Raw genomic sequence first — 57,671 nt, forward strand, 5'->3', positions numbered from 1 at the left:
CTGCAACCAAAGTACTAAAATCCATCTTGGCATCTCGTAACCTTGCTAAACCAAAATCGACTAAATAAGCATTTAATTGCTCATCTACCAAAATATTATCAGGTTTTATATCCCGATGAATAATAGGAGGAACTTGCTGTTGTAGATAAACCAAAATTTCTAAAATCGACAAAGAAATTTCCTTGATTTCTTGCGGATTAAATCTACGTCTTAAGCCTAAAGATGGAGCATCTTTATATTCTAGTATCAGACAAAAGAAACCCGGTTTTTCAAAACAATCTATATAACGGGGGATGCGGGGATGATTCAGTTGTTGAAGTATTTGAATTTCCCGTTCATAAGCTTTCACTCCCGACCAGTCAGCAGTCGTATTTGCACAACAAAATTCTTTAATTACTACTTTTTTTTGAGAGTTAATTTCCTTTGCTAAGTAAGTAATGCGTCCTCCTTCTAGGTTACGTCCCAATTCTCTAATTACTTGATAGCCTGCTGCGGAAAAATCTGGATGATAATTACAGGGAATTGTCCCTTCATATTCATGACTTATATCAAGGTCAATCATACAATTCACATCAGGGGAATATTGTCAATATATAAATTGAAAAAAATATCATCCCCATAGGTAATGGATAATTTTTTTCTCTAATTACCAATTACCTATTACCCATCACCAATTCCAGAAGGTTTTTGTGTTTTACCCTACCTACACCAAGACGCAAATATTTGCAATGGGTCTTGGTGAGAAATAAATTATCTTTTTTGTGCTAACCAATCAATAATCTCAACATTGACAACACCTGGAACTTCATCATGGGGACAATGACCGGCACCGGGAATAGGAACAATTTTGATGTCTTTGCCATTTTCACGCGCCTCTTCGTAAATCTTAGCCCCTGTAATTGGTGTCCAGGGATCATTTGCACCCCAAATTACTAGTAAAGGACATTCTAACTTAGGCAATAGCTCTTCTGGGGAAGGACCGGGAGGTGCTGTGAGGATAGAAGCAAAAACTTGTTGTGCGCCTGGGTCACAGGATGGAGTATAAAGTAAATCAACAAGTTCATCGGTTACAGCATTGCGATCGCTATACACTTGATACAATGTGCGGCGAATCTGTGATTTTTGGCGAATGCGGTTAAAGACGAATTTACCAGTTATGGGGTTAGCTACCAACTTGTTAAAAGTCCCCATCACCACTCGTAGAACTGGGTTCAATTCATGGGGACGGTGACTCAAACCCCCCGCAGAGTTAATTAACACACCCCCAGTCGCAATTTCCGGGTATTTGGTGAGAACCATTAAACTCAAAAGTGCGCCAATAGAATTTCCTATCAATACCGTTGGTTCTTGAATATGTGCATTCCAGAAATCTTTTAATAGTTCTGTCCAGAGTTCCATGCTATAATTTATGGCTGCTTTATCAGAACCACCAAAACCCAATAAATCCACAGCAAAAACCCGATAACCAGCATCAGCTAAAACCGGGATATTTTTGCGCCAGTGACCAATGGAAGCACCAAAACCGTGAATTAGCACCAGCGGCTGTCCTACACCCATGACAGTGTACTGAATTTTGTAATCTCGCCAAATCCAAACTTGTTTTTCAAATGTTGGTGACTGCTGGGTTGATATCGACATTAGTTAAGATTCCTAAAGTATTATTTCTTTATGGTAATCCTCCTGGCATTCTTGACAAAAAATTATGGAAAAAGCTATATATGGCGTACACTATCACCTGTAAGTTTCACCTAGCATCAAAACATTAATCAGTTAAGTAAGCTTATTACCTACTGAACATTCTAGGTGAATAAACACGGCGTGAAATAAATACTATGATTCTAAGTAGATTAACCCATTTTAGGAAAGCAGCTATTGCCTCAGTCGCTGTAATAGCATTGTCGCCAACACATCCTACTTTGGCAGCCTCAAGTTTATTTGCTACAGTCGCATCACAACATAGCAATTATATTCAGCCGCTTTTAGTTCAAAAAACTCCTTCTGAAGATGTAGAAACAGAAAGCACAACCCGCATCAAACAGGAAACTGTTCCTACTAGTTCTGTAAAAAGGGAAAAATCAGGATTTACCCTGGCTATTTGGCAACCAGGTGCTAACATTTCGGAAGTAATCGCCCGTGTTTCTATTAAGGGTAAACATGGCAATAAGTATTATCAAGAAAGGTTTCTAGGAGATTATCGCTACAAAATCAAGCAGAAAGCCAAGTTTGTGAAGGGATTTAAATTAGGCGATCGCATCGTCGTCAGATTATATGATACCACAAACCGCTTTATTGGCTACACCGAATTTGCGTGTTTACCTGGTCATACAGCAGTCAACTTGATTTTATCTGCCAATCCGAGAGAATATCAAGTAGTTCGTGCCTTTTATGGTGTTGATGACAATGAAGATAGCATTGTTGACACCGATACTACCGCTTACGACTACTTCACCCAAGTTAGTAACCAAAAAGTTACTTTCCTGGAAAGTTCCGACAATATCAATATTACTCAGTACCAAGCCGCCGGCTTTTCCAAAGTTGCCACAACCGGCATTTATCCCCTATCCTTCAGCGAAGGTGATTTTGCTTTAGTCGGTAAATCCATTAGCGTCTCTAGTTCTAACTTAGCAAAAGCCTTAACAGTTGCGCCTGGCAGTTTGGTACAGTTGACTGCAATTGGGCAAAACTCCAACTTTGAACTCAGTCAATTATTAAGCAAGTATCGTCCAGTAGGTGTAGCTAAGGATATCCCAGTATCATTTTCAGATATCTCCAAAGACTACTGGGCTAAAGATTATATTGCCGAATTGGCAGCAATGGAAATTATCGGCGGCTTCCCCGATGGTTCTTTTCGTCCTAATGCACCGGTAACACGCGCCGAATTTGCTGCCCTGTTGCAAAAAGTCTTTATCAAAAGTAAAGTCCGGCAAGCGATCGCATTTCGAGATGTTCCTAGCCGATATTGGGCTTATGATGCCATCCGCGAAACTTACGAAATGGGCTTTTTCACCATCCTAGGCAGCAGAAACTTTAACCCCACACAAAAACTTTCGCGTCTAGATGTTTTGATCACATTGGCAAAAGGATTAAATTATAAATCTACCGGTTCTACAGCAAAGATTCTCTCAATTTACAAAGATGCTTCTAGCATTAGAAACGAACATCGTGATTTCATCGCTGCCATGACAGAAAATGGTGTAGTTGTCAACTATCCGAATATAAAATTGCTCAATAGTAAAAAAGTTGCCACCAGAGCAGAAGTTTGTGCTTTACTTTACAGAGCTATGGTTAGCGCTGGTGAAGTAGCAGATTTTGCTTCAAAATACACCATTAAACCAAACCTCAAAAAAGATAACGAGGAATAATACTTTAGTAATTCCAAAAAATAAATTATCCAATTTCATCGCATCGAAACGACTTTTTCTCCCCCTGCACCCCTACCCCTGCCCATGACTTACGTCAAGCTACGCTATCAAAACGATGGGATATGTTTTTAATTGGAAGTACCTTATGGCATATAAATATCTCTGACAGGAAAAGGAATTTGAATTCCTTCTTTTTGATAACGTTTGTGTAATTTTTTGACAAACAGATGTTTTCCAATTCGTTGATCGAAGAATTCACTAACACGCATATAAAGAGTAAAATCAATACTAAAATCATTAAAAGTATGAAATCTCAGATATGGCTCATTTTCAATTAACTTTGGGGCAATTTCTTGCATCACTTCTTTAGCAACTTCAACAGTCACTCTTTCCACCAGTTCCAAATCGCTATCATAACTGACACCCACATTCATTGTTAAAGTGATTTCTTTCGCTGGTAAATGATAATTAGTAAAAATTGCCGAAGCCAGCTTAGAATTAGGAACAATGATCACATTATTAGACATTTCTTTGATCGTCGTATTCCGCCATGTAATATCCGTGACATACCCTTGATTCCCATCATCCAATTTCACATAATCTCCAGTTCTTACCTGCTTAGAGATAAGTAGATAAAAACCAGAAAATAAATTAGTCAGAGTATCTTGTAGTGCTAAACCAACCGCTAAACCACCAATTCCTAAAGTTGTAATAATGGGTGTAATTTCAATCCCCACAGTTTGCAATAAAATTAATGTTCCCAAAATCAAAACGCCAACTTTAGCCAAGTTAGAAATTAGTGATGTAGAAACTCCTTCCGTGCGACGAATAAATAAATTGACAAAACCAGCAGTCAATCTAGCCAAAACTAAAGTGACTGAATACAAAACAATAATGGTCAGAATTTTTTGCAGAACATTAATAATATCCGGCTTGAGTGGAGAACTAATAATTGCCCAAAAAAAGCCTGCAACGACAAACCAAATAAAGGTCATTCTATGCAGGGATTGAAATATAATCTGATTTCCAGGAACTTGTTTATTAGCGACAAATATTTTCAGTTTTTGGAAAACATATTTTTCACCAATTAGACCACCTAGTAAACCAGTCAGAACAAATACAATTGGTATAATCCATTGTGTCATAATTATTCGAGAATTAAGAACTTTAAATGTGCCTATTTAGAATTAGTCAATGATGCTGGCTAAATTTTACCTTGTTATTAGGCGTAGAATTTGATGGAGACAATTTTTTAGACATTGTATCAAATCATCTGAAGAAAATTAAAATTTTCAACTTGAATCTATATATACTAGTAATGTATGAAAAATTTGTGACGCATTTGCGTTAGTAAGATTACTTATCAGATTAGGTTATGTTACTGACTGAAAAAATATAACAAGTAAATTCCACTTGATATCAATCTAGCGCAAGACAGATTTTTCTCACTTATCTTGAGTAATAGTTAACTTGAAAATTCGCCTATAAACAATGGATTTGCCAATTATTTATCATACAGATTATATTGCTCCTCTACCCCTAGGGCATCGCTTCCCGATGTCAAAATTTCGACAGTTGTATGAATTGCTGTTAGCAGACGAGGTAACACACCCAGAACAGATTCACATTCCTGAACGTCCACCGCAAGAATTAATTGAATTAATTCACACCCCCAACTACGTCCAAAGTTACTGTGACGGAACCTTAGAACCCAAAGCACAGCGACGCATTGGTTTACCTTGGAGTCCAGCTTTAGCAAATCGTACCTGTGTCGCAGTAGGTGGAACCATCCTCACAGCCCAATTAGCAATAAGTCATGGTTTAGCTTGCAATACTGCTGGTGGAACTCATCATGCTTTTCCGAGTTATGGATCAGGTTTTTGTATTTTCAATGATTTAGCAGTTGCATCTCGCGTTGTGCAAAAATTAGGACTTGCTCAAAAAATCTTGATTGTAGATTTAGATGTACATCAAGGAGATGGAACAGCATTTATTTTTGAAAATGACGATAGCGTTTTCACATTTTCCATGCACTGCGAAGTCAACTTTCCGAATACAAAACAAAAAAGTGATTTAGATATTCCTTTACCAGTAGGAATAGAAGATGATATTTATTTGCAAGTATTAGCTCACTACTTACCAGACGTATTATCACAAGTCAAGCCAGATTTAGTATTTTATGATGCAGGAGTGGACACCCATATAGCTGATAAACTTGGTAAATTAGCTTTAACTGACACAGGCATTTTCCGTAGAGAAATGCAGGTTTTAACTACCTGTGTAAATGCAGGCTATCCAGTTGCTTGCGTTATCGGTGGAGGTTATGCAGATGATATGAAATCCCTTGTTTGGAGACACTCTCTATTACATCGAGCCGCAAGTCAAGTTTATCAACAATTTCGACTTTAACTCAATAATACTTTCATGTGTTGCTCTGCGCGCCTTTTCGATCAAAAAATCAGGAGTATCTATGCCAAAGTTAGCAAATAAAAACAAATCAGAAACTTGGGGTTACACTTTCATAAATTCAACAATTGATAGTTTAATCAAGAATTTTGAAGGTCAATCAGCCGCAGAATTATATCCAGAATTTCGAGAGCGAAGAGAACGCGCTCATGAGTTAATATTTGAATGTTTTGGTCAAAAACCTTGCTGGTTTTATATTCGTCGTCATGGTAATGGAAAAGAAGCAGGAGAAGAAATTTGGGATTTGACAATAGCTACAGATAAAAGTGATTTTTTATTACCTAAAAGACTTAAAGAACTCAAGAAAACTTTAGGATTTAGAGCAGCAGTACAAAAAAATGGCTCTAGCGGTTTAAAGCTTCTCTCAGCTTATTTATTACAACCTTCACGGGGACAATCTGATGCTTATGCTGCACCTTATTGTTTATGTTTACTGCCTAATCATGAACACCGTATTGGTATTCCTCCAAAGGCATTAGCACAGATAGCAACTATGCCAGTTTGTGGTAATCATGTACCTACAGAAGATCAACTGCAAGCATGGAAAGCCTTTTTAAAAGTTGAGGAACGTATAGCTAAAGCACGTCAGTTTTGTGTAATTTTTATAAATTATAAATATAGTCTTAATCATAAACAAATTATTTTTGAAATTAATATCAATTCAGCTACACTTGATGGTTCTGATGAAAATAACTTAAATGTAGAAAACTTTTGGGAACGGGTAAAACAGGCAAAAAACCAAGATATTAAGTTGTCTGATACTGTACCTACAGAAAAAAATCGTCGCAGCAGTCGTCAATTAGGAACTATTGATAAAATCGATCCAAAATCTAATATTATTCAAATTAGATTAGAACGCGATTTAGTTGAATATATAGCAGCAGGAAATTATCAACTTCCCGCGACTGGATATTTATTTTTTGATGCTGCTGGGGATATTAAACAAATTGAACGTAAAGAAAAAGCCTTAGAACAATTAAAACAAGGACGCACTCAAAATCCCTATTTAGGTAACTTTTTATTTGATGCTTCCCAAGCAAGACCTATAAAAAAAACAATCAAACTGCAAGCAAAAGATTTATTATTATCTTCTGCAAATGCAGGTCAAAAAGCATCCGTAGAAATGGTACTTGCAGCCGAAGATTTAGTTTTAATTCAAGGGCCACCAGGTACTGGTAAAACTACCGTAATTGCGGAAATTTGCTATCAAGTTGCTTTGCGAGGTGGACGTACATTAATTACCTCTCAAGCCAATTTAGCAGTTGATAACGCTCTAAGTCGATTAGTTCATAACCCAGTAATTCGGGCTGTGAGAAAGGGCAGATCCGAAAAAGTTGGAGAAGAGGGACAGCCATTTTTAGAAGATCAAGTAATTGGCACATGGTTAGAAAATACCGCCAACGACTGCGAAAATAATCTTGATCAACGTCAGGAAAATATCACGATTATTAATCAATTATTAGCATTATTACCACGTTTTGTAGCTTATCTCAAATCTGAGGAAGAATTTAATCAAAAACAAAATCAATCAAAAGCAGAAATAGATGAATTAAAGGAAATATGTAAAAATCAAGAAATATATTATCATCAAACCTTAGCCAATCAAAATAAAATAGAAAATCTACTTTCTGGATTGAATAATCTCCTCAAAAATGTACCAATAAATTGGGATTTAGCAGAAGTAAAAGATTTTTTACCCTGTCTTCAACCATATACAAAAGATAATGATCAAGTAGAAAATTTTCGTGAAACTGTTCGTCAAGCTATAGCTTATACAGATGAACTGGGCTTAGTTCGTCCTGTGCGTGGTGCATTTGGGTTAGCGGTTTGGTTACGTGAAACTGTAGCAACTGAAATTTCTGAATTTAGAACAGGATTAAATTATGCTAATGATGTGAATATAGCCATGTCAGAATTATCTACATTGGTACAGGCTTTCAAACAGAGTTCTACATATTTACATCAGTTACAAGCAGAGTATGAGCAATTTCTAAATAAAGATCAAAGTCTACAACCAACAATTCAAATATGGGAAAACCGTAAACGCGAAATAGATTATATTATTGAAGCAGTTATAGAATGGAAATCTACAGCTTATAACAATCTATATCAAGTATTAAAAAATTGTCAGCAATCAGATTTACCATTAACAGATAATATGGTAGATTTACCACTAGGTTTATTGATGTTTGCCAAAAATTTAAAATTACCACTTGTACCCAAAAATTATAAAATAAGCTTACCAGATTGGAAGTTATTGACAAAAGCAATATCTTATGAAATCCAAGGCAAATTTACTGACAGACGGGGGAAAGAACATAATTTTAGTTATTTTTTGCAGGAACATTTTAGTCAAATTCCCATAGTACTATCAAAAAGCGATCGCACTCAATGGCAGGTAACTTATCAAGAATTAAATGATTATCAACTCCTGAACCCTAAACAGCGTAAAACACTGGTTGAAAATACCCAATCTTTTTTAATTAGACTCCAAAAAACATACAGCACATCTTATGAATTGGATAACATCAACTCTACTCTTAGCCGCATTACCCAAGAATTACTAGATATAATTCTTGCAAATGCCCGTCAATGTGTTGTGAAAATTAAAACAGAAGCTGAACAACAGCTTACTATTTTACAAAAACAGCAAAAGCAATTAAATGAACTGCCCAATAATGGAATTACCAAAGAACAAATATCGGAAGTTCAATTTCAGGTAGAAAAATATAGCCAAGATGCTAATGTGAAACTTGTACAAGTTGTAAATAGCTTGGAAGAAATTAGCAAAAAAATAAATATACCTAATTCATTACGGATTTTAGCAGAAAAATATTTAGCTAAACAATCAAATATTTGGGAACAAACCCAAGAATTTACAACGCAAGTAAGTTTTTGTGAAAGTCGCATAATTCAACTTGAGACTTTAATTCCATCATTAGAACCTCTGGTGATACTAGAAATAATTAAAAATTCTTTAGATGAAAAATTTTCAACATTACAAACAGAAACTGCAATTTCTCTACAAAAACTGGAAACTTTCCAAGCTAATCTACACCAATTAGAACAAAAACAAGAATTAAAAATATCAGAAGAGTTAATCAAATATCGCTATTGGTGGACACAAGAATGGCAAAATATACCTGATAAATTTAAACTAGAAATTCCTGAAAATGAATTATTTGATTTAGACTTTTTACGCAACATCAGAAAGAAGTTTAAAAATTGGACAAAACAACGACAAAATGAAGAAAATTATCTCCATAAATATCAAAACTTTGTTCAAGATTGGATTACAAAATTACGTCAACCTTCAGAAAGAGATAGTAATGATTTAAGAAAAATTTATTTAGATAATGCTAACGTTGTTGGTATTACCTGTGTGCAAGCGGCAAATTACAATTTTTCTGAAGAATTTCAATCTTTTGATGTTGTGATTATTGATGAAGTTAGTAAATGTACTCCACCAGAATTACTAATCCCCGCATTAAAAGGTAAAAAATTAGTCATGGTAGGAGATCATCGACAATTACCACCAATGCTTGACACTAGCACTGTTGAAGAAGTTGCTAAAAAAATTGGCAATACCAGAGAAGAATTGCAATTTTTAGAAGAATCATTATTTAAAATTCAATTTGAAACTGCGGATAAAAGTATCAAAGAAATGCTAAATACCCAATATCGAATGCACCCAAACATTATGGGAGCAATTAATCAATTTTATGATGGTAAATTAGAATGTGGTATTTTAGAACCTGATACAAAACGCGCTCATAATTTAGCAGGGGAAATAATTCAAGAACATCAGCATTTAATTTGGGTGAAAATGCCCAGAGAAAACGAGTTTCAAGAAGAACGTCAGGGAACTTCATTTTTGAATATTCCCGAAATTGATGTCATAGAAAATATATGCCAGCAATTTGAGCATACTTGGGCTGAGAAAGTTGCTAATGGTGAATCCAAAAAAGAAATAGCTGTAATTACATTTTATGGCGCTCAATTGAGAAAAATTGATGAACGTTTACAATCTGAGCTTTTCCCTTCTTTGCAAATTAGAACAGGTACAGTTGATAGATTTCAAGGAATGGAAAGAGCAGTTGTAATTGTGAGTATGGTTCGTAATAATAGTCAAGGAGATGTGGGATTTGCAAAAAAACCAGAACGGGTTAATGTCGCTTTTTCCCGCGCTCAAGAATTACTAGTAATTGTTGGTTGTCACGATTTATTTACCAGTAAATCAGGTACAGTCGGCGGTATGTATTCTGAAGTTGCCAATATTGTCAATTATCATAGAGGTTTTATTGATGTTTCCAGCTTCCACGTCTAAACCTATTGATGAAATTCTTAAAAATGCGGTAGAAAAAATTGAAGCACAAAATGCTAACTTAGCAGTTTTCGCAGCCCGTCAATTCCGCTATAGTTTGCGTCAAAGTACTGTGGAATTGACTATCAAAGAACCACGACAATTTAATGTCCTAGAAGAATTTATTATCCGTGCGGCTATTGAATTTGAACCACCACCTACCGCAGATGAATTAGCATCAGTACTTGGGCTTGATGCTGTATTTGTAAAAAGTACAATTTCAACTCTTCAGACATTACAAACTTTAGCTACTACAAAACAAATTACAGTCACACCTGAAGGGCATTTATTCTATGAAAAAGGAACTGTATCAAAACCGCCTTATACCATCCAAATTTATGCTATTAGCGACTCTTTAGCTGAAACAATTACCTTTCAATCTGAATCTTTAGATGATGTCACAGTTAATTTACCTGATTTAGGAAAATTTGTAAATATTGATCATAAGATTCACCAAATTTCTACATTCTCACTTGAAGAAATACAGCAAATGCTTCAGGATTCAGGTTTAGCAATTCATGTACCAGAAGAGGGAAAAATGATTACTGATTTTCGGGTACTAGCTGCAAGTAAAATAATTTGGAAACCAATATCACTATTTGTTATATTCAATGTTTTAGAAGATGAATTAAATATTCAAATCAGTAGTGATAAGCAAATTTTAGAAGTAGCTACAAAGCGAATAAATTCATTACTAAAAGAAAGTAAAATATCATTACTAACCTTATGTGAATTATCAGATGAAGCTATCAAAATACAACGTGAAGAAATTCTCAAAAAGTCCCAAAACATAGATTTATCCAAAACAACGATATTGCCACAGACAATACCTCAAAAGCCAGAAAATTAAATAACCCAAAATCAAAAAACAGACACAAAACTAATAACCAAACTCCATCACCTTTTATCTGCGTTTGTCTGCGTATTCTCCGAGAAGTCACTCAATGGGAGTCTACCATCTGCGGTGAATAAATCTATCTCATCCTCAACCGCACAAAACCACCGTCATGCAGAGAATCGTCAAATTTGATACAATTTATGCACAATTTAGGAGAGCCGAGGAAAAAAATGGTCTTAACAAAAGGCTTTGAGATTGAGATATACACTGGCACACCTCAAGGTAAAATAGTCGGACTCTCCGACCAAATTATCAGAGACTTGGATGGATTTATGCGGGAGCCAGATAGCCGCAACGTAGAATACATAACCCAACCATCCAGTAATTACGAAAATCAATTGTGTGGCTTGCTGCGTCCCCGACGAGATTTGCGTAACTATCTACAACAGTTAGGCGACTATACCTTAATTCCAGGAAGCACTCTATCTTTGAGTGGGAGCGATCGCTTTTACCGTTCCGACCCCACCAACTCCTATCATGACTACATTGAGCAAACCTATGGCACAAAAGTAGTCACCGCCAGCGTACACATCAATATTGGCATCAGTGACCCAGAAATACTAATGCGTGCCTGTAGAGTCATCCGCCTCGAAGCACCCCTCTTCCTTGCCCTCAGCGCCTCCTCTCCTTTCCTAAACGGTCAAGCCACAGGTTATCATTCCACCCGTTGGGGACTCTTCCCCCAAACCCCTGCTCATGTACCCTTATTTTCCAGCCACGCCCATCACATCCAGTGGGTGGGTGAACAACTAGCGGCGGGGACAATGCAAAACGTGCGGCATTTGTGGACATCAGTGCGGCCAAATGGCGATCGCCGTCCCTATGATTTAAATCGTCTAGAACTGCGAATTTGCGATTTAGTCACAGATCCCATTTCCTTGTTAGCAATTACCGCTTTACTCGAAGCCCGATTGTTACAAATCATCGACAACCCCAACATCGATCCTTTAACCCAAAGCAGCTTATCCCCTGAAGAATTGATCGCCCTAACTGCCAAAAATGAAATGGCAGCCGCTACAGCGAGTCTTGATGCTCAGTTGCAACATTGGCAAGATGGTAGTAACATCCTCGCCAGAGATTGGATTGCAGAACTATACCAAGAAGTTTGGGGAATAGCTAAACAACAAGGCTTCAGCTGTTTCCTTTCCCCCTTGCAAAAAATCCTCCGCGAAGGTAATGAAGCCCAACAGTGGTTACAGTTACACAAAGTCGGTGTTGATTCTCAGCAAGTCATAACCCAGGCAATTATTGCCACTCAAGAACGGGAACAGGAACTAGAAAACAAGTTGTGTTCGTCTCTATTAGCTTAATTTCTCAGGTAATAGGTGACAGGTGACAGGTGACAGGTGACAGGTGACAGGTGACAGGTGACAGAAAAAAGATAAATATTCTTGCCCATCTCCGCGTCACCGCGTCTCCCTATCCCCGCGTCACCGCGTCCTCTTCTTCCCCCTCACCGCGTCTCCCCATCACCGCGTCCCCGCGTCCTCTACTTCCCCCTCACCGCGTCCCCGTGTCCCCGCGTCTCCCACTTTCTTCGTTTTAAAAATCTAATCGCTGGTGATTATTTCAGGGGTATTAACAAAACCTATAGGTGATCCATCTCTATCTATCGGTAGATTTTCTACCTGCGCTACAGTATTCTATAGAATTCTTAACTTTTCGTGACCATGCCTCAGGTAGTTCTAGTTAACCCACAAATTCCTCCTAATACAGGCAATATTGCCCGTACTTGCGCCGCTACAGGCACAGAATTACACTTAGTAGGACCTTTAGGATTTGAAATTAGCGATCGCTACCTCAAAAGAGCCGGTTTAGATTACTGGCCTTATGTCAAACTCCACTATCACGAATCCTTAGAAGCATTCCAAATCATCCATAATCAGCGTGGGGGCAGACTGTTAGGTTTTAGCGTTCGTGGCAGTGTTAACTATACCAAGTTCCAATTTCAAGCCGATGATTGGCTGCTGTTTGGTAGTGAAACCCAAGGCTTACCACCCATTGTTCTCTCCACCTGCGACTCCATTCTCCATATTCCCATGACTGAACCGGGAGTTCGTAGCTTGAATTTATCCGTAAGTGTAGCTATCAGCTTGTTTGAATCCCGCCGTCAGTTAGGCTATTTACAATAGTTAATGAAATTTTAAGTATAAAAACTGACTTTTTTTTACAAAATAAGAGTGTGATGAAGTCATTAATTGGGTGAATTTACTTAAAAAAGTGAGTAGTTAAACCAAAATTTTAATCATCTCTCAACCCATATAAAAAAAATGTCTTTTAGATTAGCAGAGCTAATATAAGAAATTTGTATATTAACTTTGAGTCCTTACCCATTCTCAATGATAGATTTTAGTAAATTTAAATTACATCATTCTGAGAGATAAAATCGGCAAAAGCATTTACTAGAGAGCATCTTAGCTATTTGTATCTGGTGACACAATCATATAACTCCTATCTTGCTGCGAATTTGTACGGTTGTTTTTTAGGGAATAAACGACGTAAAGTCTCGTGTTGATAAGACTGATTGGATAAAAAAATCTTGAAAATATTTACAGCAGGATAATCGTCTTTCCAGAAGTCGCAGCCGATCAACCGCTAACAGCGCTCGTGGACTCAGCAAAGCTATCATAATTTGTCTAGCCCCCGCCATAGCAAAATCAGCAAGATAACTGTCAAGAATGAACATTCCTGGGTTTATGAGGAGTGGTAACAAACAAGTCAGCACACAAATTTTAAGGTTTACTAACAAGTATGAACTTGTTTAAATCAGAGAAGCAGGTTAATCTTGCCTAAGTATCTCTGATGAATGTGATCTTGATATATCGTTTGATGTGATCTCAATCATGGATTAATATCCAACTTGAAAAATCAAGGTCAGTTAAGCGAAGCGTGATCATAGGAGGTCGTCTTTGAAACGAGCATTGAAAAAGAGAGTAAAGGCTGTGTTGAACAATACCCCTAACAGTGATGATGCCCCGGTAGAGCAGTTAAATGAGGCTAACCCCAAAGCAACCCGCCGGACGCGAACCCAAGCCGCTATGATTGGCTTGGCAATCTCAATGGGCGCAACCAGCCTTTTGGTGACTCGACAAAGCGATCAAGCCCAAGCAGCGGCTCCTGTTGGCAGTCAAAAAGCAGCCTCAACAATTCCGGCTGCTGCTGAGACTGAGATAAAGTTTGTAGCCACAAAGCTGGAGTCCCAAGCCGTCTCATCAGCGAGCGTGCCTGAAAATCCTGTCATCGTGGAACCAACAGCAGTTTCGCAAGTGCCTGGGCTTGAAGCTAAATGGCCAATTACAGCCAAAGAAAAGGCTGTCAAAATTCCGGTCTCAGAAGCCGACAAAAATGCTATCTACTTACAACCCCAAATAGCACCGGAATTGAGAAATAACTCAGTTCAATCCACATTACAAACAGCTAACCAGCTGCCTCAGACATCACAACAATTTGCAGCCAATCCCAGTGTTGTTGGCAGCCAACCTACACCTGTAACTGTACAAACAGAGAACAGAATCAGTAATGATGTGAATGTCCAACTGAAAGCGCAGCAAGAGTTTGCTCTCAACCGCTTACAGGAAAAATCGAACCGTTTAAGAAATAGTCTGGCGGAGTTGCGGTCTGAGGAGACCAACAATTTATCACAATCTGGTATTGAACAGGCACAGCCAACAACCGTAGCTGATCAAACTGTGGCAGTACAGTCAGAAGATTTGACTAAACCCAAGCAAGTCGATCTGATATCCAAGTTAAAAGAGGATAAAAACACAAGTGCGCTAGAGCAGAAGGTAATGACACCTGCACCAGCAGCACCTACAGTTGTCGCTCAATTACCTCTCTTCACCTACGAGGTTAAACCAGGAGACACATTAGCAGAAATTGCTACCAATTACGGTACTTCAGTCTCAGAACTAGTCAAAGCTAACAATCTCAACAATCCCAATGAACTGCAAATCAGTCAAAAACTGATTATCCCTGCTGTTAAAGCGGAGCGTAGCCTCTTCAACCAGCCTACTGTAGCAATTCAGCCCAATTTTGTCCAGCCTAGCAGTATGCCCACAGTTGCTAGTTCTCCTGTGAGTAAGCCTAAATTAGATACCAATCTAACTGTTGGTTCACAATCACCAGTATTTGCTAACAACAACAGCGTTGCTATTCCCATTCCAGCAGCTAGGGAGAATCAGCTGTCGGTAAACACTCCTGCTATCACCAACAGTATTACCATCCCCGTACCAGCAGCTAGGGAGAATCAGCTTCCAACTCCAGATACTGACGCTACTCCCCCTAGATCTTATGGTGTGGGTGGTGATACTCCAATACGCAATCGTGCGACGAGAACTCAAACGGCTCAAAAACCACCTCGAAAGTTAGCCAAGACTAAAGGTAATGAGCGTCTCACCAGTTTACAAGCAGAAATTGAGAGACTACGCGAAAAATACCGCGCTCAACAATCAGGTATGTCTCAAGAGTCTACTGTAACTGTGCCAACAGTCACGGAAACTGATAATTCAGTCCGGCCGATTGCTGTGCAGAGAACCAAGAATGTCTCCGCTGTCACGGTTAATTCCCAACTCAATTCAGTGGCGATTCCTGTACCTCAACCCATACTACCCAGTTACAGCGAAAAACCTGTTAAGCCTCTATTCCGTGCTACTCCTCGTCCCACTAACGAGCCAATTAACCCAGAATTTCTGTCAAATCAAACAGCAGCCCCGAAATATTCCAATCGTAATTCATCTGGCATTAGGTTAGCAGTACCTCCCGCAGGTGTTACCGCTACTGACTCTTTAGGTAAATTGCGAGGAACTAGGGTGTCTCCCACCTTGCCACCTTTGGCATCTGTGGATATATACTTACCTAGATCTGTTGACCCAAATACTAATTCCCCATCTACTTCTTCCACAGGTTATATTTGGCCAGCAAAGGGAGTACTTTCCTCTGGTTATGGCTGGCGTTGGGGTAGAATGCACAGGGGTATTGATATTGCTAATGGCGTTGGTACACCAATCTACGCATCGGCTCCTGGTGTAGTGGAAAAAGCCGGCTGGAATAACGGTGGTTATGGCATTTTAGTTGAAATCCGCCATGCCGATGGTACCTTGACTCGTTATGCTCACAACAGCCGAGTTTTGGTACAAGTCGGTCAACAAGTAGAACAAGGACAAACAATCGCCGCTATGGGCAGCACTGGTTTCAGTACTGGCCCTCACACCCACTTTGAAGTTCATCCATCAGGTAAAGGTGCAGTTAACCCCATTGCTTTCTTACCAGCACGGCTGTAATGACTAGCTGTTTTTAACTCAGGCATTGCCTTGTTCGTTGAGGGAGATATACTCCCTCTTTGATTTTTTTAGAGGAGATTTTTATCAATAGGAATTGCGATCGCTAAAATTGTATGCTATCTTAATAGAAGTTGATGAAACAACACGGCTCAGTAGCTCAGTTGGTTAGAGTACGGGACTCATAAGCCTGGGGTCGTCAGTTCAAATCTGACCTGAGCCATTTAAAAAATCTAATATTTGTCAGCACATCAGCCGATAGTCAAACTTTCAGGACTATACGGCTTTTGCTTTAAGTATCTTACTTTTATAATTCAGGTGAAATAAAAGGCAGCAGTTTACCAAAACTAAGTCTATCTACAGCAGGGAACTCTTAACAGGGAACAAGGTTAAAACTCTTGTGTTATGTGGCTTTGTTCTTAAATTTTGCACCACATTTACCTGAAACCTGCTGTAGATAATTGATAGGACGATGTTTATCCAAAAGACATCTGGTGAAAAAGAATGTAGAGACCTTCCATGGAAGGTCTCTACAAGGTTCCTGGATGAAGCATATTTAAAGAAAGGTTGATGTCTAAAGAAGTTTGAATTAAGGTTGTTAAGTAAGTCAAGCTTAAAAAACATCAAATAGACCCAACCCCCTTTTCTAGTAGGAAACGGTGAATCAAAGCCTCTCTACTGTTAGGGTAGAGGTTTATCAGAGAGATATTACGTTGATCACGAGGCGAAATTTATTGTTAATACCTGCTTCATTTCGCGATTTTGATTGTGAAGCTAATAAACTAGAAATTTCCTGCATCAATAGGTGATAGTGAAGTTTATCAAAATTTGTACTTTTGTCACCTAACGAGTCAGAATAATCGAACTCCATTTTAAGCTAACAAGCTACTTTTTTTCTTCCGTTTCTCGCAGTTGCTTCTCTGTCCGTGCGTAGGGGTCTGTCTTTGGCCTCCAAGAAGGAAACAAGCCAATAAAAAATTTGTTCATGCCTAGGCGAGTATGAGTGCTGGCTTGCCCTAATGAACCAGGAAACACTTTATCTCCTGCCGCCACAAACAGCAAAAAGCCAATGAGTATAAAAGGCATATACCGTTTCATCTTTAAATTCCCTCATGCTAAAGCTTTCTAAAAGCTAACAAGCGATACTTCCAGTGAGCTACATTAATTCTTTCTTATTTAGTTCATTTATATAAAAAAATAAGTTACTCGTCAATATTCAGGATGGTAAAAAAATACTCGCAAATGCTAATTGATATAGATAAGTAGTGGTGCAAAATAAATTGCACATTTTGAGAGGGGAACTCTTAACAGGGAACAGAACAAGATTACAAGGATTTCTATTTTTTGGCAAAATGTATAATTAATTTTGCTGAGGTACTTGTTTTTAAATTATACAAAATATAATTTTTTAGCTAGTTAACTACTTAGGAATAGCAGAATTTTTTTGATACTCGCTTAAATACCAGAAGATCCTGGGCTAGGATTCATACCTAGCGATTCATGGGAATTTCAATGCAAAACTCAGCACCATTACCAGGTTCAGAAGAACACTTAATTTGACCGCCGTGCTTTTCCACAATAATTTGATAACTGACAGATAATCCTAAACCAGTACCTTGTCCAGGTTCCTTAGTAGTAAAGAAAGGTTCAAAAATGCGCGATTCCATACCTTGAGGAATCCCACAACCATTATCAGCAATACGAATCACAACAGAATTTTTATTTGTCACTTCGGTAGAAATCCAAATTTTAGGATTGTCAGTTAATTTTCCCGCTGCTAATGATTGTTCTATTCCCCAAATCGCGTTATTAATAACATTCATAAACACTTGATTCATCTGGGCTGCATAGCAGAATACCGGAGGTAAATTATCATATTTCTTAACTATCTCAATAGCTGGAAAATTAGTCTGTGGTTGCAGCCGATTTTGTAAAATTAAAAGCGTGCTATCGATACCTTCATGCAAATTAATTGGTTTCTTTTCGGCTTCATCAAGGCGAGAAAAAGTCCGTAAAGAAAGCACTAATTGACGAATACGATCTGCTCCGCTCATCATGGAACTGAGAATTTTAGGCAAATCATCAGCGATAAAATCTAAATCTACATCTGCTACTTGGTTTTTAATTTCTTCTATGGGCTGGGGATAGTTTTTCTGATAAAGGCGCAGCAATGTTAATAAATCTTCGGTGTGGTTAGTAACGTAGGGTATATTACCGTAAATAAAACTAATTGGGTTATTAATTTCATGAGCGACTCCAGCAACTAACTGCCCTAAACCAGCCATTTTTTCACTCTGAATTAACTGGCTCTGAGTTTGCTGCAATTCCTTGAGAGTTTGGGTAATTTCTTCTTTTTGACGTTGTGTCCGTTCGAGTAATTCAGCTTGCTGGAGTCCTACCCCCAATTGAGAGCCAATTTGCACCAGCAAATCTACTTCATCTTCTTGCCAATCACGAGGTTCAGTATTTTGATAAGCTGCCAATAATCCCCAGATTTGCTCTCCCTGAAAAATTGGCACAATCATATATGCTCTGGCTTCTGTAGGTGTAATTAGGGCAAGATGTCGGTTAAAATCAATTATGTTAGAGGTATCTTTAACAACAATAATTTTGCCATTAGTGTATTCTCCTCCTTGGATTTTTTGGCGAAAATTATCGATAATTACAGGCACAAGTTCCCATATTGGTGTCCAACCATAAGCCAAGGATTCCGCTACAAATTCGCCACTTCCATCAGGCTGAAAGCGATAAATTGTCACTCGATCAACTTCTAATAGTCGTAGAACTTCTTGAGTACTAGTAGCAAAAATAGTATTCAGATCAAGAGATTGGCGAATTTTCTCCACAGTTGCGGCTAAAGCTTTTTCCCTTTCTGCCGCTTTCCGTTCTCGTTCGGCAGCTTTAGCCAATTTCTCGGCTTGAATTTGCACCTGTTGTAAAGACTCAGCTTGCTGTAATGCCACACCTAATTGCACACCCACTTGTGCCAGCAAGTTAATTTCTTCATCTTGCCAATAACGGGGTTGAGAGTTTTGATAAGCTACTAACAATCCCCACAGCTTTTCACCTTGGGAAATGGGGACAAAAACTTCATTTCGCGCATACTTCCCAGCTTGCGTTCCTTGTAAGAAAACACCTTCATTCACAGGTTGGGGCTTAATGATTGGTGTCCAGTCATCTAAAATGGAATCAGCTACAAATTCCCCACTCCAGTCAGGGTAGAAGCGATAAATTGCCACTCTTTCTACTTCTAATAGTCCTCTAACTTCTTGAGTAGTGGTTTTAAAGATGGTGTCAATATCCAGAGACTGACGAATTTTATCGACAGTATTCACTAATGCTCTTTGCCGTTCTGCTGCTTTGCTAATTTCTGCGGCTTGTTTTTGCATTTTTTGCAAATATTCTGCTTGCTGCAAAGCTACACCCAATTGTGAACTAACTTGGGTGAGTAAGTAGACTTCATCTTCTTGCCAATCGCGGGTTCCTGTGTTTTGGTAAACTGCCAACAAACCCCAAATTTTGTGATTATAAAGAATAGCAACGATTACATAAGCCCTGGCTTGATAACTTTCTAAAATTTTGATGTAACAATCGCTAAATCCGGCATTATAAATATCATTACAAACACGGTATACTTCACCTTTAGCAAAGCGACCACCTCCTGTATCTTGTAGGTAGGTATCGGTGAGAGGTTCCACTAATTCTTTTAATTTACATTCGCTGATGTTGTCACCTAACTCTGGTCGTTGTAACTGTTCTTGCATGAGCGTAACCCAACCTTGAGTTACAGATTCAAACACGAATTCACCACTCCAATCGGGATTGAAGCGATAAATAGCGGCGCGATCGCTATTCAGTAGTTGTCTGAGTTCTTCGGTGGTGGTGCGGAAAATGCTTTCTAAATCAAGGGACTGGCGAATTTTTTCGATAGTTCTAGCTATGGTTTTTTGCCATTCTGCTGCTTTTTCTCTAGCTTTGGCTTGTGCAAGTTGTGCAGATTGTAGTTTCATTTGTTCTATGTAATCTGCTTGCTGTAAAGCAACTCCCAAATGTTCGGCAATTAATTGCACAAATTCAATTTCTGATGCTTCCCATTGTCGGGGTCTACTACAATGATGAATACACAGCAATCCCCATAAATCCTTGCATTTGATTAAGGGGACAGCTATATTTGCACGGACTTGAAATTTTTCTAACATCTGAAGATGGCAATCAGTGGTATTATCTTCACAAATGTCAAATATTGCCCTGATTTTCTCTTCTTGAGAGATATCAGCAAAATTTACTGCAAAGCAGCAATCTCTCAGTTTGGTAGCTAATGCTGGAACCCATTGTGTTCCTACATCCTCGTAGATAAATTCCCCTTCCCATGCCGATTCAGGATGAAACCGAAACACCCCAACCCGATCTGTATTAAGCAACTGACGTACTTCGGTAACTGTAATTTTAAAGATAGTATCTATATCTAGAGATTCACGAATGTGGGCAATTACTCTAGACAAAGCTTTTTGTTTTTCTCCTTGATCCAGAGAAAATTTCATATCTAGCTGATATTCTGTTTGGGAAGTTGGTTGTATCAGTTCCATGATCAAAAAATTCTCCATTTCCCACATGATTCTTAATATAGTCCACTATCTTCTCTAAGGTAACAATAAATCTTGGTATCTGTTAAGTGTATAAAAGTAGTCGTGCAAAATAAATTACATATTTAGGGGAGGGAATAGGGAATAGGGAACAGTAAAGGAATACAGAGATTTTTATTTTTTAGCAAAATGTATAATTAACTTTGCTGAAGTACTTATATAGTATAGGGACACGATATGATCGCATCCCTACCGAAATATTTATGACAGCAGAAAACAGCACTCTATGGGCTGCAATAGAATCATCTTCGCTTGGCAGTGCTGCGTCGGAGTTCGCGTGTTTCGTCTTCTCGACGACGGCGATCGCGCCAATCAGCGAGTGTTAAATAAACGACACCGCCTGTAACTGATACTAGCAGCACTACGGCAACCAAAGCCAAAATACTCAGGAATGGATTTTCCACGATTCCTCTATAGTCCGTTGCGTCCCCAAACTACCATTGAAATCGACCAAGTGAACACAACTAACAGTGATACCCAACCCAGTGTCAAAATCATAGTTCCACTTTTCAAATAATTACAAAACGTCTCTAATACTTATCATACCGGGAATCCCCAGGACAATCGCAAACTATAAGAAAAATCGTAAAGCTCATGAACAAAGATGATTTGGAGAGCTTAAAGTATACCCACTTCAACCCAACCCCTGAGCAAAAATGGCACAATCTTCTCATACAGATTAGAGACAAGATAGCTTTTCTTGAGGCACAAAAAATAAGAATTGAGCAAGAACTGTGTGAATACCGGCAGAAGTTAGAAATAGAACTATCCGACAAGATTACCGAGGTCACAGACAAATTACAGTCATGATTGCAAAGAGCGTGCTAGTATCTAGTGCCAAAGATTGCAGGACAACGAGTACTACACGCCAGAATAGGCACATTCTCATCAATTCTCAATAAAAAAAGAGTCGCCGCGTCACAGCTTCCCGCGTCCAGGTGCAGATGCTTTCGTCCCTCGAAAGTATTGATAAATCAAGCTTCTTGAAAATCAACCGCACCAGCTTGATAACAATTCATCCAGACTCTATTAATATTAGTTAGCAATAGAGTCAATTATTGCCAGATGAGTTAGCAGTTTTTGCCCCTTCAAGCTTATCCAGGCGATAATTCTGGATTTGATTAGCGGACACAACCTCTTGTCTGATTAGCTTTAATTCAGATTCAATCTGGTTGAGCTTGCTGCCCGCAGCGAACCCACCTGATGACAGGTAAAGCCCAGCTTGGACAAGAATAGTCAGTACCGTGATCAACACTGTCACCCGTTCCGTCGTCAGGGGTGTTTTTTCATTAGTCATAAAATCCGCCTCACTGCAATTTGTGTTTTACCCATGAACTGATAGGGGTAAAACAACAATTGAAACCGTCCTTGCCCTGAGAGTAAATATTGAAAATTCTTCTCCAGCCTAACTACCTGGCTAGATGCGACAAGCTTGTTAGGGTAATCAATCAAAATCTCATCTAGCCGTCCGCAAGTTTGATAATTCTTGAATAGCTTAGATTTTGATGAAACAGTGATTATCAAGCTTGGGTCATCGTCAAACACATAAGGAATAAGTACAGATTCGACTTTCTTCAAGTCCCATCTGTACTCGCTCTGGAAAACTAATTGAGTTTCCACTAATTACTTGCCTTTTGAGTTTAGGGACTGAACAGGCCAGGTCTGTCCACCCTTGGTCACAAAATCAACTGGCTTGTTTTTGGCAAAGGTTGAGATAAATTTGCGAATCTGGGCGATAGTGGCTCCACTTGGAACAGGTATAGCTTTGTAAACTACCTTGCCTTTCCCCTTTGACACTGCATTTGTAGCACCAACGCCGCTTCCCACCGGAATTTTAATCGAACCAGAACCTTTTGCTCCTTTTACGGGTCTGGCTGTCCCACCCTTAGCGGGAGCTTTCCCTACCGCGTTTGGCGCTGGTTTTAATCCAAAAAAATCGGCTGTTGCCTTTCGCATATAGACATACTGTATGCCTCGTCCTTTTCCAGATTTGTTGCCCGGTTTCTCAACCGTAACACTACCAAAAACAACAGTAACCCGTGGTCCTATTTTTTGTGCTTGTTTCGCCATTACAAATCACCTCCAAGTTAGTTAATAAATTAGTTGATAAATCAATCAACTTAAAGGTAATCAATGGCTTTGATGGTTACGTCACCGTTGGATGCAGCGACAGTAGTAAAAGGTAGGTTCGCGGATACGACAACGGAACCCGCCTCCACGTCAATCTGAATCTGGACATTATTGGGCTGGTTCTCAACAGGCGTTACTGCTTTTTCAGCAGCGCTCAACAATGAGGCAGTTTCTAGAAAAGCTGCAACAATATTGGTGGATTCTAAACCTCCACCACCATTAGCGAAAGTCGAGTAAGTACTTCCCAAGTAATCGCTTCCAGCTATTTGGATAGTACCGTCCGCTTGGATGGTAGTAACAATTGGAATAGTGGCAGCAACTGCAATAGTACCAGTGTCAAAGCTGGCTGTGGTAGAGAGGTTTCGTCTGGGAGGAAGTCCAGGGTTAGCGCCGTTGCGAGTATTTTCGGCCGCATCCAATGCACGGCAAACCTCAAAAAAAGCTTGAGGAATCTGGGTAGATTTCAAGGTTCCAGAGGTTCCGGGGTCAAATGTACTCATCTTGTTAGGGTCGTAGTTAATGTAATTTCCGTAGCTGTATTCAGTTGTAGCCCGGTATTGCTGGTTTTGAACCCCTACCAGTGGAGTTCCCATCTTCGGGATTAACCCCGAAGATGTGTTCACCACAATTCCTAAAGTTCTATTTTGATTAACAGTCAAGATCAGCGGTGGTCGATTGTTGCTATTTTCGTTTTTCTGCACAGGGGCAATATCTGGCTCAACCTCTGCGACCTTCTCCCAATTTGCATCAACATCAATTTGTTGTCCGCTAGGAAGTTCCGTAAGTTCAACGCTTCTATTAGGGGATTGAATCCTGCTGATGTTGGGCAGGAATATATACCAATATTTACGCCATTTAACACCTATATAAATTCGTCTTTGACGCAATTTTTTGACAAGTGCAATGAGATATCCTGGAGAATAATTAAGTAAACGTGCATAAGCCTGCAAAGGAACAGCACGCCGATTATCTATCATATAAACTTCATAAAACTCAGTCATTTTTTCTCAATGATTTTGACCATGTAGGAACTAAATCTTGTTGACCCGTTGCGAAATAATGACAACGAACTGCTCTGACTTTGCATTTTTTGTAAACTCCCTCCCTCTTGCCTATCTTGGGGGGTTTAGTACCAATAGTAAATTTTTCAGGAACATGACTTAATAAATTATTTATTACTTGCAGGCAAGTGGCTTCGTTGCTTCCATTAACAATTATCTTGGAATTGTCGGCTAACTCTTTAATTCCTTCATAATCTCCTTTTTCGTAATCAGGAATAGATAATTTATAATTCTTGTCTTTGTTATAATGCGGGATGGTTGAAGTCCATCTAGATTTACCTAGCTTCCCGTCGGGCAGAACTTCTGCGAATTGAACAACTAATTGTGGCTTCTGAAAATTCCTGACTTGCCACCATTCCGGTACAACTGCATAGTTGTCATCGTTTCTCGCATTGCAAAAGTCTTTGTACAAGTCAAACTGCTGTTTGTAAAAGTTGTAAACCTTAGAGGATTCACTTTTAGTGTTTAGCTTGTTACAAATTACATCAATATTTATCTGTGATTCCTTAAACTCCCATTTACCGGTTGTCGTGCTAAGTTCACATGAACCGACAGGAACAGTTACAGTTGTGAAATAAGTATCGCAATCAGATTCCTGATTTTTTATTTCCTCAAGAGTTTGCTGTATTTGTGTTGTTTTATTATCAACACCATTAATTTGATTGGTTAAATTGCTGACGTTGTTATCTAAATTGGTAATATTCTGATTAGTCGTATTAACACTGTTATTTACATTGGTAACTTGATTAGTCAAGTTGTTGACACTATTGTCAACATTAGTTATATTCTGGTTGGTAGTATCAAAATTATTGTTTACATTGGTAACTTGATTGGTTAAGTTGTTGACACTATTATCTAAATTGGTAATATTCTGATTAGTCGTATTAACACTGTTATTTACATTGGTAACTTGATTGCTCAAATTATTGACACTGTTATCTACATTGTTGATATTCTCGTTGGCAGTATTAACGCTGTTATCAATATTGGTAATGCGATCATCTATATAATCAAAGTTGTTATTGATTTGATTAGTTATCTGATTGCCTAAGTTAGTGACATTGTTTTTAACATTGTTGACATTGTTATTGATGTTGCTAACCTGATTACCTAATTTAGTAACATTATTGTTAGTGGTATTAACCTGATTGCCTAAGTTGGTGACATTGTTGTTAACGTTATTGATTTGATTACCCAATTTGGTAACGTTGTTGTTTGCATTGTTTACAATATTGCCAGTATTCACTACCACTGGAGTAAGATTAGAAATCTTGTTTGGTACTGATGCTAATGGTGAGGCTTCGTACCACATATTTAAACCATTAGGAAAACACTTTCCGTTTTGTAATTCCTCACAAAGTTTTTCCTGCATTTTGCTAGGAATTACATCTGTAGCCAGTCGCTTGTTATCAGCAATTATTTCTACGGGTACTTTTTTTATAGCTTCTATATTCCGAAGATTTCCCGCGAGAATATTTGAATTTATTTGTCCGAGTTGTGCTTGAATACCTTGTAATTCTGCCATATTAAATTTCCCATCTAAGCCAGATTTACCCTGTAAACCTCGCTTTCCTTGAATACCTTGAATACCCTGTAAACCTCGCTTTCCTTGAATACCTTGAATACCCTGTAGACCTCGCTTTCCTTGAATACCTTGAATACCCTGTAAACCTCGCTTTCCTTGAATACCTTGAATACCCTGTAAACCTCGCTTTCCTTGAATACCTTGAATACCCTGTAAACCTCGCTTTCCTTGAATACCTGGCTCACCTTTTGCACCAGGAATTAGCGCACGAGAAAGAGCTTGTTCGGCTTTACTTAGTGCAGATTGAGCAAGGCTTTTAATTGGAGTAATCAGAGTCAGGATTTTAGATAAATCTCTGGCAATAGAATCCACTAAACTTTCGAGGGCATCAATACGCCCAACTAGCGCCACGGCAATTAATATCTGAGATATCAAAGATATTATCTGTAAAAGCACCCCAACTTTTCCCACTAGAGGCGAGAGGGCATTTGTTACGGGTAAGGTCTTTGTTGTCAATATTGACAAATCCTTTGCTACCGGAGCAATTGCCTTTGCAGCTATAAATCCGATAGTCGGAGTTATTAGTAAGTCTGCGCCATTTATGGCGGACTTAATTATGCTAGATTTTTCCTCGTTTTTAATGTATTTATTAAGGTCAGACTTGAGAGCGAATTTATTCTCAAGTCCCAAAACTAAAGCTTTTACTGCTGCAATTTCAGCAGAGATTTCGTCACAGCTACTCATGGTTATTTAAGGTTGAATAAAGCTTTCTTTAATCCTGATAGTGCATTAAAAATGCTTGCACAATCCAAGCAACAGTTCCCGCAATCCAAGGTGTTTGGAGGACAATTGCTCCAGCCGTAATCAACCGGACATTGTCCAGAATCCTCGAAAATCAACACCCCTGTCGCCGTTACTTTAACTTTTAAAAAGCATTCTTTCGGGACAGTATCGCAATGCGTTGGACAATTTATAGAAGCATCTTTGACCAACAAGAGCGGATTGATGATGTCGTAGTCCCTTACCTTAGTCTCGCAACATCTAATTGCGTATAAATTCTTCCCTCTGTCCGTTTGTGCGATCGTGTGCCAGTGAAAAATGCCGATTACATTGGCATTCAAAATTAATCTGTAGCCCTTACCGTCATACCCATCCGGCTTACCGGGGTATCGGTCTCCAGTCTCTACCGTCAATTCCGAAGAGGAGAAGGTGGGGAATTCCTTTGTTTTCGGACTCCCCGCAAATGAATAATTAAGTGTTGCTGGCATTAGTAATCGTCTGGGTCTAATGTTGCGCCGCTATCCAGTTTGGCTAAACTAATCGTCAACTGATCAACTCGATACGAATCGTTGTTTGTCCCCCTGTTAGTGAAACTAGGGAAGCCACTTTCTATGTATGTACTTTGGTCGATATTCGCGCCAAAAGCTGCTTGAGTCAAAAAGGCTTGGGCTGCCAAGATAATCCCCACTAATAAACTTTCTGCTGTATTACTTGAAGATGCCGTTAGTCCTGGAAGGTCAGCTTTTGCAATTGTGATAGTTGTAGCGGTTTGTGAAGCACCGCTTCCAAACACCTCGGCGATTGTTGGGACTGCCATTTTAATTATTAATAATGATTAAAGACATTTATAAACTAGAAGTTAAACTTTGAAAATATACATCTTTTAGGTAAAAGATGTGTAATATACGATTGACGTAAAAGCTTTCTGTGTCTACACTACAGCTATTGATATCTAATATCAAAAAGTCGAATATACAAGTTTTATTATTGTAGTAAGTGAAACTGGTAGATGAAGGTAAACAGATGTGGACAAGCTTCAATTTTCTCTCAAGCTGACTTTGACAAGTTAATAGAAAAAACAGTGGGCGAAAATCACAAGATGATTTTTCGCCTTGCTTACTTGACCGCTGCGCGAATGGGTGAAGTTTTGCAGCTGCAAACGTCTGATGTTTACAGCGACAGCAAGCCGATGGATTCAATTACATACCAGCGACGTACCACCAAAACCAGAGAAACGCGCCAAGTCCCCACAAGTCCAAAACTGAGGGAGTATTTGCGGTATTACTGGTTAAGTCAAAATCCTAGTGCTGGCTTTTTATTTCCAGGCGCAAGTGGCCATTTACAATTTCAATCGGCTGACGATGCACTCAGACGGGCAATTAAGCAGGCTGGTCTATCAGGACTTGGGTATAGTTCCCACAGCTTCCGTCGTACTGCCACCACCAATCTGTCGAACAATGGAACTGCTCTGTCTGTAATTCAGCAAATCACCGGACATGAAAGTTTGCAGAATTTACAGCGATATATCCAAACCTCACCGGAACAGGTAATGAAGGCCGTAGCGGGATTGTGATATATTTGTACTGCAACCCTAAACAAGTCAATTACAAGATGGTGTAACTAACTTTCCTTTGCGCGCAGGGGGAGTTATTTTTTTTAGAGAAGTCTGTAACCGTTAAGCCCAAAACCGCCTTTGATAAAGTTTTGAATTTCGTAAGGACTTTTGCCCAGTGCGATCGCTCTCTCAATCATCTCCTTCCTCCCAATTGCGATCGCATTCTCAATGTTTCCCCCTGGAATATGAATGTGGTGAATCCCCAACGAGTAAAAACAATATCGGAAATACCAATGCTTTTTACCATTGCGGCTTACATAATATTCTTCCAGCCACTGTTTAGGTTGTTCTGGAAGACTATGGAGAAGTTCTGGATAATCAGTTTTTTCTTGTTCTGGAAGACTTTCTTCCTCTTCCAGAACACTCATATCTGACTTAAAGTCTGGGTGCAATTTTTCCCAATCTTGCCAAGCTAATTCAAAATCTTGTAAGTTCTGGAAGTCATCAGGCTCCGGCGGTTCCTCAGTTGAATCATAAAAAAGTGTAGTTTGTCCGCTTTCTTCAACTCTTCCAGAGCTGTCTAAAACGATTTCATCCCAATAGGGGTCACGCACTGGGGTGACTGTGTTGTAGTCTGCCAGGTTAAACAAAGTATTCATAGTTGGTAAACACTTGGTGTCCAAAATCCAAAATTTAAGTTTTCTGAATTCCTAGAGCTATCAGTAAATCGGTAAAACTCCAGTTTTTGGGTTGGTCATACCAGCATCGGCGCAAGCACTGGAGCAACCAACCTTGAGGATTTTTGATTTTTTCATGTCCACCACGTTTGTGAAAAAGTGCGATCGCTAATTTCACTTCTTCATGGCAGTAATTTAAAATCTCTGGTGACCCAATTGGGTCAAATACAATACCGACGTTTTCGCATTCTGTCAGTACTTGTTCATGTTCGAGTATCTGTTCTTCGCTAATAGAATTATTGCTGCTGCTGCAAACCTCCTTTTCGGTAGATATATCGTTTGAGGGCTGTCTTTTGTCAATTTGATGACGGTTTTGTGAATTTTTTTTCGGCTTAAAGAAATCTAGGGGACGGGTGATAATTCGTACCTCATGCCATGACCACTGTTTTAGCACCTGGACTACTCGACAATCAATCAAGCGAGCAAGAGCAGTTTTGATTGTGTTGACGTGATAGCCTCTACCCCGATGCTTTTGCACCCAGGCATTGAACTCTTTCTTGAGTTCTGGCTCCAGTTCTTCTGATTCTTTGTGGTGATGTAGTAGCCACTGCCAGAGAAGTTTGGCAGCGGGCGGGATGTGATTCTCTAGACAGAAAGCGTCGTGTTTATTTGTCCAAGTCATGTTTTTGAATACAAGAATCTGTCGCCACCTATTGGTTAGGTGGCAGGAATGTTAATTGCGATCGCGCTCCAAATCCCAAATCGCTTTTTCCCAGCACCACTGATCCGATTGATTCGGGAACGAAGCTTTCACGTGCCTGACTAGTCTGTAAGCCAAATCCTCATCTCCCTGTACCATCCTCAACAGCTTGCCTCTGGTTAATGAACTAACCTTTTGCTTGCGTTTGGCACTATTTTTACTAGTCCGCCTGTAACGCCGCCGCGCTGATTTATCCGCGTCGATAACTAGCCACGCGAGATACAAAGACCCTGCCAACATCGCCAGTAACAGTATTAGAATTGGATGGCTCATGATGAGTTAATAAGGTGAGTGGTATTAATTCATCATGTAGCTTTTAAGTGTTTCCCTTCAGTGATGCCAGTCATAAGCATTAAAAAACCGTCCTGACCTGTGGAACAGGTGGACGGTTTATGGATTTTCGGTTTTCTGCAAACTATTGAGCAGCTCAACTAACTCAGACAAACGTTTATGCAACTTCTCGCTTCTATTGTCCAGTTCACGCAATTCAGCATGAGTGTCATTAATTAGCTGCTCAAGGGTTCCCCCAAGAGTGATGCCTCCAGTGTTACAGGAATCTGTTTGCGCCCAATCATCTCGACTAAATGTGAGCGACTCACTCCAAACTGATTGGCTATTGCATCCAGTCCGATCAAGGCATCTTCTGTCAGAACTAGCCCTACACTCTTCTTGATTTGTCCATTCTCGCGGTGTTTGGCTTTCGGCATTTTCCACAACCATTAGCAACTTCCTATATAGAATAGCAATTTTCTCTTTACAAATTACTATAGAGGATGCTATGTTATTTTTCAATATCCTATATAGGATTAACAACGCTCCCACCCCACACCGGGGATTCCCACATGGAGCAAGCACCCGTGCATTGTGATTGCGAGTATCCGCACGGAAACAACCTGGTAGACGTACAGCTAAATTGTCTGTCCCCACTAATTTGGGGACTTTCTCTCATCCATGTCTGCAATTCCAATGAATTGCACATATCAACACGACCACTTATTCCAAAATCAAAGGATAAAACCCATGACCTTAACAGTTCAAGAACTCATTGCAAAACTTGATCAATTTCAAGACGGCGCAACTGTTCAAGTAGAAGATGATGGCGTTAATTTGCACATCGACGAAGTTAAAAAAGACGAAAATCGTAACGCAATTCTAGTCATCAAGTCCAAGGACGACGAAGATGACGAAGATGACGAGTAAATAATTCTTGATGTGTTCCTGACCTGATGACTGATAGTAATGGGGAAAATTCCCCATTGCTAATTCCCTGTTACCCAATACCCAACGACCAATACCTGTGAACCAACACGAACTTCTTGTTTTAGATTCACTCGACGACCTTAACGACAAGATTCGGGACAAGTATCCGTCACTGGAGGAATGGCAGGTATACATGGTTGCCGTCGGACTGATCAACAGCATTGTCAGACTTATGGATGACCCTGACGTTGAAAAACAAATGACAGCAATTATCTTGCAACTCAACCAACAATAAAGTCATGACTACACAATCACAACTTAGACCCTGGGTTATTTCTAGACTCGAAGGTCACACGTTTGCATGGGTGGATGTGAAAACTTTTCGTCATCGTTCAGATGCTGAAAGTTACCTACGCATCCTCAAGCAACTCCGACCAGATTTTAATTACGAGATGAATTTTAAGGGGTGAAAATGCCACTAACAAAAGTTGTTTACAAACAGATTAAAAATCCGGGTAACTACCAATCTAAAACCGTTGAAGCTGAATTTATAGTCAATGCCGACGCTGGTGAAACCCCAGAGCAAGGAATGAAGGAATGTAAAGAACTTGTAATGAATGAACTTTATCCACCCGACCCTCATAAAGTAACCGAAGAAGACATCAATAATGACACAGACCTCTTCCTCTAATCAAAGCATCCAAAGATCACTTCTACCTTACGATGATGATTATGTATTGATTCGTAAGCGAACACTTGTAGTTAATACAGCTACAACTTCTCAAATGGCAGAATTTTTATCTCAAAAATGTGACGTATCGGCTGACGATATGGCTGCATTTTTCGGGATACCAATCATCGGATACGTTGATGGCTTGCCTGACGATAAAGTTTCCGCAATAGTAGGAGATTTAATTGCCGAATCATGGCGGAACCAGGATAACGAACAATCTCGAACAGTTGTAGTAATTGAGAATAAAGAAAACAAATGACTGAATCACAAGAAGATGAATTTCTACTAAGCAAGCGTGACTTTATGCTTAATTCTTTGACTCTTGGTGTAGCGGTTGAGCTTTTCTCCAAAGGTTCTGGACGCTCTCCTGATGAATGTTTAAATTTTCTTGTCCAGCAGGCAGAAATGCGAATGGCGCGACAAACTCCAGAGTCCATTGATGAGTTTATTCGCCAATACTACACCGGGCGGCAAAATAAAGCCAAAGCAGTTGTGATCAACTTCCCTAAATTTAAAACCGCCTGATGAGGCTGCTTGACCCAGCAGCCGAAACACACCCCTCGGTGTGTCGCGGATTGGGTCGCGCAACTCAATTCGCCTCCAGCAATGGAGCGGAAACAACAACAGTGGTACGAGTTTTTACCGGGAAGTGACCAATGGTTTAGCCTTTTCATGAACTCATCTGCTGTTAATGTTTCCACCTGTGTAAGTTTTAAAAGTGAATTGATGTGAATTTTGGGTGATTCGTGAACTATTATACACGGGAATTTGTGCGGAAGTAAACCCAATCTGTACCTTGAAAACTTAATGAAAATAATTGGTTTAGACGTTTGTAAAAACAGTGTTGTTGCTTGGGAATTAACATCAATTCCTAAAAACTTTAGAACACATTTTCGAGAAAATAGACGTTCTAAAGATGATGACCCTTTAACTTTTAAAGCTAATTTTGATGGGGTTGAAAAGTTATTGATGCTCAAACCTGATGCTGTTGTTATGGAACCTACAGGTGTGCATTATTCCTGGATTTGGGCGCACATTTGTCAAAGTGAAGGAATTAAGGTTCTTTGGGTTGGACACCAAGAGGCTGTGCATTACCGCAAACAACACAAGCTACCTGATAAAAATGACCAAGCTGATGCTTTGGCACTTGCAGCCTACGCTCTAGCTCACTGGGAAGATGATGATTTCTTCCTTCAATTTGAAGCCGGCAAAGTATCGCGGTTACGGACACTTTGGTTACAATTGCAATCACTTAACCGCATTCAGTCCCCTGTGATCAATCGTGCCAGACAACAATTAGCTCGTGAGTTTCCAGAAGCTGCTTTAAAGCAGTCACCGGCTAGAGGGGATGACTTGCCACCGCTTTGGGCATGGTTAGCAGGTCGTGAGCGTAAAGCTAGAAAAAATAGTTACTACGACAATCTTTACAAAAAGTCTATTGCTCCCAAGTATAGGGTAGAGATTTCTACTTTCACCCGCCGTCTGTCTAACTTGCTGTGTGATTTGGAGGAATGGGAGTCAGAAATTAAATCAGAAATTCTGGAAGTTCTGGAAGCTCCTGAGTTTATCCCCTACCGTAAGGTTATGACTATGTTCGGAATTGGGACTAGACCACAGGCGCTGCTGATTAGCCAAGTTTACCCGATTACAAAGTTTGAGTCATTGGGAAGGTTTAAACGTAGGCTGGGTATGGCTAAGGATGAATATTCCAGCGGCGACAGGGAAACTATGAATACCGGCGCGGGTTCTAAATTGTGTCGTACTCAGTTGTTTCTGTGGGTTTTGGATGCGATCGCACCAGTTCGCGCTCGTCCTCAAAATGAAATTGGTCAAAAGTTGGGTGAGTTTTACGACTCCCGCCGCGCACAATTCCAGGACAACCCAGAGTTATGGAAACAAAAAGTAGTAGCCAAGATGCAAGCTGAAGCGTTGAGGGAATTTAAGCGATCGCTTTCCCAAAATTTGTTACCAATGGTTAACAAGGAATTAGCGCCACAACTTGAGGCCACAATAAACCTAACCATGCAAACTATGCAAATGTCTTTGACTGCTTCAATGAACACGGAACAGGTTATGTCTAGCGTGAAAGAGAGGGAGGTTAAAAAAGGCTTTGGCAATCTCGTTATCAGTCAAACTGCGGCTTATGGCTGTAGATTGTTGTTTAAAGAGTTAAAGAAAGCAGTTCAGTAAATAAAAATACCACTGGTTACTTAACTAGTGGTTTAAAATTGTTGGGATTCTGACCTAAAGTGAAAAGGCAGTTGATTTGTTAACTATATTTAGAGGAACTTGCTAAGTTTATGAAACTGATGGCAGAACGCGTAGAATCGGTAAAAGCGGGCATTATAGGCGGTTTATCTGTGGGAGTAGCTTTTCTCATCACCAGTGTTATTAATAGTTTTGTGCTGGCTAAGTACTTTCCCATACTGATTCTGGATAAATCTCATCTAGTTAATTTACAATTTTTACTGAGTAGCGCCATAGCTGGCTTCTCTGGTTTGCTATTTGGTATTACATATCGGTATATTATCCGCACTGACATAAATCCTCACCTCAATACTGGTGGTGTCTTTGCTTTTGGCTTGGTGCGGGGATTAACTCAGATAGAAGTTGGCTGGAATTATACTGGCACGATTCTGCCTTTTTTGACATTATCGGGAGAAAGTATATTATCCTTTGCTGTTGCTGCTTTTGTTCTAGATACTGCTATCGTACTTGGATGGCTTAAACCTTTTCCTTCAAATTAAAGTCTTTGCCATAACCAGAAATTCACTAATTACTTTTGACTTTTGACTTTTGAATCTTGAATTATTTATGAATCACTATTTTCTCATCATTGATCTTGAAGCTACTTGTTGTAATGAACGTAGCATTCCCCGTCACGAAATGGAAATTATCGAAATTGGGGCGGTAATGTTGAATAGAAAAACCTGGGAAATTGATTCTGAGTTTCAACAATTTATTAAACCTGTAAGAAATCCGCAACTTACAGCTTTTTGTACAGAATTAACTAGTATTTCTCAGGAACAAGTTGACGCAGCACCCCATTTCCCAGAGGTGATGTCAAAATTAACAGAATGGATGAATTTATTTCCTCATTATATCTTCTGTTCTTGGGGTAATTACGACAAATCACAATTTTTACAAGATTGTAAATATCATCATGTTACCTATCCTTTTGGTTCTGAACACAGAAATATCAAAAATGAATTTTCAGAATATTTGGGTGTATCTCATAAGTTTGGTATGGCACAAGCCCTTAAACATTTAAAGATGGAATTACAAGGTACACATCACCGGGGTATTGATGATGCTCGAAATATTGCCGCTATTTACAGATATATGCAGACTACTAAAAGAAGTAATATCGTGTCCGGAAATGATCATTAGTGCTGATAGGGGGACGCGGAGAGTTGTTTTGAAAAGCAATTAGCCGGATTTAATATTACGAATTACGAATTACGAATTACGAATTACGAATTATTTTAAAAAGCGTTGCTTTGAATAATAGAGAGAGGAACTGTGGCGAAATATTCTCGCTGAAATTGTTCTTCTTTGACAGCGGATAAAAATTGCTTAACAGCATTATCAACAAGACTTTCGGAAGCGTTATTAGTATTCCAGGTAATTTGGAAATTACGATCTTGACGTTGAATTGTAAACCCTAAATATTTTAAAGCTTTAAATCCTAAATGTAATGTTTGGTCGCTGATACTCAGTTTTTCTAAAAGTTGTATGCGGGTAACTGGTTGATTTGTGCGGCTGAGATATTTAGCAATTCCTACCAGATTCAGCCAAACTTCCCTAGGTGCTGGGTTTTGGGGTTTCGACCAAGCGATCGCTAATTGTTGTTGATTATAAACCGACTTTCTCAACCATGCACGCAAATCATCCCAATTAGTGGGACAATCTTTAATAATCAGCGCTGAGTTTTTATTACTGAGTTCTGAATACTCTTGATTTCGCCAGTCTAAAATAATTGCTGAATTTTGAGTTTTCAGTTCCGAATCAACACAGGGACGCACAGCAATTAATCTAATTTCATAGCGTTTTTTATAGCTATTAAAATCTATTTCTGCTATACAATCACATTTACCTATAGGTAAATCGTCTTTATAATGTCCCCACCAAATACCAGGAAAAGTACTGTTACTCGAATCATCCCGAATATCAAACTCAGCTTTAATATATTGTATTTTATTACCTTTAAAATCTTCCTGATTTCGATGCCAAGAATTTTCAAACCAACAGTCTTTAATTAATAGTTTAGGAATTGGATTTCCCATTCCACATGGTTCTAAAACTTTGAGTTCTAAAAATAAATCTTTCCCCAAATCTGCAACAGTTACTACTAAGTCGGCTTGGACTGTGGGTGTGAGATTCATTCCTCCTAAAGATTGTCGTAATTTTTGATTAATTGCATCGGTAAATAAAGGAATATTTTCAACTAACAAACTCAAACCTGCTGCAAAAGGATGTCCACCAAAATGATGTAATAAATGTGCTTGTTCTTTAACTAATTGATATAAATCAACCGAATTAATCGAACGTGCCGAACCACGGGCTAAAAGTGCTGAGTTGTCAGAAGTGTCTGAGTCAGAAAGAGAGTTTTCTGTACTTAACAAAATCGTCGGGCGGCCTGTTTCCTGTGCTATTTGTCCAGCAACTAAACCCAATACACCTACAGCCCATTGCGGATCTTCTAAAACAATGACGTTGGTAGTTGATAAGTCTAATTGGGTCAGTTTTTTTGCTACTTGGGCTTGGACATCTTTTTGTAAAGACTTACGACGAGAATTGGCTAATTCTGTTTCTTCTGCTAATTGATGACAGCGTTTAATATCTCGACTAGTTAGTAATTCTACACAGAAACTAGCGTCACCATGAATGCGACTAACAGCGTTGATTCTTGGCCCCAAACCGAAGGAGATATCTGTGGGGCGATCACCATTTTTCTGGCATAATTCTAATAATTTTCCTACTCCTGGTCGTCGTTTTTCTGTAACTGTTTTTTTATGATCTGTGTGTAATTGTTGAATTCCCAATTGTGCTAAATAACGACAGTCACCAGTTAATTGTACCAAATCTGCAATTAAACCTATGGCTACTAAATCTAATAAATCACTTAATGGATGTTGGGGTACATCTGGCAAAGTTTCATATAATGCTTCCACCAGTTTGTAAGCTACCGCAACTCCAGAAAGATGAAATAAAGGATGTTCTTTGGGTAAATAACGAGGGTTGATAATGGCATTAACTGGAGGACGTTCGGGGGGTAAAGTATGATGGTCTGTAACGATGACATCTATATTTAATTGCTGTGCATAAATAATTTCTGCAATATTTGTGCTACCTGTGTCACAAGTGACAATTAATTTACAACCTTGTTGAGCTAAATTATCAATTCCTGATTGATTTAGTCCGTGGGATTCTTTTAAACGGTTGGGAATGTAATAAGTTAATTGTCTATCTTGTTCAAAAAACTGTCCTAAACCATCCCACAATACAGCAGTTGAGGTAATACCGTCAGCGTCAAAATCTCCCCAAATTGCCACTTTTTCAGCAGATTGAGCGGCTTTTTTTAAACGGTTTACCGCTAAATACATTTCTTGTCCAAATTCAAAGGGACTAGCTGGTTGATAAGTTTGATAGTTTACAAATGCGGCTAGTTGTAATTCAGTTTGTATACCCCGTTGCCAAAGTAATTGGGCGGCGAAAATTCCACTAGATAGGGATGTATGATGTTTAACTGTCTGAATAAACCATTCCGGGGGTTGTTCAGTTGTTGTCAGAATCCACTGCATTTTATCAATTCAAAATGAAAAAATTCAAAATTAAAAACTCAAAGTTTATAAATCATTATCGTTAATGACATCATTTGTAGATTCACTGACTAAGGGATTAAGAACTACTTCACCGGCAACTCCTTCTGATTTACGAGGACGAATAGCAGGGCGTGTACGTCTATAACCGGCTCTTTCTGCTTTTTGATGTTCGTAATCAATGAGTTTGCCATAATATGGGTGTTTACTTAAATTCATTGATAGGAAAATATGCTGGCGGATATTACCAAAACCCTTGCGGTTAAAAAATTTCACGGCTGGGGTATTAGTAGGATCTGTATCTACCAACATAAACCGCGCTCCATCTTCAATCATTCTGGCAACGACTTTATCAACTAATATATCTGCTACACCTCGACGTTGAAATTTGGGATTTACACCTAACCACAAAATGTAACCATAATTCCACGATGCTTTAGTAATAATAGTTCCCAAAATAAATCCCGAAAGTTCACCTTCTGTTTCCGCAACCAGGCAATATTCTGGATCTGTGTTGTAAAGTCCAATTACTTCCCATTCATCCCAGGTGCGGTATAAGTAAGGATATAACTCGCTCGTAAATAGTTCTTCACCCAAGTGGTAAACAGGAGCGATATCATCAATTCCTAATTCCCGGACATAAATAGCATCTGTTTCATCAGAAGTTTTCATAATTGCTATAAATATCAAATTGATATTTCTTGGATGTTCTCAAACTTTGGTAAAGAATTTATAATTATCTCTGTTTGATTATCTTTTTGACGTTCACATCTAACAGCATACTGACAAAATTCACAAGCTTTTTTAAATTCGGCTATTTGGGGAAATGGCTGGTTTTGTTGATATTTTTGTAACCAATCATTTAAATGAGTTAATAGTTGATTTAAATCCTGTTCTGTTTGTTGATGTTGTTGATGATTATAGTCGAATTTAATATTTTGTGGTTTTCCTTGAGCTTGGACAAACCAGTAAGTCATAGATATATTTTCAGGTAAATATTCGCTTGTTTCTGCTAGAACATACAGATAAAGACGTGTTTGCCAATTTTTAGCTAAAGAGGTTTTATTTGGTGGTTGGCGATAGGTTTTCCAGTCGAGAATTTGTGCTTGCTGATGATCGGCAATTAATAAATCATAAATTACTGTAAGTAAGAAATCTTGAATTTGTAAAGTACGATAGTGTTCACTTTCTCGAAAAGTTTGGTTATTTGTGTCAGGTGTGAGAATTTCAGGTGCAACTTTAGCAAAAGCAGTCATCCAATTTTGCAGTTGAGCATCTGTTTGCAGAAAACTATTAATTGGTAAACCCATTTCTTGCTGCTGCATGAGCAGGTGAAAGCGACTACCTAAAGTTTGATATTCTTCATGTTGGGGATCTGCGGGCGTGGTGAGTTGTTCTAAATAGGTATGCTGAAATTTGCGGGGACAAGCTGCAAGTAAGTTGAGATGTCCTTGGGAAAGTCGCAATAGTTGAGTAGAAGTTGATAGCATTCTTCTATAGGATTCCTATTTGATTTTTGTGAAAGTGGCCTGCGCTTTGTGCTTACAAAGTCTGTACACTTCTCCCTTCTTCCCTGTTCCCTGTTCCCTGTTCCCTACCGCTACGAGTAATTTAAGTAATCAAACCGGATTGCTAAATTTGAAATATTGGGAAAAATAAAAGGTAAAAGAATGAATTTTGCATTTTTTTTCATCCCTCTACCTTTCTTTGTATCCTTGATGCTTATTTCATGTTAGCCCGTGCATCTCTCACTGCGGCCAAGAAAAATAATACGGTGATGGGAATACTCAAAGCCAGGATAATTGCGGTGGTTTGGACACCTAAATCTGGTTGTCCATAACTGAGTTCAAATACAGAACCTACCGCTGCGATCGCACTTACACAAGCACCGCCTAAAAACAAACCGCTTTTTGGAGTTAAATACACGAATCTGTCACCCTATGCTACTGGTTTCACTGCTTGATACGAGAAGCCATTTTTAGATAGCTCCTGGGCTAAAGTCAAGGAATTTTCTACTCTGTCTACAAAAACCACACCGTTGAGGTGATCCATTTCGTGTAGAATACAGCGTCCCAGTAAGTCATCAGCTTTTAATGTCTTGGGACGGCCATATTCGTCTTTGTAGGCAATTTCTACCACTTGGGGGCGTTTGACATCTAGATAAACTTTGGGAATGCTCAGACAACCTTCTTGAGCAACGCAGAGTTCACTGCTAACCTGTTTAATGACGGGGTTAATTAATACAAGTGGAGGATGCTCCGGTTTGTCTGGTTCACAATCGATGACAATGAGTTGTTTATTAATTCCAACTTGGGGCGCAGCTAAACCAATGCCATCCTCACTGTACATAGTTTGCAGCATTTCGCGCACCAGTTGACGGAGTTCGTCATCTATTTTGGTGACACGCTTTGCGGGTTGACGCAAAACGCGATCGCCTAAATAGTGAAGTCGCAAAGGTGGATTTTTTAACTTTTTCTTCTCTACAGCAATGTCAGAGGGCATGATTGTTGATGGCTTGATGATTAATGTCTTACTAATTCAATTCTATCGTCAGTTGGGAGGTGACAGAGAACAGACTATAGGAAACAGTTGACAGAAGGCCGTAATAATTTTAGTTTGTACCAATTACCAATCAGCAATGATTATTTCTAATGTTTAAGTTTTTCACAAAACTAGACTACCTGCTCAAAGAAACTTTCCTGGGATTGCTGCGGGGAGGATGGATGAATTGGGCGGCTGTTAGTACGGTGACAGTGTTATTATTTCTGTTTGGCTTAAGTCTGCAAACTTCTTGGCAAGTAGAAAAACTCCTCAACCAGTTTGGTAGTCAGTTGGAATTATCGGTTTATCTGGAATCGGGTATTCAAGCTGTGAACATTGAACCTCTGGTGGCGAAAATACCGGCAGTGGTTGGGGTACAAGTGATTACCAAAGAACAAGCTTGGAGTAAGTTAGTTAAAGAATTGGGTATTGCTGATATTGACGGTGCTACTCAGCAGCTGGGGGATAATCCGCTAGTTGACGAAATGAAGGTAAAAGCTTTAAATCCGCAAGTTGTACCTTCTTTAGCGACAGAGTTAGCGAAGTTGCAGGGAGTTGATGTGGTGCAGTACGTAGATGAAGCGGTGAAACGCATTGCTCAGTTGCACCAAGGGCTAAACTGGATTACTTTAACAATTACGATCATTCTGACTTTAACAGCGATCGCTGTGACAACCACCACCATTCGTCTAATTGTCATGGCACGACGACGGGAAATTGAAATCATGCAACTGGTGGGAGCCACTTCTGCTTGGATTTACCTACCATTTATTTTACAAGGAATTTCTTTTGGTTTGCTGGGTGGTGCGATCGCTTGGAGTTTCATTTCTCTAACTCAACAATTTCTCAACCGCTTATTAGCCAATCAACCTGAGTTGATCAAATTTATTAGCAACGGTGTACAACTCACAACAGCGCAAACTTTACTCTTACCTCTCATCCTTTTAGGCTTTGGTGCCATCGTCGGATTAATGGGTAGCTTATTTGCTGTCCACCGTTTTGCTAAATAATAAACAATTAAAAAACAAAAAATAAACCATAAAAAATTAAAACATGACTAAACAATGGGAATGCTTATTGCAAAATTTAGGTGAATGGCAAGGTTCATTTACTCGTTATTCACCTCAAGGTACACTTTTAGAAGATATCAAAAGTGTAGTTTCTATAGAAGGCTTGAATAATAATCAAACAGTCCGTCAAACTATTCGCCAAGGAGACACTGAACAAGTTTTAGAATATAGTTCTCTAGCTAGAAGTGTACTGTTTTTTGAAAATGGGGCATTTTCTCAAGGTTCCATGCAGCTAGGTCCATTTTCTGAATTTGGTGCAGAACTAGGTTTAATTCATGAAAATCGTCGCTTACGTCTAGTGGAATTGTTTGATAAAAATGGAAAAATAGAAAGTCTCACATTGATTCGTGAGCATTTAGCTGGTACGGAAGCAGTAGAAAATTCACCTTTGCAAGTAGATGACTTATTGGGAGAATGGCTGGGTGAAGCTGTTACCATCTACCCAGATTGGCGTTCTCCCACTACCTTCTCTACAACCTTAAAACTAGAAATTGATACTACTGGTCAATTAATTCAAAATACACATTTCGGCGATCGCACGATTACTTCTACTGCTACTATCAAAGATTCAATTATCCTCTTTGATCAAAATCCCCAAAAGCAGGTGCAAATATTACTTTTACCTAATGGTGCTTCCGCAACTTTCCCTTTACAAGCACAGTTACGTCAACCTTTATTTTTAGAGATGGGTTGGTTAATTACACCAACCTTACGCCAACGTTTAATCCGCAACTATGACGATAAAGGTGCATGGATTAGCCTCACACTGGTAACAGAAAATCGCGTTACTTCTGACTCAGAATTTAACTAATTCAGGGGGTTTAAGTTTCCCGCTTCTATCAGTTTTTCTGCGTAAATCATATTTTGAAGTTTCAATGGTTAAATTGGTTATGTAGGAATCATAAATGATATCTGAAAATTTTAAGTCTCGTAGGGTGGGCATTGCCCACCTTAGCAAGGGTTTGGTTGGCATTGTCACTACATATATTTCAAAAATCAAATATTATTAAAATCTCTCCGCGTCCCCGCGTCCCCGCGTCCCCGCGTCCCCGCGTCTTCGTGTCCCCGCGTCTCCGCTTCGTCCCTAATGATCAGCATTTAACCAGATACGATATTACTCTAGGGAACAGGGACGTTGTAAAGCCTGCTGGAGTAATATCTCATATTCTTTATTACTGACTATATAAGCACCAAATCTGGACAAATGGGGATTCATCATTTGTGCATCGAACAACATAAATTTTCTTTGGCGCAATCTTTCTACCAACTTAACCATCGCTACCTTAGAACCCTCAGGAATGTGGTAAAACATCGATTCACCAATAAAAAGGCCACCAATCACAATCCCTAAAATTCCTCCTGCTAGTTTATCACCTTGCCAAGTTTCAAAACTATAAGCATAACCAGTCTGGTAAAGTAGCCAATAAATCTTTTGTAATTCTGGGGAAATCCAAGTGGTTTCGCGGTTAGCACATCCAGCTACCACACCCAGAAAGTCACGGTTAACTGCCACTGTGAACCTCTCTTGGTTGAGAACCCGCTGCAATGACTTGGGGTAGCGGAAGTTCTCATTTAAGGGAATTAACGTTCGTTCTTTACTTCCATACCATCCTAAGTTATCACTCTCATCAGCCATGAGAAAATAACCTTGAGCATAACCTCGAATAATAGCAGCGACATCATATTCCATAGTTCAAAAAATCATCACAAAAAGGCTCAGAAAACCGCAAATTGCTGTAATCAGACCTGTTTGCGTTTTTCTGAGATTACCCTAGATAACAAAATCTATATAATATATACAAAGATGACTGAGCCAATTCCAGCAATTACCCTGCCACCATCTAAAAATCCCCAGCTAGAAGGGGAATGGTTACAACAACGACTACTAGGGTGGTTAGATGCAGAATTTCTTCCAGAAGTAGTTAATCAAAATATTGCCCAGCGTGCAGCACAAATTTTTGTGCGACAAAGGATGGAAGGAGAAAACGACTTGGGATCTCTGGTAATTGCTATTGTCACAGAGATGCAGTTATTTGATTTTTCTAAAAGCTTCTATGGAGAGTTTGCGATCGCCAACGCCGTTAGCGATCTACTCTTAGAAAGTCTGGGAATTGATCGTTGTTGTGGTCAATAATTGATTTGGTCATTGGTCATTGGTCGTTGGTCATTGGTTGACAGTAAATGACTAAGGACTAATGACTACTGACCACTGACTACCAGCTAGACTTAACAACACCAGGTAAAAGACCTTCGTGCGCCCATTCGCGCAGTACGTTCCGAGATAGTCCAAAATCCCGGTATACTCCTCTAGGACGACCTGTTACCCAGCAACGATTACGACGACGGTTAGGCGCACTGTTACGGGGTAGTTGTTGAATTTTGCGGTGGATTTCCAGCTTATCTAGGGGAGATTCAGCACTTTTGAACTCGTCTAGTAGTGCTTCCCGCTTGTCAGCATACTGTTCCACCAACTTAGCGCGTTTTTTCTCGCGCTCAATCATGCTCTTCTTTGCCATGAATTCCCTAATCTAATTAAAGACACAATTTCTTATCATACAATGCCCATCACAATTATAGGGAAATTGGCTAACAGAAGTTCAGAAGTGCAGAATCAAGAACTGATACAGCAGAATTCAGGCTGATTGATTGAGGGCTTATTTTACTTCAGTTACCCGCCAGCTTAATTGCAGGTTCACCCAGAAATTCCAAATAGTTGCAACTGCGATCGCTATAAAGTTAGCAATGTAGCGATTAGGGATCAGGAAATTAAACACCATATTCAACACGAGTACATTTAATACTAACCCAGCCAAGCAAATCACATTAAACTTCAAAAACCGCTTTAATCTTAGCTTCCAACCTTTTTGCTGCATGGATACATCGGCAAATGTCCAAGCATCATTCCAGAGAAAATTATTGAAAATAGCAATTTCCCCAGCCAAGATTTTACTACGTGTAAGAGGCCAAGCTAAAGTTGTTGGGTCACTAAGTAAATAAAGTATTGCCATATCTACAAATACTCCACTTAGTCCCACCGCACCAAAACGGAGAAATCGACCAACAGGGAAATTCACTTTTCTGCGAATTTTTCCTATGCGTCCAGTAGATACCCGTAAGCGTACTAGGTGATGGATATACTCTACATATTGCTTCGACGTGACTTTACTTTCACCTTCTGTACGTTCACGGAATACATAACCAGCTTCAGCAATTTCCCTGACGTTTCCTCGTCCAATGACTTCCAGAAGAATTTTATAGCCGACGGGATTAAGAGTAGTATTAGCGATCGCACTCCGTCGTACCATAAAATAACCACTCATTGGGTCAGAAACTCTTCCCAGTACTCCTGGCAAGATAATCAATCCCAACACTTGCGCCCCACGAGATAAAAAGCGCCTAATCACACTCCAACTACTAACACCACCACCATCTACGTGACGACTAGCTAAGGCTAAATCTGCCCCATCTATCATTTTTTGCAAGAGTTGTGTCAGCACCTCTGGTGGATGCTGCAAATCTCCATCAATCACACCCAAAAAACTCCCTGTAGCCGCTTGCCACCCACGAATCACAGCAGAAGACAGCCCTCGTTCATCTTCACGTCGCATCACCCGCAACTGCGGATACTCTGGCATCAGAGATTGTGCAACTTCCCAAGTCAGGTCTGGGCTATCATCATCTACTACAATCAGTTCATAATTACCAGGTATAGCTTCATCTAGTAATCGGCTCAAGATACTGACTACATTTGGGATATTGTCACGCTCTTTATACGTGGGAATCACCAAAGATAGAAGTATGGGATTGTCTCCAACCACATCCGTAACTGGATATTCAGGAATCTTTAATGCCCCAGAGGGAACTGCTAACAGGGAGTTCGATGAGTTTGCATTCATAAAGTCAGTAAAGGTAAAATTGCGGAATCGCCTGTATAAAGGTTAACTATCAATTCAATACTGTTGCTAAACTTAGTATAATAGATACTAGAAATTTTACCTGAGATATACTAGCAAAAACGGTACTCTCATTATCTGATCATCAGTGATTATTCTGATGTTAAGTATTGGAAAAGTTTTACTGCATAATATGTTTGGATAGTTCATCTAAACTTTATATTTCTACAGTATTTAGTTAGGCAACATTTTTTCATATACTGAAACTACAATTTGGAGAAATTTTAAGTTTTAGGAGATAGTGTGTAAAGCTTGGCAGTAAAATCATCCAAAGGCATTGTTCCAGAAAGATTGCGAGTATTTTCTAACTTAAATTTGCTTGATAAAACTTGTTCAATTTTTTGTTTTTGTATTTCTACTTCTGCTTCTGTTTTTAATTTAGACCAGAGAGGATTGCCACTATCTAACCACACAACACGAGAATATTTGGCTGGTTCTTCTTTGAGAATTGTTTCTAAAGAAGTAGCTAGTCCTAATGGTGTTTGCGATAGCAGCATCACAGGGTAAGAAGAGGGAATATAATAAGCCACACGCATTACATGACCCCAAGCTTTGGAGTTCATAGCAATTAAAGTTGGCTGATTTAAGTCTTGGGCAATTAATTCAGAAACAGAGCGAAAAACAGAGCGTGTCCGCAGACTAAAATCACCAACACTAATAGTCAGATATACCAGCAATAAACCCGCTGCTACAGGAGTTTGCCATTGTTTGGCAACTGCTTTTTCTACCCACAAAGCTATTAATAATAAACAGCCAGGGAGAATAATGATCATTGTTCTTCCAAAGCCAAACCCCAATGTAAACTTTTTAGTAGCGATATCTACAGCTAAGGCTAGTAATAACGGGAGAATTCCTAATATCAAAGCTACAGTTAAGTTCTTTTCCTCACCTTGTCGCCACAAGTGAATACTACAGGCTAAAAATAACAAAATAACTACACAACCAGCTATAGTAATCACGATTGGATCTAAACTACTTGCCCAGTCTCCTATGAGTATGTCCGTTCCCAAAGTGTTAGTAAAATCTTGTAAATGTCTCAACAAAGGAGGTAATGTGGATTTAGCTTTACCAAAACGATCTAAATCAGCGTTGCGGAGTTGTTTAATAGTACCCCACAAAACCCAGGGCATAGTTAATAAAACTCCAGCACCTAATCGTAAGCCATGTTGCCACCAATTTCTTCTATCTAAATAAAGTACCAATACTCCTAAAACTATCAGCCAATAGGCATATAAATAAAAAGTCATCAAACCCGCAGCAATGGAGATAATTAAAAGTCCATTCCATAGCAATTGACTACGACGATTTTGGCTAATTGGTGAATTTTGTTGTTCAATTAAATACAGTAACGCCCATGTACTTAAAACTACCCATAATACCAGGGGCGCATACATCCGCATATTTAGGGAATGGAATAAATAAAATGGACTTATTCCCAGCATTGCTGCAAAAAATAGTCCTCCACGATGTCCTAAAACCAGCTTTCCTAAACCATAAGCCCCACCCATAGCGGCAATGCTAAACAATGTGTTTAAACTCCGCACAGATGCTTCCTTATTGCCAAAAAGACGCAGCCAAAAATGCTGACTCAAAAAGAATAATGGTGGATGAGGTTCTCCACCTAATAAACTCCTAATTAAACTCTCAATAGTTAGGAAAAAGTCCCGTAAACTTGCCTCAACGGGTAACCGCAATAAGGATGTATATTCTGCTAATACGACTGGTGCATCTCCAGGAGTTTTATAAATACCATTTTTACTGGTAGATAGCAATAATGATAAAACTTCATCGTACCAAAATTCTCTACTTCCTAGATTGATGATTCTTAGCACGACAGCTATGGTAATCACAATCAGTGCTATTTTTTCTATAGAAAAAAACTTGTTGATGTTAGAATTTGCTAAATTTGGTTTCATTTTCAAAATATACTTTCTTTGCTGAAATTTTCAGAATTTCCTAGTTTTTATTTTCAATAATGCTTGCTTCTTGGATTCTGTATTTTTTATTTTCTTTGATATTTTTTAGCTGAATCATTAAGTTTTTTGGGCTTGCCAATAAGGGCAATGTTTCAGGTATTCTGGAATTTGAAAAGCATTTGTCATAAGCAGGGCATATATAAATAAATTTTTGATAACCTTGTTCATGCAATGCTAAACCTAATTTACTCACATCATCAGGTTTTTTTGTGAGAAAAAATATTTTTTGGTTAAACATGGCTTCAAAACTTTGGCCAACATACTGGTTAGCTACAGCTACAACTTTATTACTATCTTGACGCAAAAAAGCAAGGACATCAAGATTGACTATTTTATCTTTTTGATAAGAATTGATAGTACCTGTAAATGTGTTGAGGTTAAGTCCAACTATAAATAGAGTTACAAAAATTCCACCGCTAATATATCTGAGTCCAAATTTTTTAATTTTTAGAGTTATGCTCAAACCAGATATGGCTATTATATTAAGTAATGGTATGAGGATTAATAAAAATCTTGGGCCCCATTGCTTACCTCCATCACTAGGAATAAGTATTGGTACTAGACAAATAAATAAAATTGATATGAATAATATTTTTCTAACTTGGGAGGTTAAAGTAATAGTGTTTTTAAATAAGGAAATAATAAAAATTGCTATAGCAAAATATATTACAGGGAAATAATAGAGCAACTCCTTTTTAAGTACATTTAAAAATTTAAAAGCTTTTAATAGTCTTGTCTGTAGAGAAAAATTTTCTACTACTTGAAAAGCATGAGCGCCCAATGGATGATTATAAATAATTTTATTTAAAGCAAAGAAACATAATATCGTTATTATCAAACTAACAATAAATGTTATTTGTCGATTTTTAATAAGAGTGATGAAATCGAGTTTAATTTTATATGAGGCAATTACTAGCATCATCAAAATAGCTACTAATGCTAAAAATTCTGGTCTAAACCAAACTGATAAACCAATTAATATGCCACTATTTATGGCATCTTTGTTTGAAAAATCTTGTTCTCCTTTACTTAAGAGAATTACTAAGCCATTAAAGGCTAAACATACTGCTAGTGTATGTTCCCAATACATAGCACTATACATAGTCAGTGGGGAAGCGAATATCAGAGTGATCAATCCGATGGTTATAATCAGGTTATCTAGTTTAATACATTGACATAATTTATAAAAACTCAACCAAATTATCCATGTAGAAATTAAAGGAATTATATAAAAACCTCTAAAACCGAACATGGCATAAAACGGGGCAGTTACTAGTGGAAATGTAAACGGAAATGTAATATAGTAAAGATTGGATATCTTATAACTAAATGGGGCTTCAAAGGGATAAAGTCCGCTATCCCATAGATTATGTACCCATTGTGGTGCTACTAAATCTAAATCAAAACGGAGTTTGCCCGAACTAAGTTGTTTAGCTAACAATGCTTTCAGTCCACCATCACCACTAAAGTAAATTTCATCAGGAATTTGTGATAGCAGGTATAGGGAAAAAATTACACCAGATAAGATGATCAATAATGGTGTGTTTGCTTTCAATTTATTCATAAATTCATAAAAAATGATTATTGTCGATATCTATTCAATTGGATACATAAAATTCAAGCGAATCTAAAAGCAGATAAATTGGCGATTATCTGTCAAGATAGGAAATGCATTATGATAAAACGTAAATAGTATTTATTTCACAAGGCAGACTGAAATGCAATGGCTTGTCAATAATATAACATCACAAGTTGCAACTTTTAATTTATTGCGAAAATTAAATAAGTAGTTTACGTTTGATGAACTGTGGCTAATATAACTTTTGATGCTATTCTTGACCGTGCTTTATTAGGGTATGATATATCACCTATTGAAGGTGCTGTGTTGTTAAAACAGACTGAGCCAGAGACTGTAAGTGCTATTCAGGCTACCGCTGACAAACTCCGTCAAACCCAAGTAGGTGACACAGTTACCTACGTAATTAACCGGAATATTAACTTTACCAACATCTGTGAGCAGCATTGTAGTTTTTGTGCATTCCGTCGGGATGAGGGTGATACTGATGCTTTTTGGTTAAATTGGGCGCAGATTTTGGAAAAATCTACAGATGCGGTGCGTCGAGGAGCAACAGAAATTTGTATGCAAGGGGGATTGCACCCACAAGCGCAAATCAACGGTAAATCTTTGCCTTATTACCTCAAGTTGGTAGAAACTATTAAGCAAGAGTTTCCTCAACTGCATTTACACGCATTTTCTCCCCAAGAAGTCCAGTTTATCGCCAGATTAGATGGAATTTCCTATGCAGAGGTAATTACAGCTTTGCGGGATGCTGGTGTAGGTTCTATGCCAGGAACAGCTGCTGAGGTGTTAGATGATGAGGTGCGAAGGGTACTATGTCCAGAAAAAATTGATACGGCTACTTGGTTAGAAATAGTCAGTACGGCGCATAAATTAGGTGTAAATACGACTAGTACCATGTTATCTGGGCATATTGAAACCCCAGAACAGCAAATTGGACATTTAGATAAATTGCGATCGCTCCAACAAAATGCTATTGAGCAAGAATACCCAGCTAAAATTACGGAATTCATTGTCTTACCATTCGTGGGACAAGAAGCGCCTAAATCCTTACGTCGTCGTGTGGGAAGAGATCAACCAGTTTTAGCTGATGCACTGTTATTAACTGCTGTAGCGCGAATTTATTTAGGAAATTGCATACCTAACCATCAACCTAGTTGGGTCAAATTGGGTTTAGCTGGTGCGACAGAAGCTTTAAATTGGGGTTGTAACGATATCGGTGGCACATTGATGGAAGAACACATTACCACAATGGCAGGGGCTGTAGGTGGTACTTGTATGGAAGTAGAAACCTTGCAAAGTGCGATCTCATCCCTAGAAAGACCTTACCAACAACGGGACACCTTGTATCGCAAAATAGGTGACAGGTGATGGGGAGACGCGGTGACGCGGTGACGCGGTGAGGGGGAAGAAGAGGACGCGGAGAGATTGTCCCCGTGTCCCTCTTTCCCCCTATCCCCGTGTCTTCTTTTCCCATATCTCCGTGTCCCCGCGTCCCCGTGTCCCTGTGTCTTCTTCAATGATCCCAATCCAAGATAGGATGGACGTTGATTTACATATTCTTTTACTTAATGCATATGAAGCGTTATTGGTCGCGTCTGCTTGCACTGGTTTTGGTTGTCACCATTGGTTTAATGGGCTGTTCTGGTAGTCCAGATAGTTTAACTGGGGATTATCGTCAAGATACCTTGGCTGTAGTCAACACCTTGAGACAAGCCATAGATTTATCACCAGATTCCCCAAATAAAGCAGAACTCCAAGCGGAAGCACGTCAAAAAATTAATGACTTTTCTGCTCGTTATCAGCGGGCTAATTCTGTCTCCACTCTTAGCTCTTTTACAACCATGCGAACAGCCCTCAACGCTTTAGCTGGCCATTACAGTTCTTACCCTAATCGTCCCATCCCTCAAAAGCTCAAAAGTCGCCTAGTCAAGGAGTTTGATCTTGTAGAAACAGCACTTAAGCGTGGTAGCTAACCATCAGTTATTTTATTGTCAAGAGCCAAAAATTCAAAGTTCCAAGTTTTGACTTTGCATTTTTGACTCTTGCTTACTTGATTCCTAATGTAGATAAATCTATCTGGGGTTTAAATTTTGACTTTTGAATCAAACTTTCCTAATTTATAGTGCAAGATTTATATTGCAAGAAATAAAAAGCTAGAACAGAAGAAAGGTTGTTGAATCTTTTTTAAAATGGATATTTATTTTCGCCAAATCTGACTAACTGAGGTATTGACAATATTTAGTAGCTTTTAAGTTGTCATCAATGGGGGTGATATGAAATAATATTTAGTATTAGTCAGAGGAAGTAGCAGCTAAGTTCAATGAACAAGCCAAATGATGATGTAAAAAAAGAACCAAATCCAATTGAGCAGAATCTTAGTGACATCAATAAGAGTCTTCAAGATATCAATGATAATCTTAAAGGTATCAAGAGTTCTGTTAAGACTTTCTCTGACACATTTAACACTTTTTCTAATAGTTTCTTTTGCTTGTCAATTGTAATCGTCTTCTCATTAATTGTATATTTCATTAATGGGGGTCGATAACTGTTTTGTCAATCTACTGGTAAATATGTCTAACTGTTTCTTGAACTTTACAAGACCAATATTATTTTGGCGCAGTTTGTTCGCTGTCCTTTTTAGTAGTAGTTTGTTACTTCCTAACTTGGGGAACCAAACAGCAAGAGCGCAAGTAGTGCTACAGTCTTGTCAGCTATCACCAAAAGCAATCCAAGAAAAAGAAAAGCTACGTTTATCAGCACTCAAAGGTAATCGAGATAGCCAAAACAGCTACCAAAAGCTGCTAAAACAACACGCACAAGAATTACAGAATTGTCGGAGTCGTAATTGGCCTCAAACCCAAGCCATCTGGTTGCGTTTATATCCCTGTGATACACAGCCGGGAGCAATTGATCAGATTATGGATCGGATTGTTAGCCGTGGCTATAACCAAGTTTATTTAGAAGCATTTTATGACGGACAGGTACTATTACCAGCAGCCGCTAATCCCACAGTTTGGCCTGCTGTAGTTCGCACCCGTGGCACAGAAAAGGTGGATTTATTAGCCGCAGGGATTAAAAAAGGGCAAGAACGGGGTTTGAAGGTTTATGCTTGGATGTTTACGGTCAACTTTGGCTATACTTACGGACAGATTCCCAGTAGAAAAGAAGCGATCGCTCGTAATGGTAAAGGACAAACCAGTTTAGCTGTTGTAGATAACGCCTCTCAAGTATTTATCGACCCCTATAACACCCAAGCAAAAACCGATTACTACCGCATGGTACAAGAAGTTGTGCGTCGTCGGCCAGATGGCTTGTTATTTGACTATGTACGCTATCCTCGACAAGCAGGAAGTGACTCTATTGCTACTAAAGTTTCCGATTTGTGGTTATTCACGCCCGCAACCCAAGAAGCCTTTTTCCGTAGAGCTTTAAACTCCAAAGGGTTAGAATTAATGCGGCGCTTTTTAAGTAAGGGATATGTCACCACAGGAGACATAAATCAAGTTGATAAACTTTATCCCCAAGAAAGTGAACCTCTTTGGCAAGGACGCAATCCCCCAACAGCTGACAAGTCGCTCTCATCACCAACCAACAGACAACAACTTTTACAAACAGAGCTATGGCAGTTGGCTGTAGCCCATGCAATGCAAGGTATCCTGGATTTTGTCGCCTTAGCTAGTTCCCTAGGGCAGCAGCAACGCATTCCCTCCGGGGCAGTGTTTTTTCCAGATGGTAATCAAGCTGTAGGAAAAGGTTATGATTCCCGTTTGCAACCTTGGGATCGTTTTTCTCCTTCTTTAGAATGGCATCCTATGGCTTATGCAAATTGTGGTAATGCTAATGCTAGTTGTATTGCAGAACAAGTACAGCGAGTTTTGAGTGTGGCACAACCAGGTACGCAGATAATTCCAGCTTTAGCTGGTAAATGGGGAGAATCTATTAGTAATCGTCCATCCTTGGAAGCACAGATGGCAGCTTTACGCCAATTCGCCCCTCAAATTAAAGGAGTCAGCCATTTTGCATATTCTTGGCAATATCCTGAACAGGATAGCGATCGCAAATTTTGCCGTCTTCCATAACTACCAATCACCTAACTGCGTACCCAGAAAGTAACGGACATGATCAACAAATGTCAGACCCCATTTTCTGTTTCCATGTCCTAATCCTGGAACTACATAACAATCACCATCAGGGAAACATCTAGCGCAAGCTTGAGCATTTTTTACATTAACAATCGGGTCATTTGCACCTACCAAAAATCTCACCCGACGCGGTAATTTCACTTGCTCAACATAAGTCATGGGGTTGCAGATTTGAGCATATTTATCAGGGTATTTTAAATCTTTCGCTAATTTGAGCATCTGCACCACAGGTTTTAATTGTGGTTGCACTCGTGCCAAAATATTTTCTGCTAATGTTCCCAAAGGAGAAGCAGCTAAATCTGGCAAAATCGAATAACCCCAACTACTAGCAAAAGCTTGAAGGTTAGCGTGACCAATTGTACCTAATAATCTTTCCCCAATCCCATGAGCATTAAAAGCATAGGCACTAAATAAAACCCCCATACTCACCCCAAACAACCCCAAACGGCTACTAAGACCGTATTTTTCCTGACAAAATTGATGGATGCTGGTAATATCTACCGCAGTTTGCTGAAATATTTTTGATAATAGTTCCGTATCAAATGGAATACCCCGATCAACTAAAGGCTTAATTTCATTTTCTACTATTGCTGTAAATGTTCTGACCAAACTGCGTTCACCTGCAAAGGGCGTATCAAATAAAGCGACAGCAATACCCATCTGTGTCAACGTAGGGACGATAAAATTATTCCAGCGATATGGCGCACACATCCCTTGTAAACCAATTACTAACGGTGTATCTTTTACAGGTCGATGACTGGGAAGAAACACCGCCACGGGAAAACCACTTAGTCTTTCATCAATATCCGCTATCCCAGTGTAAGCATATGGTTCATGAAACCAATAGCGATGACCATTTACACCCTCAAAATTAATCGCATCAGCACCGTAGATAGGCATAAATAGAGAAGTTAAGGAAATATCACCTATTATTCCAGAAGGAAAAATGAAGTACAAACTTTTCTATCTACGATCTATAGATGTTGATTAGTAAATAACCAGCATATTTGCTGCCTATTCCAGGTAAAAATATCCCAATTAAATTAAGCTAATTCTTTCCTTTTTCTTAGCACGTTTTTGTTGATACATCAGTTCGTCTGCCAATGTAATTAGATGATCTAGAGAAACTGGTTGGCTAGGGTCATAATTCACCACTCCTGTACTCATTGATACAACAAACAGCTTATTACCAGACTGATTATACTCATCAATAGAAGATTTTAGTCGCCCTATAATTACCTCTACACTGGGGTCGTTACCTTGCAGTAAAACCACAAATTCATCACCACCTAATCTCCCCAAAGTATCAGATTGACGAAAAGTTTGGTTGATTAAGTTAGCAGATGCCACTATAGCAGCATCACCCATTTCATGTCCTAATTGATCATTAATTTGTTTGAGTCCATCTAAATCAATGAACATTAGGCAGGTAGGAATTTGAGTGCGTTGGGCTAATTTTAGTTGTTGTTCCGCTACTACAAAAAATCCCCGTCGATTGTATAACCCTGTCAACTCATCAGTTAGAGAAAGACGACGCACTTGTGCTTCAGCTGCTTTCCGTTCTTCAATTTCTTGTTCTAAAGCAATAGTACGGTCTTTTACTCGCTGTTCTAATTCTGAATAAACTTCTACATTCTCAATTGCTACGGATGTTACATCTGCCAAAGCTTGTAACACCTTGACTTCTTGTAAGGTAGGTTGATGGAGAGTTGCCCAGTAAGTCCCGATAGCTCCGATTGGTTCTTGAGTGCGGATAGGAACCATAACCATACTTTTTACAAATGTTGGTTGATATGCGACATAAGGAACACGCTCATCAACACTTACATCTTCAATAATCGCAGGTTGACGGTTAAACATTGCCCAGCCGCCAATACAAATATTCATAGGAAATCGCTGACCTTTCCAGAGTGGAGCAATAGCATCCTCGTCAGCATAGTAACAACAACCGTTGTCTCGAAGTACGAAAGTGGCTCCATCTGATGCCATTAATTCTCGTGCAGCTACCCGCACAATTTCCATAATCCTTTCTAAACTACGAGCCAGAGAAAGGTCTTGAACTACTAATAATAAACGTTCCATTGCTTGTAAGTATTGCTGAGTTGCATTACCGTCTGCTTCAAACAATGTTGGACAAGACAATGGTGTGGAAAGATTGGTTGTTGTCATATACACCCCAATAATTTTTAAACAACAAAGCTAGGGGTGATGTAGTAGCCAACTTGTCTGCAAATAAACTGTTTTTGTGGAAATTATTCAAAAATGACACATTAACAAACAGCTTTTTTGATTGCTACTTAAACACCTATATATATCATGCCAGTTCCATGTAAATTATTTAACGGTCATTCAAAATATATAATTTTTTGTTTTATTTGCACTCCCGTAAAATAACAATTAAGCGACACGTAATTAAAACCGCTAATACTTATAGGAATATTGCTAAATTAGCTCCTTACTTTTCTGTATTACTTGGTTTCCATCCAATTCTCACCCGCACGCACATCTACTAATAATGGCACACTTAAACTCACAGCATTTTCCATCACCGACTTAATTTGTAGTTGCAATTCTTCCCACTCTTGAGGAGGAACTTCAAAAACCAATTCATCATGCACTTGTAACAACAACCGTGCTTGATAATCCTTTAAAACTTCATGTAATTGCACCATAGCAATTTTGATAATATCAGCACTAGAACCTTGAATTGGTGCATTCGCAGCCGAGCGTAATAACCCCGCATCATACGCACCTAAGTTTTTCAATTTACTCAAATCAATATCTTCTATATTCCTATTTTTTAAATCTCGTAAACTATTACTAGTAAAATCAAAATAACGCCTTCTTCCTAAAATAGTTTCGACATAACCTTGAGAAATAGCTTGTTTTTTAACTCCTTCCAAATATTTAAATACTTGAGGATATCTTTCATTAAATCGCTTAATAAATTCATTTGCATTAGCTTTATCTACACCAGTTGAGCGGGCAAATTTGAGAGAACCCATCCCATAAATTACACCAAAATTAATTGTCTTCGCAAAACGGCGTTCTTCTGAAGTTACTTCTTCTTTTTCAAAGACTAATTTTGCTGTGACAGTATGAATATCTTCATTTTGCTGATATGCTTGTAGTAAGATCGGTTCTTGGCTCAAATGAGCTAAAATTCTTAATTCAATTTGTGAATAATCAGCAGCTACCATTAACCAACCTGATTCAGGTAAAAACGCTTTGCGAATTTGTCTGCTAAAAGCGGTACGAATCGGGATATTTTGCAAATTGGGATTAGAAGAAGATAACCTACCAGTTGAAGTTGCAGCTTGGTTAAAATCTGTATGTAAGCGTTGACTTTTTGGATGTACTAATACTGGTAAAGCATCCACATAGGTAGATTTTAATTTTGATAAAGTCCGATATTCCTGAATCGCATCAACAAAACCACTTTCATCAACTTCTTGGAGTTTTTCCAAAGTCGCTGCGTCTGTAGAATAACCAGTTTGAATCTTCCGAGAATATTTAGTACTTAATCCCAACTTCTCAAATAAAATGTGGCTCATTTGTTTGGGAGAACCTAAATTAAATTTTTCCCCAGCAATTTCAGTTGCTGTTATTTCTAATTTTGCTAATTCTGTTTCTAATTGCTGGGAAAGTTCTTGGAGATAATCTGAATTAATTCTTACTCCTGTATATTCCATTTCCGCTAAAACTGCTTCTAGGGGTTGTTCAACCTCTTTTAAAAGTTTAGATAAAGCTGGAGTTTTTTCTAGTTCTTCTCGCAATTTTGGGACTAACCCAAATGTAGAATAAACATCCATTCCGCAATAATCAGCGACAGCAGGAATATCTATATCAGCAATGGTTTTACCTTTCGGAACTAAATCAAGATAACTTGTTGCTATTAATCCTAAATATCGCTGTGATAAATCACTTAAATTATGGCTACTATCAGGATTTATCAAGTAACTTGCCAGCATGGTATCAAACACCACTCCTGCCAAATTAATTCCCTGACACTTGAAAATTAAGCGATCAAATTTAGCGTTTTGTAATGATTTAGGATAATCAGCACTTTCTAAAATTGGACGTAATGCTTCTAATACCAAATCTTGACTTAAACTATATCCATATTTATGATTCAAAGGGATATAAGCTACTTCATCAGGTTCTTTTCCCCAACAGCAACCAATTCCTACTAAATCCGCGTCTCTTGGTTCTAATGCGGTGGTTTCTGTATCCCAAGCAACAGGTATTTCTGGATTAGTGAATGTTTTTAATAGGTTCACCAACTCAATTAATTTAGCTTCGGTATTAATGATGTGTGGTTGAATTGGGGAAGCGGTTTGTTTTTTTGCTTCTGTTGTATCAGCAGCACTAAAAAACCACAAATCATGATCTTCATCAATATTTTTTATTTCCGGTTTATCTGCTTTGGGAGTTGATTCAACTTGTCCACCAAATTTAAGTTGGAGTTCGTTGATTTTATCTAAAAAATTATTAAATTCTAATTTCTCTAAAATTGGTGTGAGAACGCTGCTATTAAATCCTGTTAATTTACAATCTTCTAAATCAACTTCTATAGGAACATCAACAATTATTTGCGCTAAGTAACGAGAATGAAAAGCATTTTCTTTCCCATTAATCAATTTTTCCTTAATCGTACCTTGGAGTTCGGTTAATGAATCATAAACATTATCAAGAGAATTATAAGTATTGAGCAGTTTTACGGCTGTCTTTTCGCCAATTCCTTTTACCCCAGGAATATTATCTGATTTATCACCACAAAGAGCTTTGAAATCAACAATTTGCGTAGGTAATATGCCTAATTTTTCTTGAACTTGTTCTGCTCTAAATTCAGTAATACTATTTGTAGAACGTTTTAATGCTTCTGGACTAAAATTTAAAACAGTAATTCCCTTATCCGCATCTATTAGTTGAAATAAATCTTTATCTCCTGATAAAATTTTCACCCGATACCCAACAGCAGCAGCTTTTTGTGCCAGAGTTCCCAAAATATCATCCGCTTCATAACCTGGAGCAGTTAAAACTGGTAAATTAAAACCATTTAGCAACTCCTGTAGGTTTGCTAAGTCGGGAATGAAATCTTCTGGTGTTTCTGCACGTCCTGCTTTATAAGTATTATCCGCTTCATGGCGAAAAGT

Annotated in this window: 53 protein-coding genes and 1 tRNA gene (2 of these 54 cut by a window edge); 24 read left to right on the forward strand and 30 right to left on the reverse strand. The window is 38.8% G+C overall.

Translation table 11 applies throughout. The features are described 5' to 3' along the window. Both H6G68_RS12780 and H6G68_RS12785 read right to left on the reverse strand, forming a co-directional pair. A protein-coding gene (locus tag H6G68_RS12780; protein WP_339327859.1) for a serine/threonine protein kinase crosses the window boundary here: on the reverse strand, positions 1-559 show its 5' portion. The gene continues 494 nt to the left of window position 1, outside the view; the window shows 559 of its 1,053 coding nt (coding positions 1-559); it begins with the start codon at positions 557-559; its stop codon lies off the left edge, out of view. Positions 560-750: 191 nt separating this feature from the next. Next, positions 751-1,638 (reverse strand): alpha/beta fold hydrolase, encoded by an 888-nt coding sequence (locus tag H6G68_RS12785; RefSeq protein ID WP_190906993.1) that lies wholly within the window; start codon positions 1,636-1,638, stop codon positions 751-753. Positions 1,639-1,832: 194 nt separating this feature from the next. Here H6G68_RS12785 and H6G68_RS12790 point away from each other — a divergent pair, with 194 nt between their 5' ends. Next, complete coding sequence (locus H6G68_RS12790; RefSeq protein ID WP_190906994.1) at positions 1,833-3,362, forward strand: S-layer homology domain-containing protein; 1,530 nt, start codon at positions 1,833-1,835, stop codon at positions 3,360-3,362. A gap of 143 nt (positions 3,363-3,505) precedes the next feature. Here H6G68_RS12790 and H6G68_RS12795 read toward each other — a convergent pair whose 3' ends face one another. Further along, the gene (locus H6G68_RS12795) at positions 3,506-4,507 is read right to left on the reverse strand and encodes a mechanosensitive ion channel family protein (protein WP_190906995.1); all 1,002 of its coding nucleotides are present in this window, start codon (positions 4,505-4,507) and stop codon (positions 3,506-3,508) included. A 346-nt stretch (positions 4,508-4,853) separates the two neighbouring features. On the opposite strand from H6G68_RS12795, the gene H6G68_RS12800 reads away from it, so the two are divergent. From H6G68_RS12800 to H6G68_RS12830, 7 genes are all read left to right on the forward strand, one after another. After that, positions 4,854-5,771: a histone deacetylase family protein gene (locus H6G68_RS12800; protein ID WP_190906996.1), complete on the forward strand. Its 918-nt coding sequence runs from the start codon at positions 4,854-4,856 to the stop codon at positions 5,769-5,771. 61 nt (positions 5,772-5,832) lie between these two features. Then, positions 5,833-10,155 (forward strand): AAA domain-containing protein, encoded by a 4,323-nt coding sequence (locus H6G68_RS12805; protein WP_190906997.1) that lies wholly within the window; start codon positions 5,833-5,835, stop codon positions 10,153-10,155. Continuing rightward, positions 10,133-11,041, forward strand: a complete 909-nt coding sequence (locus tag H6G68_RS12810; RefSeq protein ID WP_190906998.1) for a hypothetical protein — start codon at positions 10,133-10,135, stop codon at positions 11,039-11,041. The genes H6G68_RS12805 and H6G68_RS12810 overlap by 23 nt, the downstream gene beginning before the upstream one ends. Before the next feature lie 218 nt (positions 11,042-11,259). Next, positions 11,260-12,399 (forward strand): glutamate--cysteine ligase, encoded by a 1,140-nt coding sequence (gshA, locus tag H6G68_RS12815; RefSeq protein ID WP_190906999.1) that lies wholly within the window; start codon positions 11,260-11,262, stop codon positions 12,397-12,399. Positions 12,400-12,759: 360 nt separating this feature from the next. Further along, complete coding sequence (locus tag H6G68_RS12820; protein ID WP_127054693.1) at positions 12,760-13,221, forward strand: tRNA (cytidine(34)-2'-O)-methyltransferase; 462 nt, start codon at positions 12,760-12,762, stop codon at positions 13,219-13,221. Positions 13,222-14,031: 810 nt separating this feature from the next. Further along, positions 14,032-16,368, forward strand: a complete 2,337-nt coding sequence (locus H6G68_RS12825) for a peptidoglycan DD-metalloendopeptidase family protein (protein WP_339327858.1) — start codon at positions 14,032-14,034, stop codon at positions 16,366-16,368. Between the two features lie 146 nt (positions 16,369-16,514). Then, positions 16,515-16,588 (forward strand) — tRNA-Met (locus H6G68_RS12830). A 662-nt stretch (positions 16,589-17,250) separates the two neighbouring features. On the opposite strand, the gene H6G68_RS12835 is transcribed toward H6G68_RS12830, so the two are convergent. From H6G68_RS12835 to petN, 4 genes are all read right to left on the reverse strand, one after another. Next, complete coding sequence (locus tag H6G68_RS12835) at positions 17,251-17,463, reverse strand: hypothetical protein (RefSeq protein WP_190907001.1); 213 nt, start codon at positions 17,461-17,463, stop codon at positions 17,251-17,253. A 392-nt stretch (positions 17,464-17,855) separates the two neighbouring features. Beyond that, entirely contained in the window at positions 17,856-20,951 is a 3,096-nt protein-coding gene (locus H6G68_RS12840; protein ID WP_242045248.1) for a GAF domain-containing protein, read from the reverse strand. Between the two features lie 299 nt (positions 20,952-21,250). Next, positions 21,251-21,412 carry a hypothetical protein gene (locus H6G68_RS12845; RefSeq protein ID WP_016951251.1) on the reverse strand — a complete coding sequence of 54 codons (162 nt, stop codon included), beginning with the start codon at positions 21,410-21,412 and terminating at the stop codon, positions 21,251-21,253. A gap of 7 nt (positions 21,413-21,419) precedes the next feature. Then, complete coding sequence (gene petN / locus H6G68_RS12850) at positions 21,420-21,506, reverse strand: cytochrome b6-f complex subunit PetN (protein WP_013189847.1); 87 nt, start codon at positions 21,504-21,506, stop codon at positions 21,420-21,422. Between the two features lie 96 nt (positions 21,507-21,602). On the opposite strand from petN, the gene H6G68_RS12855 reads away from it, so the two are divergent. After that, positions 21,603-21,818 carry a hypothetical protein gene (locus H6G68_RS12855; RefSeq protein ID WP_190907003.1) on the forward strand — a complete coding sequence of 72 codons (216 nt, stop codon included), beginning with the start codon at positions 21,603-21,605 and terminating at the stop codon, positions 21,816-21,818. Between the two features lie 241 nt (positions 21,819-22,059). On the opposite strand, the gene H6G68_RS12860 is transcribed toward H6G68_RS12855, so the two are convergent. The 6 genes from H6G68_RS12860 to H6G68_RS12885 form a co-directional block, all read right to left on the reverse strand. Further along, a complete protein-coding gene (locus tag H6G68_RS12860) occupies positions 22,060-22,305 on the reverse strand; it encodes a hypothetical protein (RefSeq protein ID WP_190907004.1) in 246 nt (81 codons plus the stop codon). Between the two features lie 326 nt (positions 22,306-22,631). Further along, positions 22,632-23,078, reverse strand: a complete 447-nt coding sequence (locus H6G68_RS12865) for a hypothetical protein (RefSeq protein WP_190907005.1) — start codon at positions 23,076-23,078, stop codon at positions 22,632-22,634. 50 nt (positions 23,079-23,128) lie between these two features. Beyond that, positions 23,129-24,139 carry a hypothetical protein gene (locus tag H6G68_RS12870; protein ID WP_190907006.1) on the reverse strand — a complete coding sequence of 337 codons (1,011 nt, stop codon included), beginning with the start codon at positions 24,137-24,139 and terminating at the stop codon, positions 23,129-23,131. Further along, a complete protein-coding gene (locus tag H6G68_RS12875; protein ID WP_190907007.1) occupies positions 24,132-26,468 on the reverse strand; it encodes a collagen-like triple helix repeat-containing protein in 2,337 nt (778 codons plus the stop codon). Before H6G68_RS12875 ends, H6G68_RS12870 begins: the two co-directional genes overlap by 8 nt. A 2-nt stretch (positions 26,469-26,470) precedes the next feature. Then, positions 26,471-26,992: a hypothetical protein gene (locus H6G68_RS12880; RefSeq protein WP_190907008.1), complete on the reverse strand. Its 522-nt coding sequence runs from the start codon at positions 26,990-26,992 to the stop codon at positions 26,471-26,473. After that, complete coding sequence (locus H6G68_RS12885) at positions 26,992-27,321, reverse strand: hypothetical protein (RefSeq protein WP_190907009.1); 330 nt, start codon at positions 27,319-27,321, stop codon at positions 26,992-26,994. Before H6G68_RS12885 ends, H6G68_RS12880 begins: the two co-directional genes overlap by 1 nt. Before the next feature lie 192 nt (positions 27,322-27,513). On the opposite strand from H6G68_RS12885, the gene H6G68_RS12890 reads away from it, so the two are divergent. Continuing rightward, positions 27,514-28,077: a tyrosine-type recombinase/integrase gene (locus H6G68_RS12890; protein WP_190907010.1), complete on the forward strand. Its 564-nt coding sequence runs from the start codon at positions 27,514-27,516 to the stop codon at positions 28,075-28,077. An 83-nt stretch (positions 28,078-28,160) separates the two neighbouring features. On the opposite strand, the gene H6G68_RS12895 is transcribed toward H6G68_RS12890, so the two are convergent. The 4 genes from H6G68_RS12895 to H6G68_RS12910 all read right to left on the reverse strand — a co-directional run bounded on the left by H6G68_RS12895 (position 28,161) and on the right by H6G68_RS12910 (position 30,216). Beyond that, on the reverse strand, positions 28,161-28,718 hold the full coding sequence (locus H6G68_RS12895; RefSeq protein ID WP_190907011.1) for a hypothetical protein: 558 nt from the start codon (positions 28,716-28,718) through the stop codon (positions 28,161-28,163). Positions 28,719-28,752: 34 nt separating this feature from the next. After that, a complete protein-coding gene (locus H6G68_RS12900; protein ID WP_190907012.1) occupies positions 28,753-29,418 on the reverse strand; it encodes a hypothetical protein in 666 nt (221 codons plus the stop codon). Positions 29,419-29,469: 51 nt separating this feature from the next. After that, a complete protein-coding gene (locus H6G68_RS12905; protein ID WP_190907043.1) occupies positions 29,470-29,769 on the reverse strand; it encodes a hypothetical protein in 300 nt (99 codons plus the stop codon). Between the two features lie 117 nt (positions 29,770-29,886). Beyond that, entirely contained in the window at positions 29,887-30,216 is a 330-nt protein-coding gene (locus H6G68_RS12910) for a hypothetical protein (RefSeq protein WP_190907013.1), read from the reverse strand. 246 nt (positions 30,217-30,462) lie between these two features. On the opposite strand from H6G68_RS12910, the gene H6G68_RS12915 reads away from it, so the two are divergent. The 8 genes from H6G68_RS12915 to H6G68_RS12950 all read left to right on the forward strand — a co-directional run bounded on the left by H6G68_RS12915 (position 30,463) and on the right by H6G68_RS12950 (position 34,819). Continuing rightward, the gene (locus tag H6G68_RS12915) at positions 30,463-30,696 is read left to right on the forward strand and encodes a hypothetical protein (RefSeq protein ID WP_190907014.1); all 234 of its coding nucleotides are present in this window, start codon (positions 30,463-30,465) and stop codon (positions 30,694-30,696) included. Between the two features lie 97 nt (positions 30,697-30,793). Continuing rightward, positions 30,794-30,991 (forward strand): hypothetical protein, encoded by a 198-nt coding sequence (locus H6G68_RS12920; RefSeq protein WP_190907015.1) that lies wholly within the window; start codon positions 30,794-30,796, stop codon positions 30,989-30,991. A 177-nt stretch (positions 30,992-31,168) separates the two neighbouring features. Further along, positions 31,169-31,387 carry a hypothetical protein gene (locus tag H6G68_RS12925; RefSeq protein ID WP_190907016.1) on the forward strand — a complete coding sequence of 73 codons (219 nt, stop codon included), beginning with the start codon at positions 31,169-31,171 and terminating at the stop codon, positions 31,385-31,387. Further along, positions 31,365-31,688, forward strand: coding sequence for a hypothetical protein (locus tag H6G68_RS12930; RefSeq protein ID WP_190907017.1), 324 nt, complete (start codon positions 31,365-31,367; stop codon positions 31,686-31,688). The genes H6G68_RS12925 and H6G68_RS12930 overlap by 23 nt, the downstream gene beginning before the upstream one ends. Further along, on the forward strand, positions 31,685-31,954 hold the full coding sequence (locus H6G68_RS12935) for a hypothetical protein (protein ID WP_190907018.1): 270 nt from the start codon (positions 31,685-31,687) through the stop codon (positions 31,952-31,954). The genes H6G68_RS12930 and H6G68_RS12935 overlap by 4 nt, the downstream gene beginning before the upstream one ends. A 282-nt stretch (positions 31,955-32,236) precedes the next feature. Next, complete coding sequence (locus tag H6G68_RS12940) at positions 32,237-33,619, forward strand: IS110 family transposase (protein ID WP_190907019.1); 1,383 nt, start codon at positions 32,237-32,239, stop codon at positions 33,617-33,619. A gap of 110 nt (positions 33,620-33,729) precedes the next feature. Next, a complete protein-coding gene (locus H6G68_RS12945) occupies positions 33,730-34,176 on the forward strand; it encodes a hypothetical protein (RefSeq protein WP_190907020.1) in 447 nt (148 codons plus the stop codon). A gap of 67 nt (positions 34,177-34,243) precedes the next feature. Next, positions 34,244-34,819, forward strand: coding sequence for a 3'-5' exonuclease (locus H6G68_RS12950; protein WP_190907021.1), 576 nt, complete (start codon positions 34,244-34,246; stop codon positions 34,817-34,819). A gap of 95 nt (positions 34,820-34,914) precedes the next feature. On the opposite strand, the gene recJ is transcribed toward H6G68_RS12950, so the two are convergent. The 5 genes from recJ to def all read right to left on the reverse strand — a co-directional run bounded on the left by recJ (position 34,915) and on the right by def (position 39,753). Further along, positions 34,915-37,233 (reverse strand): single-stranded-DNA-specific exonuclease RecJ, encoded by a 2,319-nt coding sequence (recJ, locus tag H6G68_RS12955; protein WP_190907022.1) that lies wholly within the window; start codon positions 37,231-37,233, stop codon positions 34,915-34,917. Between the two features lie 45 nt (positions 37,234-37,278). Further along, positions 37,279-37,923 carry a GNAT family N-acetyltransferase gene (locus tag H6G68_RS12960; protein WP_190907023.1) on the reverse strand — a complete coding sequence of 215 codons (645 nt, stop codon included), beginning with the start codon at positions 37,921-37,923 and terminating at the stop codon, positions 37,279-37,281. 14 nt (positions 37,924-37,937) lie between these two features. Continuing rightward, entirely contained in the window at positions 37,938-38,741 is an 804-nt protein-coding gene (locus H6G68_RS12965) for a PD-(D/E)XK nuclease family protein (RefSeq protein ID WP_190907024.1), read from the reverse strand. Between the two features lie 232 nt (positions 38,742-38,973). Then, complete coding sequence (locus H6G68_RS12970) at positions 38,974-39,177, reverse strand: hypothetical protein (protein ID WP_190711682.1); 204 nt, start codon at positions 39,175-39,177, stop codon at positions 38,974-38,976. A 12-nt stretch (positions 39,178-39,189) separates the two neighbouring features. Continuing rightward, positions 39,190-39,753, reverse strand: a complete 564-nt coding sequence (gene def, locus H6G68_RS12975; protein WP_190907025.1) for a peptide deformylase — start codon at positions 39,751-39,753, stop codon at positions 39,190-39,192. A 149-nt stretch (positions 39,754-39,902) separates the two neighbouring features. Between def and H6G68_RS12980 the strand changes: the two genes are divergently transcribed. Together H6G68_RS12980 and H6G68_RS12985 are read left to right on the forward strand one after the other, a co-directional pair. Continuing rightward, the gene (locus H6G68_RS12980) at positions 39,903-40,802 is read left to right on the forward strand and encodes a cell division protein FtsX (protein ID WP_190907026.1); all 900 of its coding nucleotides are present in this window, start codon (positions 39,903-39,905) and stop codon (positions 40,800-40,802) included. A gap of 43 nt (positions 40,803-40,845) precedes the next feature. Further along, positions 40,846-41,673 carry a DUF3598 family protein gene (locus H6G68_RS12985; RefSeq protein ID WP_190907027.1) on the forward strand — a complete coding sequence of 276 codons (828 nt, stop codon included), beginning with the start codon at positions 40,846-40,848 and terminating at the stop codon, positions 41,671-41,673. Between the two features lie 303 nt (positions 41,674-41,976). On the opposite strand, the gene aat is transcribed toward H6G68_RS12985, so the two are convergent. Continuing rightward, entirely contained in the window at positions 41,977-42,552 is a 576-nt protein-coding gene (gene aat / locus H6G68_RS12990; protein ID WP_190907028.1) for a leucyl/phenylalanyl-tRNA--protein transferase, read from the reverse strand. A 114-nt stretch (positions 42,553-42,666) separates the two neighbouring features. On the opposite strand from aat, the gene H6G68_RS12995 reads away from it, so the two are divergent. Beyond that, positions 42,667-42,996, forward strand: a complete 330-nt coding sequence (locus tag H6G68_RS12995; RefSeq protein ID WP_190711687.1) for a hypothetical protein — start codon at positions 42,667-42,669, stop codon at positions 42,994-42,996. 79 nt (positions 42,997-43,075) lie between these two features. On the opposite strand, the gene rpsN is transcribed toward H6G68_RS12995, so the two are convergent. The 4 genes from rpsN to H6G68_RS13015 all read right to left on the reverse strand — a co-directional run bounded on the left by rpsN (position 43,076) and on the right by H6G68_RS13015 (position 48,355). Beyond that, positions 43,076-43,378, reverse strand: coding sequence for a 30S ribosomal protein S14 (gene rpsN / locus H6G68_RS13000; protein WP_071188558.1), 303 nt, complete (start codon positions 43,376-43,378; stop codon positions 43,076-43,078). Between the two features lie 138 nt (positions 43,379-43,516). Continuing rightward, positions 43,517-44,758: a glycosyltransferase gene (locus tag H6G68_RS13005; protein WP_190907029.1), complete on the reverse strand. Its 1,242-nt coding sequence runs from the start codon at positions 44,756-44,758 to the stop codon at positions 43,517-43,519. Between the two features lie 281 nt (positions 44,759-45,039). After that, on the reverse strand, positions 45,040-46,731 hold the full coding sequence (locus H6G68_RS13010) for a glycosyltransferase family 39 protein (RefSeq protein ID WP_190907030.1): 1,692 nt from the start codon (positions 46,729-46,731) through the stop codon (positions 45,040-45,042). 40 nt (positions 46,732-46,771) lie between these two features. Next, entirely contained in the window at positions 46,772-48,355 is a 1,584-nt protein-coding gene (locus tag H6G68_RS13015) for an LA_3751/LA_3752 family putative glycosyltransferase (RefSeq protein WP_190907031.1), read from the reverse strand. A 243-nt stretch (positions 48,356-48,598) separates the two neighbouring features. Here H6G68_RS13015 and cofH point away from each other — a divergent pair, with 243 nt between their 5' ends. The 3 genes from cofH to H6G68_RS13030 all read left to right on the forward strand — a co-directional run bounded on the left by cofH (position 48,599) and on the right by H6G68_RS13030 (position 52,452). After that, positions 48,599-49,741 carry a 7,8-didemethyl-8-hydroxy-5-deazariboflavin synthase subunit CofH gene (cofH, locus tag H6G68_RS13020; protein WP_190907032.1) on the forward strand — a complete coding sequence of 381 codons (1,143 nt, stop codon included), beginning with the start codon at positions 48,599-48,601 and terminating at the stop codon, positions 49,739-49,741. A 206-nt stretch (positions 49,742-49,947) separates the two neighbouring features. Beyond that, positions 49,948-50,346, forward strand: coding sequence for a photosystem II protein Psb27 (psb27, locus tag H6G68_RS13025; RefSeq protein WP_127054713.1), 399 nt, complete (start codon positions 49,948-49,950; stop codon positions 50,344-50,346). Between the two features lie 597 nt (positions 50,347-50,943). Then, positions 50,944-52,452, forward strand: coding sequence for a family 10 glycosylhydrolase (locus H6G68_RS13030; RefSeq protein ID WP_190907033.1), 1,509 nt, complete (start codon positions 50,944-50,946; stop codon positions 52,450-52,452). On the opposite strand, the gene H6G68_RS13035 is transcribed toward H6G68_RS13030, so the two are convergent. From H6G68_RS13035 to polA, 3 genes are all read right to left on the reverse strand, one after another. Further along, positions 52,453-53,415 carry an alpha/beta hydrolase family protein gene (locus tag H6G68_RS13035; protein WP_190907034.1) on the reverse strand — a complete coding sequence of 321 codons (963 nt, stop codon included), beginning with the start codon at positions 53,413-53,415 and terminating at the stop codon, positions 52,453-52,455. A gap of 138 nt (positions 53,416-53,553) precedes the next feature. Further along, complete coding sequence (locus tag H6G68_RS13040) at positions 53,554-54,684, reverse strand: sensor domain-containing diguanylate cyclase (RefSeq protein WP_190907035.1); 1,131 nt, start codon at positions 54,682-54,684, stop codon at positions 53,554-53,556. 299 nt (positions 54,685-54,983) lie between these two features. After that, positions 54,984-57,671: the 3' portion of a DNA polymerase I gene (polA, locus tag H6G68_RS13045; RefSeq protein WP_190907036.1), read on the reverse strand. 252 nt of this gene lie beyond the right edge of the window; the window shows 2,688 of its 2,940 coding nt (coding positions 253-2,940); its start codon lies beyond the right edge, outside the window; its stop codon occupies positions 54,984-54,986.

Source organism: Anabaena catenula FACHB-362 (assembly GCF_014698735.1).
Taxonomy (GTDB): domain Bacteria; phylum Cyanobacteriota; class Cyanobacteriia; order Cyanobacteriales; family Nostocaceae; genus Anabaena; species Anabaena variabilis_A.

Bases quoted from the DNA above. Each gene is read 5' to 3' on its own strand.
- H6G68_RS12785 (WP_190906993.1), bottom strand. From the start codon at position 1,638: ATGTCGATATCAACCCAGCAGTCACCAACATTTGAAAAACAAGTTTGG.
- H6G68_RS12790 (WP_190906994.1), top strand. From the start codon at position 1,833: ATGATTCTAAGTAGATTAACCCATTTTAGGAAAGCAGCTATTGCCTCA.
- H6G68_RS12795 (WP_190906995.1), bottom strand. From the start codon at position 4,507: ATGACACAATGGATTATACCAATTGTATTTGTTCTGACTGGTTTACTA.
- H6G68_RS12800 (WP_190906996.1), top strand. From the start codon at position 4,854: ATGGATTTGCCAATTATTTATCATACAGATTATATTGCTCCTCTACCC.
- H6G68_RS12805 (WP_190906997.1), top strand. From the start codon at position 5,833: ATGCCAAAGTTAGCAAATAAAAACAAATCAGAAACTTGGGGTTACACT.
- H6G68_RS12810 (WP_190906998.1), top strand. From the start codon at position 10,133: ATGTTTCCAGCTTCCACGTCTAAACCTATTGATGAAATTCTTAAAAAT.
- gshA (WP_190906999.1), top strand. From the start codon at position 11,260: ATGGTCTTAACAAAAGGCTTTGAGATTGAGATATACACTGGCACACCT.
- H6G68_RS12820 (WP_127054693.1), top strand. From the start codon at position 12,760: ATGCCTCAGGTAGTTCTAGTTAACCCACAAATTCCTCCTAATACAGGC.
- H6G68_RS12835 (WP_190907001.1), bottom strand. From the start codon at position 17,463: ATGAAACGGTATATGCCTTTTATACTCATTGGCTTTTTGCTGTTTGTG.
- H6G68_RS12840 (WP_242045248.1), bottom strand. From the start codon at position 20,951: ATGGAACTGATACAACCAACTTCCCAAACAGAATATCAGCTAGATATG.
- petN (WP_013189847.1), bottom strand. From the start codon at position 21,506: ATGATTTTGACACTGGGTTGGGTATCACTGTTAGTTGTGTTCACTTGG.
- H6G68_RS12855 (WP_190907003.1), top strand. From the start codon at position 21,603: ATGAACAAAGATGATTTGGAGAGCTTAAAGTATACCCACTTCAACCCA.
- H6G68_RS12860 (WP_190907004.1), bottom strand. From the start codon at position 22,305: ATGACTAATGAAAAAACACCCCTGACGACGGAACGGGTGACAGTGTTG.
- H6G68_RS12865 (WP_190907005.1), bottom strand. From the start codon at position 23,078: ATGGCGAAACAAGCACAAAAAATAGGACCACGGGTTACTGTTGTTTTT.
- H6G68_RS12870 (WP_190907006.1), bottom strand. From the start codon at position 24,139: ATGACTGAGTTTTATGAAGTTTATATGATAGATAATCGGCGTGCTGTT.
- H6G68_RS12875 (WP_190907007.1), bottom strand. From the start codon at position 26,468: ATGAGTAGCTGTGACGAAATCTCTGCTGAAATTGCAGCAGTAAAAGCT.
- H6G68_RS12880 (WP_190907008.1), bottom strand. From the start codon at position 26,992: ATGCCAGCAACACTTAATTATTCATTTGCGGGGAGTCCGAAAACAAAG.
- H6G68_RS12885 (WP_190907009.1), bottom strand. From the start codon at position 27,321: ATGGCAGTCCCAACAATCGCCGAGGTGTTTGGAAGCGGTGCTTCACAA.
- H6G68_RS12890 (WP_190907010.1), top strand. From the start codon at position 27,514: ATGAAGGTAAACAGATGTGGACAAGCTTCAATTTTCTCTCAAGCTGAC.
- H6G68_RS12895 (WP_190907011.1), bottom strand. From the start codon at position 28,718: ATGAATACTTTGTTTAACCTGGCAGACTACAACACAGTCACCCCAGTG.
- H6G68_RS12900 (WP_190907012.1), bottom strand. From the start codon at position 29,418: ATGACTTGGACAAATAAACACGACGCTTTCTGTCTAGAGAATCACATC.
- H6G68_RS12905 (WP_190907043.1), bottom strand. From the start codon at position 29,769: ATGAGCCATCCAATTCTAATACTGTTACTGGCGATGTTGGCAGGGTCT.
- H6G68_RS12910 (WP_190907013.1), bottom strand. From the start codon at position 30,216: ATGGTTGTGGAAAATGCCGAAAGCCAAACACCGCGAGAATGGACAAAT.
- H6G68_RS12915 (WP_190907014.1), top strand. From the start codon at position 30,463: ATGAATTGCACATATCAACACGACCACTTATTCCAAAATCAAAGGATA.
- H6G68_RS12925 (WP_190907016.1), top strand. From the start codon at position 31,169: ATGCCACTAACAAAAGTTGTTTACAAACAGATTAAAAATCCGGGTAAC.
- H6G68_RS12930 (WP_190907017.1), top strand. From the start codon at position 31,365: ATGACACAGACCTCTTCCTCTAATCAAAGCATCCAAAGATCACTTCTA.
- H6G68_RS12935 (WP_190907018.1), top strand. From the start codon at position 31,685: ATGACTGAATCACAAGAAGATGAATTTCTACTAAGCAAGCGTGACTTT.
- H6G68_RS12940 (WP_190907019.1), top strand. From the start codon at position 32,237: ATGAAAATAATTGGTTTAGACGTTTGTAAAAACAGTGTTGTTGCTTGG.
- H6G68_RS12945 (WP_190907020.1), top strand. From the start codon at position 33,730: ATGAAACTGATGGCAGAACGCGTAGAATCGGTAAAAGCGGGCATTATA.
- H6G68_RS12950 (WP_190907021.1), top strand. From the start codon at position 34,244: ATGAATCACTATTTTCTCATCATTGATCTTGAAGCTACTTGTTGTAAT.
- recJ (WP_190907022.1), bottom strand. From the start codon at position 37,233: ATGCAGTGGATTCTGACAACAACTGAACAACCCCCGGAATGGTTTATT.
- H6G68_RS12960 (WP_190907023.1), bottom strand. From the start codon at position 37,923: ATGAAAACTTCTGATGAAACAGATGCTATTTATGTCCGGGAATTAGGA.
- H6G68_RS12965 (WP_190907024.1), bottom strand. From the start codon at position 38,741: ATGCTATCAACTTCTACTCAACTATTGCGACTTTCCCAAGGACATCTC.
- def (WP_190907025.1), bottom strand. From the start codon at position 39,753: ATGCCCTCTGACATTGCTGTAGAGAAGAAAAAGTTAAAAAATCCACCT.
- H6G68_RS12980 (WP_190907026.1), top strand. From the start codon at position 39,903: ATGTTTAAGTTTTTCACAAAACTAGACTACCTGCTCAAAGAAACTTTC.
- H6G68_RS12985 (WP_190907027.1), top strand. From the start codon at position 40,846: ATGACTAAACAATGGGAATGCTTATTGCAAAATTTAGGTGAATGGCAA.
- aat (WP_190907028.1), bottom strand. From the start codon at position 42,552: ATGGAATATGATGTCGCTGCTATTATTCGAGGTTATGCTCAAGGTTAT.
- H6G68_RS12995 (WP_190711687.1), top strand. From the start codon at position 42,667: ATGACTGAGCCAATTCCAGCAATTACCCTGCCACCATCTAAAAATCCC.
- rpsN (WP_071188558.1), bottom strand. From the start codon at position 43,378: ATGGCAAAGAAGAGCATGATTGAGCGCGAGAAAAAACGCGCTAAGTTG.
- H6G68_RS13005 (WP_190907029.1), bottom strand. From the start codon at position 44,758: ATGAATGCAAACTCATCGAACTCCCTGTTAGCAGTTCCCTCTGGGGCA.
- H6G68_RS13010 (WP_190907030.1), bottom strand. From the start codon at position 46,731: ATGAAACCAAATTTAGCAAATTCTAACATCAACAAGTTTTTTTCTATA.
- H6G68_RS13015 (WP_190907031.1), bottom strand. From the start codon at position 48,355: ATGAATAAATTGAAAGCAAACACACCATTATTGATCATCTTATCTGGT.
- psb27 (WP_127054713.1), top strand. From the start codon at position 49,948: ATGAAGCGTTATTGGTCGCGTCTGCTTGCACTGGTTTTGGTTGTCACC.
- H6G68_RS13030 (WP_190907033.1), top strand. From the start codon at position 50,944: ATGTCTAACTGTTTCTTGAACTTTACAAGACCAATATTATTTTGGCGC.
- H6G68_RS13035 (WP_190907034.1), bottom strand. From the start codon at position 53,415: ATGCCTATCTACGGTGCTGATGCGATTAATTTTGAGGGTGTAAATGGT.
- H6G68_RS13040 (WP_190907035.1), bottom strand. From the start codon at position 54,684: ATGACAACAACCAATCTTTCCACACCATTGTCTTGTCCAACATTGTTT.